Source organism: Alphaproteobacteria bacterium (assembly GCA_018667735.1).
Lineage (GTDB): Bacteria > Pseudomonadota > Alphaproteobacteria > Rickettsiales > JABIRX01 > JABIRX01.
Window position 1 is genome coordinate 1 of sequence record JABIRX010000015.1, and the last position, 57,671, is coordinate 57,671.

At 29.9% G+C, this 57,671-nt stretch carries 58 protein-coding genes, 1 tRNA gene and 1 other RNA gene (1 of these 60 running past the window's edge); 29 read left to right on the forward strand and 31 right to left on the reverse strand.

Annotated features, from left to right (window positions below):
* Window positions 1–196 (forward strand): histidinol-phosphate transaminase (locus HOH73_01290; protein ID MBT5827499.1); only part of this gene is annotated, 196 nt, incomplete at its 5' end.
* The gene (alaS, locus tag HOH73_01295) at window positions 189–2,786 is read left to right on the forward strand and encodes an alanine--tRNA ligase (GenBank protein ID MBT5827500.1); all 2,598 of its coding nucleotides are present in this window, start codon (window positions 189–191) and stop codon (window positions 2,784–2,786) included. The genes HOH73_01290 and alaS, both read left to right, overlap by 8 nt.
* Window positions 2,787–2,982: 196 nt before the next feature.
* Here the strand turns inward: alaS and HOH73_01300 are convergent, their stop codons facing one another.
* Complete coding sequence (locus HOH73_01300) at window positions 2,983–3,801, reverse strand: M23 family metallopeptidase (protein ID MBT5827501.1); 819 nt, start codon at window positions 3,799–3,801, stop codon at window positions 2,983–2,985.
* On the opposite strand from HOH73_01300, the gene HOH73_01305 reads away from it, so the two are divergent.
* Window positions 3,782–4,123, forward strand: coding sequence for a hypothetical protein (locus HOH73_01305; protein MBT5827502.1), 342 nt, complete (start codon window positions 3,782–3,784; stop codon window positions 4,121–4,123). The two genes, HOH73_01300 and HOH73_01305, sit on opposite strands and share 20 nt — an antisense overlap.
* A 27-nt stretch (window positions 4,124–4,150) precedes the next feature.
* Here HOH73_01305 and HOH73_01310 read toward each other — a convergent pair whose 3' ends face one another.
* Both HOH73_01310 and HOH73_01315 read right to left on the reverse strand, forming a co-directional pair.
* Window positions 4,151–4,663, reverse strand: a complete 513-nt coding sequence (locus tag HOH73_01310) for an alkyl hydroperoxide reductase (GenBank protein MBT5827503.1) — start codon at window positions 4,661–4,663, stop codon at window positions 4,151–4,153.
* 62 nt (window positions 4,664–4,725) lie between these two features.
* Window positions 4,726–5,265 (reverse strand): peroxiredoxin, encoded by a 540-nt coding sequence (locus HOH73_01315; protein ID MBT5827504.1) that lies wholly within the window; start codon window positions 5,263–5,265, stop codon window positions 4,726–4,728.
* Window positions 5,266–5,358: 93 nt separating this feature from the next.
* On the opposite strand from HOH73_01315, the gene HOH73_01320 reads away from it, so the two are divergent.
* Window positions 5,359–6,234 carry a LysR family transcriptional regulator gene (locus tag HOH73_01320; GenBank protein ID MBT5827505.1) on the forward strand — a complete coding sequence of 292 codons (876 nt, stop codon included), beginning with the start codon at window positions 5,359–5,361 and terminating at the stop codon, window positions 6,232–6,234.
* Between the two features lie 132 nt (window positions 6,235–6,366).
* On the opposite strand, the gene HOH73_01325 is transcribed toward HOH73_01320, so the two are convergent.
* The 8 genes from HOH73_01325 to HOH73_01360 form a co-directional block, all read right to left on the reverse strand.
* Entirely contained in the window at window positions 6,367–7,458 is a 1,092-nt protein-coding gene (locus HOH73_01325; protein ID MBT5827506.1) for a hypothetical protein, read from the reverse strand.
* Window positions 7,459–8,071: 613 nt separating this feature from the next.
* Window positions 8,072–9,202 (reverse strand): hypothetical protein, encoded by a 1,131-nt coding sequence (locus tag HOH73_01330; protein MBT5827507.1) that lies wholly within the window; start codon window positions 9,200–9,202, stop codon window positions 8,072–8,074.
* Between the two features lie 71 nt (window positions 9,203–9,273).
* On the reverse strand, window positions 9,274–10,050 hold the full coding sequence (gene pgeF, locus HOH73_01335) for a peptidoglycan editing factor PgeF (GenBank protein MBT5827508.1): 777 nt from the start codon (window positions 10,048–10,050) through the stop codon (window positions 9,274–9,276).
* A gap of 14 nt (window positions 10,051–10,064) precedes the next feature.
* Window positions 10,065–10,396: RNase P RNA component class A (gene rnpB, locus HOH73_01340), an RNA gene on the reverse strand.
* Between the two features lie 41 nt (window positions 10,397–10,437).
* The gene (locus tag HOH73_01345; protein MBT5827509.1) at window positions 10,438–11,304 is read right to left on the reverse strand and encodes a protoheme IX farnesyltransferase; all 867 of its coding nucleotides are present in this window, start codon (window positions 11,302–11,304) and stop codon (window positions 10,438–10,440) included.
* Window positions 11,305–11,307: 3 nt separating this feature from the next.
* Complete coding sequence (gene ctaD / locus HOH73_01350) at window positions 11,308–12,873, reverse strand: cytochrome c oxidase subunit I (protein ID MBT5827510.1); 1,566 nt, start codon at window positions 12,871–12,873, stop codon at window positions 11,308–11,310.
* Window positions 12,874–12,893: 20 nt separating this feature from the next.
* Window positions 12,894–13,709, reverse strand: a complete 816-nt coding sequence (gene coxB / locus HOH73_01355) for a cytochrome c oxidase subunit II (GenBank protein MBT5827511.1) — start codon at window positions 13,707–13,709, stop codon at window positions 12,894–12,896.
* Between the two features lie 62 nt (window positions 13,710–13,771).
* The gene (locus tag HOH73_01360) at window positions 13,772–14,947 is read right to left on the reverse strand and encodes a hypothetical protein (protein ID MBT5827512.1); all 1,176 of its coding nucleotides are present in this window, start codon (window positions 14,945–14,947) and stop codon (window positions 13,772–13,774) included.
* 239 nt (window positions 14,948–15,186) lie between these two features.
* On the opposite strand from HOH73_01360, the gene HOH73_01365 reads away from it, so the two are divergent.
* Together HOH73_01365 and amrB are read left to right on the forward strand one after the other, a co-directional pair.
* Window positions 15,187–15,864: an SURF1 family protein gene (locus tag HOH73_01365; GenBank protein MBT5827513.1), complete on the forward strand. Its 678-nt coding sequence runs from the start codon at window positions 15,187–15,189 to the stop codon at window positions 15,862–15,864.
* Window positions 15,842–16,630, forward strand: coding sequence for an AmmeMemoRadiSam system protein B (amrB, locus tag HOH73_01370; GenBank protein ID MBT5827514.1), 789 nt, complete (start codon window positions 15,842–15,844; stop codon window positions 16,628–16,630). The genes HOH73_01365 and amrB overlap by 23 nt, the downstream gene beginning before the upstream one ends.
* Here amrB and HOH73_01375 read toward each other — a convergent pair.
* Window positions 16,627–18,285 (reverse strand): peptidase U32, encoded by a 1,659-nt coding sequence (locus tag HOH73_01375; GenBank protein ID MBT5827515.1) that lies wholly within the window; start codon window positions 18,283–18,285, stop codon window positions 16,627–16,629. The genes amrB and HOH73_01375 overlap by 4 nt on opposite strands.
* 130 nt (window positions 18,286–18,415) lie before the next feature.
* Between HOH73_01375 and HOH73_01380 the strand changes: the two genes are divergently transcribed.
* Window positions 18,416–18,709 carry a YggT family protein gene (locus HOH73_01380; protein MBT5827516.1) on the forward strand — a complete coding sequence of 98 codons (294 nt, stop codon included), beginning with the start codon at window positions 18,416–18,418 and terminating at the stop codon, window positions 18,707–18,709.
* Here the strand turns inward: HOH73_01380 and HOH73_01385 are convergent.
* Window positions 18,706–20,178: a carboxypeptidase M32 gene (locus HOH73_01385; GenBank protein ID MBT5827517.1), complete on the reverse strand. Its 1,473-nt coding sequence runs from the start codon at window positions 20,176–20,178 to the stop codon at window positions 18,706–18,708. The genes HOH73_01380 and HOH73_01385 overlap by 4 nt on opposite strands.
* On the opposite strand from HOH73_01385, the gene amrA reads away from it, so the two are divergent.
* Window positions 20,179–20,751: an AmmeMemoRadiSam system protein A gene (gene amrA / locus HOH73_01390; GenBank protein MBT5827518.1), complete on the forward strand. Its 573-nt coding sequence runs from the start codon at window positions 20,179–20,181 to the stop codon at window positions 20,749–20,751.
* Between the two features lies 1 nt (window position 20,752).
* Here the strand turns inward: amrA and HOH73_01395 are convergent, their stop codons facing one another.
* Window positions 20,753–21,802: a quinone-dependent dihydroorotate dehydrogenase gene (locus tag HOH73_01395; protein MBT5827519.1), complete on the reverse strand. Its 1,050-nt coding sequence runs from the start codon at window positions 21,800–21,802 to the stop codon at window positions 20,753–20,755.
* A gap of 54 nt (window positions 21,803–21,856) precedes the next feature.
* Between HOH73_01395 and HOH73_01400 the strand changes: the two genes are divergently transcribed.
* Genes HOH73_01400 through HOH73_01410 form a run of 3 tightly spaced genes read left to right on the forward strand, consistent with a single transcriptional unit; the run spans window position 21,857 to window position 24,744 of the window.
* The gene (locus HOH73_01400; protein ID MBT5827520.1) at window positions 21,857–22,774 is read left to right on the forward strand and encodes a hypothetical protein; all 918 of its coding nucleotides are present in this window, start codon (window positions 21,857–21,859) and stop codon (window positions 22,772–22,774) included.
* A 13-nt stretch (window positions 22,775–22,787) separates the two neighbouring features.
* A complete protein-coding gene (locus HOH73_01405; protein MBT5827521.1) occupies window positions 22,788–23,831 on the forward strand; it encodes a type IV pilus twitching motility protein PilT in 1,044 nt (347 codons plus the stop codon).
* Between the two features lies 1 nt (window position 23,832).
* Complete coding sequence (locus tag HOH73_01410; GenBank protein MBT5827522.1) at window positions 23,833–24,744, forward strand: aspartate carbamoyltransferase catalytic subunit; 912 nt, start codon at window positions 23,833–23,835, stop codon at window positions 24,742–24,744.
* Here HOH73_01410 and HOH73_01415 read toward each other — a convergent pair.
* From HOH73_01415 to HOH73_01425, 3 genes are read right to left on the reverse strand one after another with little or no spacing between them, the layout of a single operon-like run.
* Complete coding sequence (locus tag HOH73_01415; GenBank protein MBT5827523.1) at window positions 24,736–24,912, reverse strand: zinc-finger domain-containing protein; 177 nt, start codon at window positions 24,910–24,912, stop codon at window positions 24,736–24,738. The genes HOH73_01410 and HOH73_01415 overlap by 9 nt on opposite strands.
* Window positions 24,913–24,923: 11 nt before the next feature.
* Window positions 24,924–26,363: an amidophosphoribosyltransferase gene (locus tag HOH73_01420; GenBank protein MBT5827524.1), complete on the reverse strand. Its 1,440-nt coding sequence runs from the start codon at window positions 26,361–26,363 to the stop codon at window positions 24,924–24,926.
* A 56-nt stretch (window positions 26,364–26,419) separates the two neighbouring features.
* Window positions 26,420–27,157 carry a CvpA family protein gene (locus HOH73_01425; GenBank protein ID MBT5827525.1) on the reverse strand — a complete coding sequence of 246 codons (738 nt, stop codon included), beginning with the start codon at window positions 27,155–27,157 and terminating at the stop codon, window positions 26,420–26,422.
* A 121-nt stretch (window positions 27,158–27,278) separates the two neighbouring features.
* Here HOH73_01425 and HOH73_01430 point away from each other — a divergent pair, with 121 nt between their 5' ends.
* The 3 genes from HOH73_01430 to HOH73_01440 are packed head-to-tail and all read left to right on the forward strand — an operon-like array spanning window position 27,279 to window position 31,352.
* On the forward strand, window positions 27,279–28,151 hold the full coding sequence (locus HOH73_01430) for a 4-hydroxy-tetrahydrodipicolinate synthase (protein MBT5827526.1): 873 nt from the start codon (window positions 27,279–27,281) through the stop codon (window positions 28,149–28,151).
* Between the two features lies 1 nt (window position 28,152).
* Window positions 28,153–28,617: an SsrA-binding protein SmpB gene (smpB, locus tag HOH73_01435; GenBank protein MBT5827527.1), complete on the forward strand. Its 465-nt coding sequence runs from the start codon at window positions 28,153–28,155 to the stop codon at window positions 28,615–28,617.
* Window positions 28,617–31,352: a hypothetical protein gene (locus HOH73_01440; GenBank protein MBT5827528.1), complete on the forward strand. Its 2,736-nt coding sequence runs from the start codon at window positions 28,617–28,619 to the stop codon at window positions 31,350–31,352. Before smpB ends, HOH73_01440 begins: the two co-directional genes overlap by 1 nt.
* A gap of 4 nt (window positions 31,353–31,356) precedes the next feature.
* On the opposite strand, the gene rsmD is transcribed toward HOH73_01440, so the two are convergent.
* The 3 genes from rsmD to leuD are packed head-to-tail and all read right to left on the reverse strand — an operon-like array spanning window position 31,357 to window position 33,541.
* A complete protein-coding gene (rsmD, locus tag HOH73_01445; GenBank protein ID MBT5827529.1) occupies window positions 31,357–31,914 on the reverse strand; it encodes a 16S rRNA (guanine(966)-N(2))-methyltransferase RsmD in 558 nt (185 codons plus the stop codon).
* Entirely contained in the window at window positions 31,911–32,927 is a 1,017-nt protein-coding gene (holA, locus tag HOH73_01450; protein MBT5827530.1) for a DNA polymerase III subunit delta, read from the reverse strand. The genes rsmD and holA overlap by 4 nt, the downstream gene beginning before the upstream one ends.
* A 5-nt stretch (window positions 32,928–32,932) precedes the next feature.
* Window positions 32,933–33,541 (reverse strand): 3-isopropylmalate dehydratase small subunit, encoded by a 609-nt coding sequence (gene leuD, locus HOH73_01455; protein MBT5827531.1) that lies wholly within the window; start codon window positions 33,539–33,541, stop codon window positions 32,933–32,935.
* Between the two features lie 66 nt (window positions 33,542–33,607).
* Between leuD and HOH73_01460 the strand changes: the two genes are divergently transcribed.
* Entirely contained in the window at window positions 33,608–34,006 is a 399-nt protein-coding gene (locus tag HOH73_01460) for a hypothetical protein (GenBank protein ID MBT5827532.1), read from the forward strand.
* 161 nt (window positions 34,007–34,167) lie between these two features.
* Window positions 34,168–34,545, forward strand: coding sequence for a hypothetical protein (locus HOH73_01465; protein MBT5827533.1), 378 nt, complete (start codon window positions 34,168–34,170; stop codon window positions 34,543–34,545).
* 51 nt (window positions 34,546–34,596) lie between these two features.
* Here HOH73_01465 and HOH73_01470 read toward each other — a convergent pair whose 3' ends face one another.
* Together HOH73_01470 and dnaE are read right to left on the reverse strand one after the other, a co-directional pair.
* Window positions 34,597–34,869: an HU family DNA-binding protein gene (locus HOH73_01470; GenBank protein MBT5827534.1), complete on the reverse strand. Its 273-nt coding sequence runs from the start codon at window positions 34,867–34,869 to the stop codon at window positions 34,597–34,599.
* Window positions 34,870–34,971: 102 nt separating this feature from the next.
* On the reverse strand, window positions 34,972–38,361 hold the full coding sequence (dnaE, locus tag HOH73_01475; protein MBT5827535.1) for a DNA polymerase III subunit alpha: 3,390 nt from the start codon (window positions 38,359–38,361) through the stop codon (window positions 34,972–34,974).
* Window positions 38,362–38,437: 76 nt separating this feature from the next.
* On the opposite strand from dnaE, the gene HOH73_01480 reads away from it, so the two are divergent.
* From HOH73_01480 to HOH73_01495, 4 genes are all read left to right on the forward strand, one after another.
* A complete protein-coding gene (locus tag HOH73_01480) occupies window positions 38,438–39,658 on the forward strand; it encodes an FAD-dependent oxidoreductase (protein ID MBT5827536.1) in 1,221 nt (406 codons plus the stop codon).
* Window position 39,659: 1 nt separating this feature from the next.
* On the forward strand, window positions 39,660–40,007 hold the full coding sequence (locus tag HOH73_01485; GenBank protein ID MBT5827537.1) for a DUF2610 domain-containing protein: 348 nt from the start codon (window positions 39,660–39,662) through the stop codon (window positions 40,005–40,007).
* 144 nt (window positions 40,008–40,151) lie between these two features.
* Window positions 40,152–41,195 carry a rod shape-determining protein gene (locus tag HOH73_01490; GenBank protein ID MBT5827538.1) on the forward strand — a complete coding sequence of 348 codons (1,044 nt, stop codon included), beginning with the start codon at window positions 40,152–40,154 and terminating at the stop codon, window positions 41,193–41,195.
* 29 nt (window positions 41,196–41,224) lie between these two features.
* On the forward strand, window positions 41,225–42,058 hold the full coding sequence (locus tag HOH73_01495) for a rod shape-determining protein MreC (GenBank protein MBT5827539.1): 834 nt from the start codon (window positions 41,225–41,227) through the stop codon (window positions 42,056–42,058).
* Window positions 42,059–42,192: 134 nt separating this feature from the next.
* On the opposite strand, the gene HOH73_01500 is transcribed toward HOH73_01495, so the two are convergent.
* The 6 genes from HOH73_01500 to rpmH all read right to left on the reverse strand — a co-directional run bounded on the left by HOH73_01500 (window position 42,193) and on the right by rpmH (window position 46,741).
* Window positions 42,193–42,936, reverse strand: coding sequence for a hypothetical protein (locus tag HOH73_01500; GenBank protein MBT5827540.1), 744 nt, complete (start codon window positions 42,934–42,936; stop codon window positions 42,193–42,195).
* A gap of 70 nt (window positions 42,937–43,006) precedes the next feature.
* Window positions 43,007–43,912: an acetylglutamate kinase gene (argB, locus tag HOH73_01505; GenBank protein MBT5827541.1), complete on the reverse strand. Its 906-nt coding sequence runs from the start codon at window positions 43,910–43,912 to the stop codon at window positions 43,007–43,009.
* Between the two features lie 38 nt (window positions 43,913–43,950).
* Window positions 43,951–44,553, reverse strand: coding sequence for a YihA family ribosome biogenesis GTP-binding protein (locus HOH73_01510; protein MBT5827542.1), 603 nt, complete (start codon window positions 44,551–44,553; stop codon window positions 43,951–43,953).
* 5 nt (window positions 44,554–44,558) lie between these two features.
* Window positions 44,559–46,235, reverse strand: a complete 1,677-nt coding sequence (gene yidC / locus HOH73_01515) for a membrane protein insertase YidC (GenBank protein ID MBT5827543.1) — start codon at window positions 46,233–46,235, stop codon at window positions 44,559–44,561.
* A 9-nt stretch (window positions 46,236–46,244) separates the two neighbouring features.
* Window positions 46,245–46,607 (reverse strand): ribonuclease P protein component, encoded by a 363-nt coding sequence (gene rnpA, locus HOH73_01520; protein MBT5827544.1) that lies wholly within the window; start codon window positions 46,605–46,607, stop codon window positions 46,245–46,247.
* Window positions 46,607–46,741, reverse strand: coding sequence for a 50S ribosomal protein L34 (gene rpmH / locus HOH73_01525; protein ID MBT5827545.1), 135 nt, complete (start codon window positions 46,739–46,741; stop codon window positions 46,607–46,609). The genes rnpA and rpmH overlap by 1 nt, the downstream gene beginning before the upstream one ends.
* Before the next feature lie 60 nt (window positions 46,742–46,801).
* Between rpmH and lpxK the strand changes: the two genes are divergently transcribed.
* The 3 genes from lpxK to HOH73_01540 are packed head-to-tail and all read left to right on the forward strand — an operon-like array spanning window position 46,802 to window position 49,767.
* On the forward strand, window positions 46,802–47,785 hold the full coding sequence (gene lpxK, locus HOH73_01530) for a tetraacyldisaccharide 4'-kinase (GenBank protein MBT5827546.1): 984 nt from the start codon (window positions 46,802–46,804) through the stop codon (window positions 47,783–47,785).
* Window positions 47,757–48,632, forward strand: coding sequence for a lysophospholipid acyltransferase family protein (locus HOH73_01535; protein MBT5827547.1), 876 nt, complete (start codon window positions 47,757–47,759; stop codon window positions 48,630–48,632). The genes lpxK and HOH73_01535 overlap by 29 nt, the downstream gene beginning before the upstream one ends.
* 10 nt (window positions 48,633–48,642) lie before the next feature.
* Complete coding sequence (locus HOH73_01540; GenBank protein ID MBT5827548.1) at window positions 48,643–49,767, forward strand: DNA recombination protein RmuC; 1,125 nt, start codon at window positions 48,643–48,645, stop codon at window positions 49,765–49,767.
* 49 nt (window positions 49,768–49,816) lie between these two features.
* Here HOH73_01540 and HOH73_01545 read toward each other — a convergent pair.
* Window positions 49,817–49,892 (reverse strand) — tRNA-Lys (locus HOH73_01545).
* Window positions 49,893–49,974: 82 nt separating this feature from the next.
* On the opposite strand from HOH73_01545, the gene HOH73_01550 reads away from it, so the two are divergent.
* Window positions 49,975–50,910 carry a hypothetical protein gene (locus HOH73_01550; GenBank protein MBT5827549.1) on the forward strand — a complete coding sequence of 312 codons (936 nt, stop codon included), beginning with the start codon at window positions 49,975–49,977 and terminating at the stop codon, window positions 50,908–50,910.
* Entirely contained in the window at window positions 50,897–51,694 is a 798-nt protein-coding gene (gene rsmA / locus HOH73_01555) for a ribosomal RNA small subunit methyltransferase A (protein MBT5827550.1), read from the forward strand. Before HOH73_01550 ends, rsmA begins: the two co-directional genes overlap by 14 nt.
* On the opposite strand, the gene HOH73_01560 is transcribed toward rsmA, so the two are convergent.
* Both HOH73_01560 and rmuC read right to left on the reverse strand, forming a co-directional pair.
* Complete coding sequence (locus tag HOH73_01560) at window positions 51,678–52,931, reverse strand: divalent metal cation transporter (GenBank protein ID MBT5827551.1); 1,254 nt, start codon at window positions 52,929–52,931, stop codon at window positions 51,678–51,680. The two genes, rsmA and HOH73_01560, sit on opposite strands and share 17 nt — an antisense overlap.
* Window positions 52,932–52,935: 4 nt before the next feature.
* On the reverse strand, window positions 52,936–54,660 hold the full coding sequence (gene rmuC, locus HOH73_01565; GenBank protein MBT5827552.1) for a DNA recombination protein RmuC: 1,725 nt from the start codon (window positions 54,658–54,660) through the stop codon (window positions 52,936–52,938).
* A gap of 105 nt (window positions 54,661–54,765) precedes the next feature.
* Between rmuC and glmU the strand changes: the two genes are divergently transcribed.
* The 4 genes in view from glmU to HOH73_01585 are tightly spaced (at most 17 nt apart) and all read left to right on the forward strand, a layout consistent with a single transcriptional unit that may run on beyond the window.
* Window positions 54,766–56,103, forward strand: a complete 1,338-nt coding sequence (gene glmU, locus HOH73_01570) for a bifunctional UDP-N-acetylglucosamine diphosphorylase/glucosamine-1-phosphate N-acetyltransferase GlmU (protein ID MBT5827553.1) — start codon at window positions 54,766–54,768, stop codon at window positions 56,101–56,103.
* Window positions 56,069–57,019 (forward strand): 4-hydroxy-3-methylbut-2-enyl diphosphate reductase, encoded by a 951-nt coding sequence (gene ispH, locus HOH73_01575; protein ID MBT5827554.1) that lies wholly within the window; start codon window positions 56,069–56,071, stop codon window positions 57,017–57,019. Before glmU ends, ispH begins: the two co-directional genes overlap by 35 nt.
* Entirely contained in the window at window positions 57,016–57,549 is a 534-nt protein-coding gene (locus tag HOH73_01580) for a peptidylprolyl isomerase (protein MBT5827555.1), read from the forward strand. The genes ispH and HOH73_01580 overlap by 4 nt, the downstream gene beginning before the upstream one ends.
* A gap of 17 nt (window positions 57,550–57,566) precedes the next feature.
* A protein-coding gene (locus HOH73_01585) for a mechanosensitive ion channel family protein (GenBank protein ID MBT5827556.1) crosses the window boundary here: on the forward strand, window positions 57,567–57,671 show its start. It continues 951 nt past the right edge of the window; only the first 105 of its 1,056 coding nucleotides appear in the window; its start codon is at window positions 57,567–57,569; its stop codon lies off the right edge, out of view.

Genomic DNA, 57,671 nt, shown 5'->3' on the forward strand with positions numbered 1-57,671 from the left:
TAATTTTATTTTAATTGAATTAAATAGCGAAGAAAGAGCAGATAAATTAACTACGTACCTTAAAGATTCAAATATATATATTAGACAAGTAAAAGCATATAATTTACCTACAAAAGTAAGAGTTTCAATTGGCACAAAAATAGAAAACCAATTATTTATTAATAAATTAAAGCAGTTTTTAACAGAAGATGACTAAAAAACTTTCGGAAATAAGAGGCGCATTTTTAGACTATTTCGCGCAAAATAATCATGAGATAATCAAATCAGCCCCGCTGATTCCCCATAATGACCCTAGCCTTATGTTTGTTAATGCGGGTATGGTGCCATTTAAAAATTATTTTACCGCAGTTGAAGAGCCTAAATTTAAACGGGTTGTTTCTTCGCAAAAATGTGTGCGAGCGGGTGGTAAGCATAATGATTTAGAAAATGTGGGTTACACAGCAAGACATCACACATTTTTTGAAATGCTTGGAAATTTTTCTTTTGGAGATTATTTTAAGGAAGAAGCAATTTTTTATGCATGGGAGTTTATAACTAAAATTTTAGCATTACCCAAAGATAGGCTTATTGTTACTATTTACCATGATGATGATGAAGCTTTTGCATTATGGCGTAAAATTTCAGGTTTAGCAGAACATAAAATTAAAAGAATCTCTACTAATGATAACTTTTGGTCTATGGGAGACACTGGTCCATGTGGCCCATGTTCAGAAATTTTTTATGATCATGGTGATCACTTAGCTGGTTTTCCTCCTGGTGAAGGAGATGAAGGAGATCGCTTTGTTGAAATTTGGAATCTTGTATTTATGCAATATGAAAAAAAAGCAGATGGTAGTAAAATAAAACTGCCAAAACCCTCTATAGATACAGGTATGGGTTTAGAGCGTATTACTGCAATAATGCAGGGCAAGAATAATAATTTTGAAGTGGATTTATTTCAAGACATTATAAATGAATCAATGAAAATTTCTAGGAATGATCAAGATATAGTTTCACATCGTGTGATAACAGACCATTTGCGTTCTGCGAGCTTTTTAATTGCAGATGGAGTGCTACCAGATAATGAGGGTAGGGGTTATGTTTTAAGGCGTATAATGAGGCGGGCAATGCGTCATGTACATCAATTAGGCTATCAGGGCCCTTTGTTATCTGAGTTATTTAGTAGTTTGCAAAATAGGATGGGTAATCATTTTACAGAGTTAAATGAAGCTTCAGATTTGATTTTTAACACTATAGCTAAAGAAGAAGAACAATTTGGCAAAACTTTAACTAGAGGTTTAAAAATATTGTCAGAAGAATTGAGTAGAAAATCATCCGGAAAGTTATTTTCTGGTGATATAACCTTTAAGCTATATGACACTTATGGTTTTCCATATGATTTAACAGCAGATATTTTGAGAAATAAAAACTTAACAATAGATGGAACACGCTTTGAGCAGTTAATGCTTGAGCAGAAAACTAGAGGTAAAAATAACTGGAAGGGAAGTGGTGCAAGTCAGGATAATGATTTTTGGTTTAAATTAAATAATCAAATAGGTGCTTCCGAATTTACAGGTTATCAGAATGTAAAAGATAAAGCACATATTAAGGCGATAATTATAGATGAACAAAAGCAAGATTTGTTAAAATCAGGTAAAGCTATTATCATCACAGATAAAACACCTTTTTATGCAGAATCAGGTGGACAGTTAGGAGATTTGGGAATTATTAAAACTAATAATTCTTTACTTGAAGTATATGATACACAAAAAATAGCACAAAATTTAATAGGCCATTTAGTAGAATTAAAATCAGGTGAAATTAAAGTTAATGATACATGTGAGTTAATTATAGATCAGGAAAGAAGAAATAAAATTAAGTCTAATCATTCTGCAACACATTTAATGCACAAAGCGCTACAAGAGATTTTAGGCAAACATGTAGCGCAGAAAGGCTCTTATGTTGGAGCTGATATATTAAGATTTGATTTTACGCATCATAAACAACTCACTATATCAGAGATAAGAAAAGTTGAAATAAGGGTTAATGAGATTATCAGGCAAAATAATCAAGTAAAAACAGAGCTAATGGATATTGATATGGCTAAAGAAGCTGGTGCTATGGCTTTATTTGGTGAGAAATATGCAGAAAAAGTAAGAGTTTTAACTATGGGTAAAAAAGATAATAATTTTTATTCAAAGGAATTATGTGGTGGCACACATGTTGAATATACTGGAGATATAGCAATTTTTAAAATTATTAATGAAAGTTCTATAGCATCGGGAGTTAGAAGAATAGAAGCAATTACAGGTGAAAAAATATTTGAGCATATATATAACTATGAAGATATTATAACTAATGCTGCAAATTTAGTAAAAGCGCCTAAAAATGAATTACTTAAAAATATTCAAACATTACAAACAAATAAAAAGTCTTTAGAAAAACAAATAGCTAAGTTACAGCAAGAAAAAGCAATAAAGATAGCTGATCATGAGATAATTAAGAGCAATGATAGTAAGATCCTCTTTAAAAAAATAAATGATATTGATAGTAAAAATACTAGAGAATTATTATTTAAATTTAGGGATCAAGATTTTGATTTAATTATTTTAGTTACCTCATGTAATGAAAAAGCTGGTATCATGGTTTTCTCAGGTGACATAGATAAATATAATGCTGTTTCGATAGTACAAAAAATAGTAGCAAAATTAGGAGGTAAAGGTGGCGGTGGTAAAGCAGACTTAGCGCAAGGAGGCGCGCCAGACACATCTAATATTAGTGCTTTAACATTAGATGAGATATTTTGATATTGAGCATGACTATGTTATTTTAGCTAAAACTATGAATAATATGTTCTCATAATTTAGATTTTTTATAATAAAGTTATAATATAAGGCTAATAATCTTAGTACCAGATACATTGTGCCAGACGCATTAGGTGCATTATATTAGTTAGTAAACGGATAGACAGATTAAACCTTGGATATTGTTAACTAATATTGCTTAGCAATTAGGATATTTCTTACCAGTTTCGGGAATGAATTTTTTTGCTTGGCAATTTTGGAATTCGACTAAAATAGTTTCTTCAATAATATTATTCTTAGTAATTTTTGGCTTAGAAACATGAAAATGTAAATGTGGGCCAGATGAATATCCAGTATTACCAGAATACGCAATTAGTTCACCTTGACTAACTCTTTCGTTAATTTTAACTAATGTACCATTAAATTTTATATGCGCATAAGTTGCGCTAGTGCCATCATCATGCAATATTTTTATATAGTTTGATTTTCCAAGAAATTCTTCACTATTACCTGATTCTTTATAATTATTTTCTAACTTTACTACAAAGCCACTTCTTGCTGCATGAATATTGCTGCCAATATCCATATTCCAATCTATAGCGTATTTATGCTTATCTTTATGAGTAAACTCACCATTATTACCTTGTCCAACCAGGTATGATTTATTTTGCGCATATGGTAAATGATAAATATATGTGTTAGTAGCTTCATAATTTCCAAACATCCATTTATAGGAAGCTTGCAGTTCAGTTAGTTTATTTATGTTATATAAAGATAATTTTAATTTTTTGGTTGAGCTTGCTTTGATAATTAAATTTTGTGGGCTAGTTAAGTCTACAACATCATTTGGCTCTAAATTAAGTTGCAGTGATATTTGATGGGGATAGTTATTTTGGATCACGATATTTAATGATTTATTTACTATATTAAGGTCCAAACATAATTTTTTACTACATTTACTCTTGGCAGATAAGTAATTTGGCAATATAATTAAAATTATGAGTAAAAAATTTTTCATTGTAATAAATTATTATTTAATTTTTACATTTTGTTTATTAAGTTTTAGTCTTAATAACAGCTATGCAGAGCAAATAAAAGATAAGCAAAACATGGAGATCATTATAAATCAAGAATTTTGCAAAAATATTGGTGCCAGTTGGCAAAGATTTAATAATGGCTGCGCAGATTTCTGCAGTAGTTATAACCGAGAGCTAAGAATTTGCACTATGGCCTTAAAATGGTCATGTGATTGCGGCGAAGGACTTTGCTTTGATCAAAAAAACTCTGCTTGCAGAGAGATATTTAGAGAAAATATTATTAATATAGAAGAAGATAAATAGAGGTGAGCATTTAGTTGCTCACATATTTTAATTTATTGTAACAGCTGTTGCCGCCGCATTTATAATTGCTGCAATTCTAACAGTGTCTTGTATTGCATTCTTACTAACATTAGCTTTTTCTAATTGTGCAACATGAGCATCAATACACATACCACAACCATTTATAGCTGATACAGCTAAAGAATATAGTTCAAAATCAACCTTATCAATACCATGATTATTAATTATATTCATACGCAATTTAGCTGGCATTTGTTGATATTCTTTGTTACTTGCAAGATGTACAAAGCGATAATATATATTATTCATAGACATAACAGAAGCTGCACCTTTGGTTGCTTCAATTTCTGCGCTTGATAAAGTATTACCAACTTGCTCTTTAATAAATTCTATAACTATTTGGTTTTTAGTGCTATAAGCACAAGCAAGTGCGATAGCTAAAGTTTGTTTTCTTGTCAGTGGGTTATTACTATCTTCCCTTAAAATGGAGCTAAGATTTAGCTTGATATCATTTGCATAATTTTTTAATTCTATAGTCATGAACACCTCATATTTATGTTTGTGTGAGTAGCAATAAAATTGCTACTCTGTAATTTAATAGTTTAACCTACTTTTAATACTTCTTCACCTTTGTTCCAGTTACATGGACATAATTCATCAGTTTGAAGTGCATCTAAAACTCTAAGAACTTCATTTACATTTCTACCAACACTTAAATCTGTAACCATTACAAAACGGATAATTCCATCTGGATCAATAATATATGTTGCTCTTTGTGCGACACCTGCCTCTTGATCTAAGATACCTAGATTTGCACATAATTCTCTTTTTATGTCAGATACCATAGGAAATGGTAAATCTTTTAATTCAGCTTTATCATTTTTCCATGCTAAATGAACAAACTCAGAATCGGTACTAACACCTAAAACTTGTGCATCTCTTGCTTTAAATTCAGAATCTAAATTACCAAATTCTGCAATTTCTGTTGGACATACAAAAGTAAAATCTTTTGGCCAGAAAAACACAACTTGCCATTTACCCTTGTAGGATTCATTAGACACATCTGTAAAAGCATTACTGATTTCATTACCAGTTACTGCGGTTAAATTAAATTCAGGAAATTGATCTCCTACTGCTAACATGATTACCTCATAAATTAATTATTATTTTACTTATAGGCTAAAGAAAGTTATAATCAAAATATATTGTTCTTATTATCTTAATAAGCATTACTTATGAACATACGAGATTTACATTATATAATTTTAATAGATAAATATAAGCATTTTGCAAAAGCTGCAGAAGTAGCTAATGTTTCTCAGCCTGCATTAAGTATGCAAGTAAATAAGCTTGAGGCTGAATTGAATATTAAGATTTTTGAGCGCAATAATAAAAAAGTTATTACAACAGATATTGGTTACAAGATTATTGAGCAGGCGAAATCTATTTTACATAAAGTAGATAATATTAAGGAAATAGCTAAATATTCGGCTAATCATTTGTCAGGTGAAATAAAATTAGGTGCCTTTCCAACTCTAGCACCATATTTATTTCCTATTATTTTACCTGAGTTAGCCTTACAATTTCCCAAATTACAATTTTTTTTAAAAGAAGAAAAAACAGAAAATCTAATTAATCATTTAGTAGAAGGAAAGCTAGATATTGCTTTTTTAGCTCTACCAGTAATAGCGGATATTTTTTTTACTGAAAAATTATTTCGCGACAGATTTTATTTAGCCGTTGCAAAAACTAATAAACTTGCAATGAGAAAAACAGTGCAAAAAACAGATTTAGATTTGACTAAGATTTTATTATTAGAGGAGGGTCATTGTTTAAGAGATCAGGCGTTAGAGTTTTGCCCTTTCGTAAATAATACAAAGCATGATTTTAGTGGATCTAGCTTAGAGACTTTAAGGCAGATGGTTGCAGTCGATGCTGGCGTTACTTTTATTCCAGAGATAGCCTTAGATAAAAATGCCAAACTTAAATATTTAAGCTTTACAGATATTAACCCTTATAGAGATATTGCAATTTGCTACAGAAAAGGCTCTGCTAAATTAGCTTTATTAGAAGAAATTAACAAAATAATAAAAGAGCTAACAAAATTCTAGAAATATTATTTGTAAATAGTGCTTGTGGTATTTTGCTAGTTAAGCAAAATAACTTATGTTACCTAATCAAATAAACTCAAATAATTAACTATTTGAGTTTATTATATTTGTAAAATTATGATAAATTTATATTTATTTACCCATGTTAAAAGAATTTGAAGTTGAGCTTCCCCTCATACACTGAGCCACATGACTAATAGGCAGGGCTGTTGCTGATCTAGCTGCTGAATCAGCCAATAAATCTATAAAATGACCTGATCGTACGGTTGAAGGACCTCTTTCTTCAGCACCTCCTGCTTGACTACTGCTAGATTCAGGTCTAGCTGGTGAATAAGCAGCTAAATCTGTAAAACTAACTGATCGTACGATTGAAGGACCTCCTGCTGAACTACTGCTAGATGATGCAGCTAAAGCTTGTCTTTTGCCCTTTGCCATGGCAAGCAGAGGAGCTCGCTTTCCAGAGCCAGTAGCTTCCTCAAGCTGCATGCCAGCTTTGGGGATTTTTTCTGCTTGTAGTAATACATCCTGTGTGGGTTGTATAGCTAAATTTAGTTCCTTAAATATAGGATTAGAATATTCATCTAGACTAGCAATACATTTATAATCTACACCATCAAATCCTTGGCTTGATAAAAAATGTGCAAAATTCAATAAATTTTGTTCTTCTGGTCTATAATGCCCACTAGAATTATCAACATATGTTAGAGCTCCAGATTTAATTCTTAATTCACCTGCACATAGAACTCTCATGCCATAGCCAAGTGATGTATGTCTCTGAATTTCTTGTTGCAAGCTTTTTTTCATTGCTGGTACTAGATGAACTCCATTTTCAAGCCAAATGTAAATATATGTATTATCATTTAATTTTTTTCCATCAGAATATGTTAGCGTACCATTTTCCATAGTATGTAGTTTACATTTAGGTAAATCATATTTGAGTAATTTGGGAGGATATGATAAATTATACTCCATCTTTATACATTCTATCAATAATGCTAATTTATCATCTTCATTTTCAGATATAAATAAACCAGCATGATAATGATTAGCTGGTCCTGACCATCTAGAGAATATTCTTTCTAGAGTATATTGACTTGGAAATTCTTTGTTTTTTTGTGGTGAGCCACCAGGAACTGGGAAGCTTTTTTCTGCATATGCATCTTTTAATTCAGTGTCAGCAACTAATCTTGCATAAATCTTATCATCAATTATATTGTGTCTCATACATCTCTCTTAAAATAGTTATGCTATATAATAGCATGATTTCTATGTGGGTGCAAGGAAAAAAGATGTAAAACATAATTATTTTGCATATAAAAGTGGATTTTTGACCAATTGCATTGCTTCGTTTTATTTGAGAGAAGTGTCTTAAATATAAGGTTTAGGAATTATATTTTAATATTTTTCTAAGGTTACTATTTCTATCTGTTCTGACATAATTAAAAAATAATTATTCTAAAAAAATATCATACTAAAATATCTTTTAGAAAAAGATATTTTTAGATTAAAGACATACCCATAACTTAACCATATAGTAAAGTTACCAGTTATTGATTGTTTTAATTACAAAAATCTAAGGCAGCTAAAAATATTTATAGAGGATAATTAGCTTTGCAATTTTACTTCATAATTTTTCTTCTTAAAATCAGCTATATAGTTAATGTTAGATATCAAGCTGAAATTTACTAATATATAAAATGTTTTTAGCTAGTTATCTCATTTGATGATAAATTAAGAGTTTAAATTTCTTGGTTTAACAGAATTTGATTTTAGTTATTTTAATAAATTACACTATTTTGTTTTTTTATATCCTCTAATTGGCACAAGAAATTAATAATTAAGAGCGTTGTAAGGATTTTGGATCTTGCTCTATTCTTTGCTTTTTCCTTAAAAATGAACCAGTGAATTGTCCTAAATCTTCTTGAGGTTGACCAGAATCTTTAAATGTAAGAAAAGCAGTGCTGTGCGAAGTCTCTGGTTGAGTTGTATGTTGACAAACAGGAATATCTTTTAAATCCTCAATAACTTCTGCCGTTATAGTTCTATCAAGTATTGTTTTACCATCACCCCTTTGATAACTTTCAGCATATGTGAATGTAATATTTTCAAATTTTTCTAAATAATTACTAAAATTTGCTAAATGTTGTACAGATGGCCTATAGTGACCACTGCAATTATTTACTTCTGTTATAACACCATCATAAAAAGTGATCTCACCTGCGCATAAAACTGGTTGACCAAATGCCAGAGATGTATGTCGTATCATTTGCATATTAACACTTGACCCGAGAGAAGATGGGGCTACAGATATGCCATCTTTAGTCCAAACATATATATAAGTAGAATTTCTTAAAGGCGTACCATTAACAACAAAGTTATTATCGCTAGTTATGTATAGCCTAGATTCGTCAGTGCCAATAATTTTCAACTTACTAGGGTGTGAAATGCGAAGTTGCGCTCTAGAACATTCAAGGATCATTTGTAGCCTACTTTCTGGTTCATCACTCAAATACAAACCACACTCAGTTTGGTTTTTAGCTACCCAACCTTGAAACAATTCTTCCAATTCACCTCTAATATTAGTAGTACTAGAACTTGATCTAGATGGTGAAGAATATCTTTGTTCAGCTGCAGCACTTCTTTGCCTATGTGGTGAAGAATATGTTTGTTCAGCTGCAGTACTTCTTTGCCTATGTGGTGAAGAATATGTTTGTTCAGCTGCAGTACTTCTTTGCCTATGTGGTGAAGAATATGTTTGTTCAGCTGCAGCACTTCTTTGCCTATGTGGTGAAGAATGTCTTTGTTCAGCTTGACCTAAAGTTCTGCTTTGCTTCGGAGATTCGTAAGCTGCTTCACTAGTAGCTGAGAAATGTTTTGCTGGCTTGTCTAATATAGATTTTAAATATGTATCAGCACGTAACCTTTTATATATTTCATCTGTGATAATAGTTGCTTTTTCTTCTCTCATAATACTCTCTTTTTTATGTTAGTCATGCATTATAGCATAAAAAAAGACTCTTATCAATGTAATAACTGCTTTTAATTTGTTTTTATAATAAAGCTAAGGTTTCTACCAGTAGATAGCTGATTACCATGTGTAAATTTTCTATGTGAAAAACACTTATTATTGTTACTATAAGTATCTAGATTAATATCATCTATATTAGTGATTTTATATGATTGTAATATGTTTTTAGCATATAATCTTAAGTTGAATAAAAATTTATGGTTAGTAGTTTTTTTAAAACAATCTATATTTTCTGGATTTTGCCACATGAAATTATTATAAAAATTAATATCTACTTCATATGAAGCTTGGCAAATTGAGGGCATTAACGCTATATATATGTTTTTAGCTTTTGCCCCTTGTTGTAAAATTTGCTCTATAAATTTATTAATAATACCTGAAAATGCACCTCGCCAGCCTGCATGTATTGCAGAAATCACATCTAAATCACTAGCATAAATCAAAATAGGTAAACAATCTGCTGTGAGTACCGACATAGCTATATTTTTCTCCAAGGTGAAAACTGCATCTCCTGCTACAGCATTAGCTTTTATTATGTTATTTTGCTTATATTCATGGATAATATCAGAATGAGTTTGGATTAAAGTAATTATGTTAGCTACAGGAATATTTAAGTATTTTGCGGCGATTTGATAGTTTTTTTCAATGTTTTCCTTTAAATCACCACTATTATAGCCAAAATTTAAAGATGTATAATCTCCATCACTCACACCACCCTTGCGCGTGAAGTAACCATGCTTTATATGAGGGAATTTAGCAAATATTTTGCTTGTAACAATTTGGACCATAATTCAAAAAAGCTTAAAAAAGGCAATATATAAGCCGGATTCTGTGTAAAACAGCTATTCATCTTGATTAACTATCACTAGTTAATTCATGCAACCTACCCAAATAACAGGTCAGAGAACCTATAGTTATTTCTATTTGGTCTTGCTCCTGGTGGGGTTTACCATGCGTTTTTTGTTACCAAAAAACCGGTGAGCTCTTACCTCACCATTTCAACCTTACCTATAAATAGGCGGTGTATTTTCTGTGGCACTTTCCCTTGATTACTCAGCTTGGCGTTACCAAGCACCATTCTCTGTGGAGTCCGGACTTTCCTCTAGAAAATCTAGCAGCTGTAATATTGCCTAAAATTAAACTAAGCTCTTTAGTAATTTAGTCAAGCAAACTACTTACATAAAAGCATCTATTATTATGGCACCAAAAATAATAAATAAATAAAATATAGAATAGATAAAAGTTTTAATGCTAGTTTTTTTATTAGGCTTTTTAACTAACTTAACTAAGTAATAAATAAAAATAACATTAGCTAAGGACGTTGCAGATAAATAAATAATTTCTAACTTGGCACTATAAAAATACAGAACATAAGTGCTTGAGATCATTAGAATACTATATAGCACAATTTGATTCAAAGTTTTTGCAACTCCTTTTACTACAGGCAACATTGGTATATTTGCTTTTTTGTAATCTTCATTTCGATATAGAGCTAAAGCCCAGAAATGAGGCGGAGTCCATAAGAAAATAATCGAAAACATTAAAATAGCTTCCAAAGAAATTACGTTAGTGACCGAAACATAGCTAATTAATGGAGGGAAGGCACCTGCAGCTCCACCAATAACAATATTTTGCGAGGTTCTTCTTTTTAGCCAAATAGTATAAATAAAAACGTAAAATGAAATGGCTATTAGTAAGATTGCAGCACTAAGCAAATTACTTGATAAAAAAATTAAAATTAGAGCAATTATACATAAAATTATACCATATGCTAAAGCATCATCTGGCAAGATTTTTCCTAAAGGCAAAGGACGGTTTTTAGTACGGGTCATGATTTTGTCAATATCATTATCATACCACATGTTTAATGCAGCCGCACCACCACTAGCTAAAGATATAGCAAGTAAAGTTATACTCATTAAGTAGATGTTTTTATCACCCTCGGCCACAATAAAACCGGCAATACCAGTAAAGACAATTAAACTCATTACACCTGGTTTTAAGAGGCTGTAATAATCTTTGATGGTTGCAAACTTATGCATAAATTACTTTATAACCGGTTGATTCTCAAAACTATGAAATGGAGGAGGGGATGATAAAGTCCACTCTAAGGTATTAGCATGTTTACCCCATGGGTTATCACCAGCTGGCTTTCCTTTTTTTAAGGTGTGATATATCACATAGATAAAAAATAAAGCCCCGGCAAATGAGATATAAGAACCTACAGAAGAGACATAATTCCAACCAGCATAAGCATCTGGGTAATCAGCATATCTTCTTGGCATACCAGATAACCCTAAAAAATGCTGTGGAAAGAAAGTTAGATTAACTCCAACAAACATTAACCAAAACTGGATTTGACCATAAGTTTCATTATATAAGCGACCGCAAATTTTTGGAATCCAATAATAAAAACCAGCAAATGCTATAAATAAGGCCCCAAGAGACATAGTATAATGAAAATGAGCTACCACATAATAAGTATCATGCATTAAAATATCTACACCAGCACTGGATAATACAACGCCAGTTATACCTCCCACTGTAAATAGAAATAAAAAGCCAATTGAATATAACATAGGTGTAGTGAATATTATTGAACCACCCCACATAGTTGCGATCCAACTAAAGATTTTTATACCAGTAGGCAGTGCAATAATCATTGTAGCGGCAGTAAAATATGCTCTAGTATTCATACTTAAACCAACTGAGAACATATGGTGAGCCCAGACCACAAAGCCAACAATTCCTATAGCAGCCATCGCAACTACCATTCCCGTGTAACCAAAAATAGGTTTGCGTGAAAAGGTGGAAATAATATGACTTACAATACCAAAGCCAGGAAGTATTACAATATATACTTCAGGGTGACCAAAAAACCAAAATAAGTGCTGGTATAATACAGGGTCTCCTCCACCTGCTGGATTAAAAAATTGTGTACCAAAATTTCTGTCAGTCAATAACATCGTGATAGCACCACCTAAAACAGGTAAAGCTAATATTAGTAAGAATGCAGTAATTAATATAGACCAGACAAATAAAGGCATTTTAAATAAAGTCATACCTGGTGCTCTCATATTAAAAATAGTTGCAATAAAATTAACTGCGCCCAAAATTGATGATGCACCGGCTAAATGTAATGAAAAAATAGCCATATCAACTGCCATGCCCGGGTGTCCTAAACTAGAGCTTAATGGTGGATAAACCGTCCAGCCCGTTCCAGCTCCACCATCTACAAAAGCAGAAGCCATTAACATTATAAAAGAGAAAAATAATAACCAAAAACTAATATTATTTAGTCTTGGGAAAGCCATGTCAGGGGCACCAATCATTAAAGGCACGAAATAATTACCAAAACCACCTGTTAAAGCCGGCATAATCATGAAAAATACCATTATAAATGCGTGAGCTGTGATAAAGACATTGTATAATTGGTAATTACCATTGAAAATTTGGTCGCCAGGATACATAAGCTCTGCTCTCATTCCTACGGAGAATAATGCGCCAACTAAACCTGCAAAGATTGCAAATATTAGGTACATTACCCCAATGTCTTTGTTACTTGTTGAAAAAATCCATCTTTTAATTCCGGTTGGAGTGTGATCTGACATATAATACCTTTAGTAATTATTTATTTTGTTGCTAATTTTAATGTGTTTAAATCTAATTTGTAAGAAAACTCTTCTTTTGCTTTCTCTGTCCATAATTTAAACTCATCTTTTGGTACTGCAATTATTTGAATAGGCATAAAAGCGTGTAATATACCACATAATTCAGAACATTGACCATAATAAGTTCCTGCTTCCTCTATATATACCCAGGTTTCATTAAGACGTCCTGGTACAGCATCCATTTTAACGCCTAATGCAGGCACTGCGAAAGAATGAATTACATCTGATGCTGTAATTTGTATTCTTATGTTAGTTTCTATTGGTAAATATACTTTGTTGTCAGTGGTTAATAGTCTTGGCTCACCTGCTAAAAGATCTTCTTCTTTTTTCATGTAGCTATCAAAAGATATGTCGTTATTATCTGGATATTCGTAACTCCAATACCACTGTCTACCCACAACTTTAAGTGTCATTTCAGATTCTGGAATTGTTTCCTGATAATAAATTAATTTTAAGGATGGAATAGCAATAGCAATAAGAATTAAGGCCGGAACTAAAATCCAAATTATCTCAATAATCGTGTTATGTGAGGTGGTAGATGGGGTAGGATTGTTTTTTGCTCTAAATTTAATACATGTAACAACCAAAAGTAATAAAACAAAAATAACCACAATCCACAATAATAACATAATGTAATCATGAGTTTCATGCGCAGCCCTAGCTGTTGGAGATATAGCTCTTTGAAAACCTAACTGCCAATTTTCTGCTATCCCAGTTGCGCTAGCTGGATTTAAGATTAAAAGCAAGTTAGCAAAAATAAGTGTAAGTAATTTCATACAATCATTATAAAAGTTACAATATTTTTAGTATTAAATAGCTTAATATTCAAGAGCTAAATTTACAATCCTGCTGCTTTTCTAAGCATCATAAATTTAAGCGCTGGGATTCTGTCCGCTAATTTTAAACCAATTTTTCTAGTTTTCTTTAGGATAATATTATTATTGGAAAAGATAAAATTTATACCATGCGTTGAGCTTACTAAAGAAAGAATATCAAATTTCCTTTCTTGGTAGAATTTTTTGATTAATTCAGCTCTTCCAAAATCTTGATTTAGATTAATTTTATCGCTTAATAATATTTCATCAATTACTTTTATGTCTCTTAAAGCGACATTAAAGCCCTGTCCTGCAAGTGGGTGCATACCATGCGCAGCATCACCAATTAAAATAGTGCGATGGAAATTATTTTGGGGTGCATAGACTAAATTTAAGGGAAAAGATTGTAATTTATGTTCTAATTTTGGTGCGCTAAGGTAATTTTCTGTTTTTTCCGCTAAAATATTTTCTATTTCACTATGTGGCAAAGCTAAAATTTTTGCTGCTTCATTTTTGGTTTCAGTCCAAACTATAGATGTTTTATAGCCATTTTGTAACGGTAACATAGCAAATGGACCATTTGCAAGAAAACGCTCAACTGCTATGTTTTTATGGTGATTTTGATGACTTATTGTAGCGGCTAAAGCTGTTTGTTGGTAATCGTGAAAATGGGTTTTTAAAGCTAGGTCGTTTCTAATCTTCGAATTTCTACCGTCAGCTGCAATTAGCAATTTTGCAGATAATTTTAGTTCCTTGGTTGTTAAATCTACTGAGTTTTGTTTATATTTTATGTCACTGCAAGTGAAATCATGGTAAAAATCAATATTATCACCATGCTCATTTAAGTGCTGATAAAGTTTTTGTCTAATTAAACTAGCGCTTAACATTAAGCCTAAGGGGGAGCCAATATCTTTTTGATTAAATTCTAAATAATCTGTGTCATAACCGTCCATCACATGAATTTCTTTGATAGGACAGGTATTATGATCGTAAACTTGCCATAATTTCTTTTTGTTTAAATAAATTTTTGAGCCATGTGCAAGAGCAAAAGCTCTTTGGTCATTTTGATCTCTAATATTTGCTTTGCTCTCCTTATCCACTAGAGCAATTTTTAATTTGTGCGACATAAGTGAGGCCGCTGCAGTTAATCCAACTACACCACTACCAAAAATAATAATATCATATTTGTTATGTTGCATATATTAATTATTTAACTTGTTTGTCTTTAAATGTTAACTATTTTTTTGTTTTTCTTAAAGCTAAATTTAAGCATTAGCTCTAAAATATTGAAATTATGCTTTGTGCGAAGCTGATATGTATTTAAATTGCTTAGATAAGTAATTTTATTCTTTAATTACTGTACTATATTTAATAATAATTGTTATATAAGTAACTGTTAATAACTTAATCATTATTAAATAAGACTAAAATTTAAATTATGAATAAAAAACAAATTTTCTCTATTTTTATTGTTTTGGCTATAATCACCACTTTATTACTTGGTTTTTGGCAAATAAAGCGTTCTGAGCAAAAAAACACACTTAACCATGCAATTAAATATACATTTGAGCACCCTTTAGCTTATAATGAAGAAAAGTCGCAACCATATCAAACTTACATTATTTCTGGGTTCTATGATTTTCAAAAACAAATCTTACTTGGACCAAGAACATTTAACAACCAAATAGGTATGTATGTTTATACAATATTTGTTACAGATAATAACGAGCATTTACTAGTTAACAGAGGTTTTGTTAGTAAAAATAATAGCATGAATATTAAGTTAGCAGGCAAAAGTGATGACTTAACAATAAAAATATTTTCACTAGGTAAGCCCAAACAAAGTTGGTATAGCGCTAAAAATTCTCCTCATAAAAACCAATGGGTAAGCTTAAATTTTGCTGAAATAGAAAGTTTTTTTAAGTTAGATTTAGGTCAGCATTATTTTAAAGAAATTGTAAATCCTGAGCAGAAAATAGATAGTAAAATTATCGCGTCATTTACAGAAAGTTACCAAATAGATAATATTCACACTAAATATATTTATTTTTGGTTTTTATTTTCATTAACTTTCTTAATTATGTTAGTGATTTATGTTAAAAGTAAAAAAACCTGAATTTTCAGGTCTATTTTATAACCAAAATAAATATTTATTAAATTACAAGTTACAGAAATATTTACAAGTTTCTGCTAAATTTAATCAACAAATTAGAGCGTTAATAGTACCACATGCTGGCTATATTTATTCTGGCCAATGTGCAGCTCATGCCTATGCTTTGGTTAAAAAACAACAAACACTTTATAAAAATATTTATATATTAGCTCCAAGTCATAATTATGATTTCAATATGCCTAGATCATGTGATTATAATTTTTTTACCACCCCAATTGGTGCATTAAAAGTTAATAATCTGGAAATAGAAAGGCTAAAAGCAGAAAATCATTTGCATATAGATAACCAAGTTTTTGTGAAAGAGCACAGTATAGAAGTACAATTGCCATTTATAGTTAAAAGTTTTGGCTTAAAAGTTAATATAATACCTTGTTTACTTAGTAGGACTAAAGTAACATATATCACCAATATTCTAGACCAAATTTTTCAAAATAAAGATAATTTTCTAGTCATTAGCGCGGATTTAAGTCATTTCTTAAATATTCAGATGCAACAAGCTAGGGATTTAAACACTATAGCTAAAATTGAGAATTTAGGCCCAAATTTTATTACTTATGAAGAATCATGTAATGCTATGGCAATTAATGGCCTAATGAATTTTTGTAGTAATAATAACTACAATATAAAAAATGTTTATTTTGCTAATTCAGCTGAAAAAACAAAAGATTATAATAAAGTGGTAGGTTATGGCTCATTTGTAATTTATTAGCTGGCAATATTTGCTTCTGCTGTTGTTAGCATTTGACCCATTTTTTTTTGTTTAAGTAAAGCTCTAGCTTTGCTATATTTTTCATCATGCCAAAACATTAAACAGCCATTGCAGCCTTTACCACAACAACCTTCCGTACCTACTCTTGGAGTTTTTAACACAATATTTTCTAGATTTTCTGTTTTAGTGTGGATTAATTGCTCTTGTAATTTTTTGAATTTTTGTTCTGAGCCTTTATTATCCTCTAATTTTCTTGCTTCTAAATCTAATTTTAAACGCTCAAATTCTTCTTGTGTAAGCGGCTTTTCTTTTCTTACAACTGTATTTTCTTGTAAAATCATTTTTATTTTAGCTTGATCTTCTTGTTCAAATATTTTGTAGAAAATCTTTATTTTTGGTTTGAAACCAGGATTTACTACTTCAACCAGCTTATCTTCACCATTTTCATCCCTTGCAACTAAATTAAAATTATATAAACGAAGTAATATAGGGTCATATTGTGCTGGTGGAACAAATTCTAAAACATCACCTGCAACTAAACGATTTTTCACTTCTAAGATAAAGTGATCATCGGCTATTTCATTAATGATACCTGCAAATTCCCATTTAGTTGCAGATTTTGCAGATTCATAATTATGTCCATAATTTGTTAATCTACCCTCATGAAAAGCCAAGCTGTAACCACGGTTTGATAGAGTATCTAACTCTGCTAAATATTTATCTGCTTGCCAATTTTCTGGGTCCAGCGCCCAATCATCCATGGCTTTACGATATGCTCTGGTTGTGATTGCTAAATAATATTCAGATTTATTCCTGCCTTCAATTTTAAGTGAATCAATACCACTTTCTAGATATTCATTTAACTTAGGCATTAAACATAAATCTTTTGCGTTAAGTATGTATGAGCCTCTTAGATCCTCTTCAAGTGGCATAAATTCACCAGGGCGATACTCTTCTTCTAAAAGAAATTCAAATAAATTTTGATTTTCCTCATTAATTTCTAGTTCTTTTATTGAGCCGTCGCGCAATTTTAAATGTAATTTATAGTGCCATCTGCAACTATGTGCGCAGTTTCCTTGATTGGCACCTCTCTCCGACATAAAGTTTGATAATAAACAACGACCTGAATAAGTCATACACATTGCTCCATGTATAAATGTTTCAATTTTAATATTGGGGCATTTTTCTTTTACTTCTTTTATTTCCTCAAAAGATGTTTCTCTTGCCATAACGCATAAATCAGCTCCTTGATCTTGCCAATATTTTACTGATAACCATGAGCAAATATTTGCTTGTGTAGAAATATGCAATTCTATGTCGCTAGTTCTTTCTTTTAAATATTGGAATATGCCAGGATCTGCAACTATTATACCATCTGGCTTAACTTCATTAATTGTTTCAAGAAATTTAGGGAGTTTTTCAATATCTCTATTATGTGAAAATAAATTAAGAGTTAAATATACTTTTTTACCATATTTATGTGCATATTTTATACCTTCAGTTAAATCTTCTAAGGTGATTTGAGATTTTGTTCTAAGAGACAAATCTGGAGTACCTATATATACCGCATCTGCGCCATATGATATTGCTGTTTTTAATTTATTTAATGATCCAGCAGGTGCTAGAAGCTCAGATCTGAGTCGTTTTTGGTTCATGGTTATGATAACAATATTTTGATGTATTATTTAGCAGAACTGGTAAATTACAATTTTTTTATTAACTAGCTATTGCTTGTAAAATTTTATTTTCTAAACTCGAGAAAATATTAAATAAAAAAGATAAAATATGATAAACTTAAATCCCTTTGTTAATTTACTAGGTTCTCTATTATCTTTTTATTCTCTGTTAGTCTTTATTTACATAATTATGTATTATTTACTGCTGTTCAAAGTAATAAATAATTATAATCAATTTGTAATCAGGGTGAATAGATTTCTGGTGCAAATAATAGAACCAGTTCTAGAAAAAATTCGAAAATTTATACCAAATGTAGCTGGTATTGATATATCACTTATCATATTATTTATTTTGATCCGGTTTTCAAAGGATGTCTTATATACTTATCTTTACGTATATTAAGGTAAAAACTTTTTTTCTAAATAGCGCAAATAACAATCAGCGTCCAGTTTGCTTCCACAAAATTCTGTAATTATTTCTTCAGCATTTTGACTATGGGCTTTTTTATGAATATTTTCTTTTAAAACCTCATTGATTTTAGCAAAATTTCCAGCCTCTATTAGATTGTCAAAATCTGAGAGAATATTGCGAAATTTATTAGCTATCTGGCTGGCATATATAGCTCCTAAACTATATGTAGGGAAATAACCAAGGCTGCCATCGCTCCAATGTATGTCTTGTAAGCAACCATTTTGGTTTTTTGGTGCTTTAAGCTGAAATAATTTCTCAGTTTGTATAGCCCATATTTCAGGGATATCCTTGGTTTCTATTTTTTTGTTAATAAGGTCTTTCTCTATGTTGTATCTAAGTATAATATGTAAAGGGTAGGTAACTTCGTCACTATCAATTCTGATATAGTCTTTTTTAACATAATTTAAATTATTATATAAATCTGCCGCACTGATAGACAGGTTTAAATATTTGTTTATATGGGGTAGGGCGAATTTACAAAACTCCATGCTTCGTGCTATTTGCATTTCATAAAAAAGAGATTGGCTTTCATGGAGGGCCATACCAGCATCCTGACCTATAGCTTTTGTACATTGGTTTTGCGGCAAGTTACTATCATAAATAGCATGGCCTGACTCGTGAATAATACCCATAAAAGCTGAGGTAAAATCACATTCATTATATTTTGTAGTAATTCTTACATCGCCATTATAGCCAGTGCAAAAAGGATGTTCGCTTTCGTCAATTAAACACCATTTATTTGTTATGCCAAATTTTTCGGTAATTGCTAAAAACAATTTCTTTTGCAACTCTTTTGGGATGTTTTGTTCATGCAGTAACTTTGGTTTTGTTTGATTTGCAATAATTTTGTTAATTAGATTTGGTAATTTATTCTCTAATTTGGTGAAGACTTTATCTAACTCTTCCTCTTTAACGCTAGGGCAGTATAAATCCAGTAAAGTTTCATATTTAGACAGATTGAGCTTTTCACTTTTTATTTGGCTTATTTCCCTTAATAATTTAATTAGCTTACTAAAATATTGGTCAAATAATTTGTAATCATTGTTTTTTCTAGCTTCTGGCCAAATAAATTCTGTTTTAAGGGCTATCTTGCTGAAATCTTCTCTCAACTTTTGTGGTAAAGAGTTTTTGTGCAGAAAATCCCTCTTCATTAGGAAAAAATTTCTTTGTTCTCTTTTAGATAAATTGCTAGGATCTAAATTATTAATTAATTTTGAAATCTCTTTGTTGCATATAGAATTATCTATTTCTTGATTAATTAAATTAAGTTGTTTTTCTCTAATGTAAAAACCATCTTTTGGCATTTTTACTTGAGTATCCCAACTTAAAGTGGAATTAATTTTTTTTAATATATAATATCTATCAAAGGCCTTAGTTAATTTTAAATAATCGTTATTCATATGGAAATACCTGCTAAACAAAAAAATATCTTATTAAAATTAGCTGCAAATACAATAGAAGAATATATCACTAAGCAAGAAATAATAAAAAAGCCTGCCTATCTTAACTGTAAGAATTTGTTTTTTGCTAAAGTAATGCCGCAAATTTTTAAAGAAAAATTAAATTGTTTTGTAACTATTTACAAAGATTCAGTATTAAGAGGTTGTATTGGTAGCTTGAGAACAGATGAAAGCTTATATCATAACATAATTAAATATAGTATTTTAGCAGCAACGCAAGATGGTAGATTCTCACCCATAAATGTAGATGAACTGGCTTCACTAAAATATGAAATTTCAATTTTAGCTAAATTTGTGGAAATTTCTGATAGTGAAGATTTTTTACTAGGTGAGGAGGGTTTATTGTTAAATGCAAATTTAACTTCTGCTATATTATTGCCACAGGTTGCAACAGAATGTTCGCTTAACAAATTAGAATTTATAGAAACATTAAAAGAGAAAGCCAGATTAACTGAATTTAAACATAAAGTTAATTACAAGCTTTATAAATTTAAAACCACAATAATCAAATAACCTAATTATTGGCTGAACCAACAGCCTCTGCTATATTACTAAAACCATCTTTTTGTAATAATAGCACTAAATCTTTATTGATTTCTGTAGCTAAATTAAGCCCCTCATAAATTAGTGCGCTATAAATTTGTACTAAATTAGCACCTAATTTTATTTTGTGATATGCATCCGTGGCATTAGATATACCACCAACACCAATAATTGGTATTTTACCTTGTAATATTTGGTATGCTTTGGCTAAAATTTGGTTAGATTTAACAAAAACAGGCTTGCCACTTAAACCGCCCATCTCTGATTTGAGTTTTTGGTTCTTAAGGCCATCTCTTGAAATGGTTGTGTTAGAGATTATTAAAGCGTTAATTCGGTATTTTAACGCAATTTTACATATGTTATTAAGCTCAATATCACTTAAATCTGGTGCTATTTTAAGAAATAGGTTCTTATGGCCAAGCAAGTCTCTTTGCTTGGTTAGTGTTGCAATAAATTTATCTAACTTATCTGCGGTTTGAATCGTTCTAAGACCTGGTGTATTTGGCGAAGAGATATTAATCGTTATGTAATCTGCTAGATCATAGAAATATTCAACTAAATAACTATAATCAGTGATTTCTGATTCAGTTAGCTTGTTTTTACCTATATTTATACCAATGGGTATTTGACCAAGGTAATTGTTACAGAAATTATCTCTAAATTTTTTGGCCCCAACATTGTTAAAGCCCATACGATTTATTATAGCTTTATCAGATTTTAATCTAAATAAACGAGGCTTATTATTACCCAGTTGGGATTTTGGTGTTACTGTTCCCACTTCTAAAAAACCAAAATTAAAATTAGTTAAGGTTCTGATCATTTCAGCATTTTTATCAAATCCTGCGGCTAAACCAATTGGATTAAGAAACTCTATACCAGCAATATTTTGCTTTAATGAGCTGTGTTCAAATTTTCTTGGTGGAAGTATCATACTGTTTTTTAAGCAGAATACGGCTATATTATGGGATAATTCTGCTGGTAGTAAATATAATAAATGTTTGTAAAAGTTAAAAAGTTTCATTTTAATTGCTATATATTATCAATAATGTTAAAAAATAATTACAGGTTAATACTTATGAATAGATTTTTCGCACACATTATATTTTGCTTACCAATAATTTGTTACATCAATGTAGCAAAAGCAAAATATGAGTCACTAAAATTATCAAGTTTAACTCAAAAATCAGCTCAAAATATTATAAAATATCAAAATAATGATTTTGAACAAGCAAACTCTCTGTCATTAAGTACTAAAAAGATTCTAAATAATATCTATTTAAGAAGTAACTCAAATAACAAAGAATCACGTAATAAGAATATATTTATTGAAAAAATGCATAATGATAGTGATGTAAATTACTATGATACAATTAAGGGTAACCCCTCTATAGATATAGAAATTAAGAAGCCAAATGAAATTTTACTACAAAAGCGTAAAGCATATGAGAAAGCATTTGCAGCAATAGAATCTGGTTCATTTGAGACGGCCATTATTCTTTTTGAAAAATTACTACAAAATTATCCTAAAGATAAATTTATCATAACTGCTTTAGCTTCTTCCTACCAGCAATTGGGGGAGGATAAATTAGCTTATAAATATTACGCAAGAGCTTTAGCTTTATTCCCAAATGATAAATTGCTCTTTAATAATTTTCTTTTGTTGGTGGCAAAAGAATCGCCTGAAGAGGCGTTGGCAGAGTTTCTTAAGTTAGATAATATTTACCCGAAGAGTGATTTTTTAAAAGCTCAAATTGCTTACTTATTGACAAAATCAGATAATTTTGAGCAAGCTTTGAATTATATTCAATCAGCTATTTTACTAAATAAACAAAATTCAACTTATTATTTTTACAAAGCGGTTATATTAGATAAGATGAATCTCAAACATAAAGCTCTTCCTATTTATGCTGCTATTTTAAATTCTGGTAGCTATAAGAATATAGGAGTTAACAAATCGGTAATAAAACAAAGAATTAATGAATTAAGCAGTTAAGATGAGTCATGCAATTTTATTAGATAAAATCCTATCCGCTACAAAAAAAGACGGAGTCTCAGACTTACTTCTTTCATCAGATTTACCCCCTGCGGTAAGAATTTTTGGAGACTTAAAATATATTACTGATCAAAAAATTTCCTCGGATGATATTAGGACAATTTTACATTTGACGATGAATGAGTATCAAAAATCTCATTATGAATCAAACTTAGAGATTGATTATGCCTATGATCACAGCAATGGAAATAGATATAGGGTTAATGCTTTTAACACCGTAAAAGGTTCCGCAGCTGTGTTTAGAAAAATCAGTTCAGATATACCAACTATCGACAAAGTTGCTGTGCCAGATATTATCTTAGATTTAGTAAATAAGGATCATGGTTTATTACTAGTTACTGGTCCTACTGGCTCAGGAAAGTCGACCACTTTAGCGGCCATTATAGAATATCTAAATGTTAATAAATCTAAGCATATTATTACTATAGAAGACCCAGTCGAATATATGTTTGAGTCTAAAAAATCTATTATTAATCAAAGGCAATTAGAGTCATCAACTCTGTCTTTTCCTGCGGCATTAAGAAGCGCTTTAAGAGAAGATCCAGATGTGATAATGGTGGGTGAAATGAGAGATCCAGAAACTATAAGGTTGGCCTTAACTGCAGCTGAGACTGGTCATTTAGTTTTGTCAACATTACATACAAATACTGCTTATGAATCAATCAACAGAATTATAGATGTATTCCCAAGTGACAGTAGAAAGTTAGCTGTATCATTATTGGCTTCATCATTATTAGGCGTTGTTTCTCAGCGTTTAGTTCAAACCAAAGATGGTAACTCTAGAGTGCCAGCACATGAAGTATTGGTTGCAACTAATGCAGTTAAAAACCTTATTAGGGAAGAGCATGTAACGCAAATTAACTCTATGATGCAGGTGGGCTCTAAATATGGTATGATTACTCTAGAAGATAGTTTGAACTCATTAGTAAATAGAGGTTTAGTTAAAGCTGATACTCTCACCAAATATCTTAAGAAAAGCGAAGAGGTAAATAAATAGCATGGCAATTAAGCATTTTATCGATGTAGATCAACTAAGTTTAAAAGAGTTGAAAGAGATTTTTATCAGAGCTAAATATTTTTGTACTAAACCACAAAATGAACTGCTTAAAGGTAAAAAACTAATAAATTTGTTTTTTGAAAATTCGACTAGAACTAGATCAGCTTTTGAAATATCTGCAAAAAATATGGGCGCAGAAGTGATAAATATTGATATTTCAACTTCAGCATTAAAAAAGGGGGAATCTGAAAAAGATACTATTTACACCTTAAATGCTATGAGTCCTGACTTTTTAACCATAAGACATGTGGAGTCTGGTATTGTAGAGAAGTTAGCACGCTATAGTGAATCTGCTACAGTTATTAATTCTGGGGATGGTGCTCACGCTCATCCAACTCAAGCTTTATTGGATTGTTACACTATTTTTGAGAAGTTAAAATTTAATAGCTTAGAAGAGTTTAAAAAGCTAAAAATTGTAATTTGTGGTGATATAATAAATAGTAGGGTAGCAAGATCAAATATTAAGCTATTAAATATGCTAGGTGCTAAAATTAATTTAGTAGGTCCTGCACCACTAGTGCCACATAGTTTTGCAGATGAAAATATTAAAATTTTTTATGATATTGAAGCAGCTGTTAAAGATGCCGATGTTATAATGACGCTTAGAATTCAGCAAGAAAGAATGAAAAGCTGCTTAATTTCGTCATTAAGAGATTATTATAGAAATTATGGTATAAAAAGAGAGTTGCTTAAAAATGCTAAAAAATCTTGTTTTATATTACACCCAGGCCCAATAAATCGTAATGTAGAGCTAGAAAGTGAGCTTGCAGATGATAAGGATGTTTGCCTAGTGCTAAATCAGGTGCAAAATGGTATAGCCGTGAGGCAAGCTTTATTAGAGTTTCTAATTTAATTTATTTTTGTTTTTTAGAATAAACTTTAGATTGCAATATGGACAAGTAGCGGTGTTGTTTGGCAGTAAATTTAAATATATTTTAGGGTGGGGAGAATTTTGTTCTTTTCCATCACAAGATATAGTAGTTTTATCTGTGTAAGTTTCTTTGTTTTCTTTATTGCTCATGACACAAAATATTAAATATTATCTAATAAAGGTAGTTTGTTGTTTTGTTTATCCTCTAAATTTATGGGATATTCCCCAGAGAAACAAGCATCACAATATTGCGGTTGTTTACTATTCCTTTCTTTATTACCAGTAGCTTTATAAAGTCCATCAAGAGAAATGTAAGCAAGAGAGTCTACCCCTATGATTTTAGCTATTTCATCTATGTTGTGGTTGGCCGCGATTAGTTTTTTTCGATCAGGCGTATCAACTCCATAGAAACAAGAATGTGTGGTTGGGGGGCTTGAAATTCTCATGTGAACTTCTTTTGCACCACAGCTTCTTATCATATCTACGATTTTTTTAGAAGTTGTTCCCCTAACTATAGAATCATCAACTAAAATTATTCTTTTGTTTTTTAGAACTGCACGATTGGCATTATGTTTTAATTTAACTCCAAAATTCCTTACATTATCAGTGGGCTCAATAAAAGTCCTGCCAACATAATGATTTCTAATAATACCAAATTCAAAGGGTAATTTTGCTTCTAATGCATAGCCCAAAGCTGACGGTACACCAGAATCTGGAACAGGCACTACCACATCAGCATCTACACTACTCTCATTAGCTAAAATTCTACCTATGTTTTTTCTAACTTCATAAACATGCTTTTTGTTAATAACACTGTCTGGTCTTGCAAAATAAATATATTCAAAAATACAAAACTTATTTGGCTTTTCTTCAAATGGTCGATAAGAATTTACACCTTCATTATTGATAACAAGCATCTCACCAGCTTCTATATCTCTAATGAACTCAGCGCCAATTATATCAAAAGCACAACTCTCAGAAGCAACTATATAAGCATCATTGATTTTTCCTAGGGCAAGGGGTCTAATACCATGTGGATCTCTAATTGCAAAAAGTGCATTATCTGCAATTGCCACGATAGAATAGGCTCCCTCCACTTTTTTTAATGCATCTATAATTTTATCTGCAACTTTATTCAAATTACTTTTAGCAATTAAATGTAAAATTACTTCAGTATCCATGGTAGAGTTAAAAATTGACCCTGTTTTAACTAATTCATTTTTTAAGGTTAAAGCATTAGTTAAGTTACCATTATGAGCAAGAGCAATACCCCCAGTATCTAATTCAGCAAAAATAGGTTGGCAAGCAAAGCTGTTTTTACTTCCAGCTGTGGAATAGCGTACATGACCTATGGATATGTTTCCAGGTAAATCATCTATAATTTTACTGTCATTAAAAATATCACCTACATGACCTGTGTCATGATGCTTGTGAAATGTATCTTGGTCATAAGTGATGATGCCAGCTGCTTCTTGTCCGCGATGCTGTAAAGCATGTAAGCCTAGGGCTGTTAGTGAAGCTGCATCATCTCCGCCATAAATTCCACATACACCGCATTCTTCATGTAAAGTGTCTAAGTTAAGCTCGTCTGTATTATACATAATTTATAAAATTTGCGTTATTATAGATTTTCTCTGCTAATTAGCAAGAATTGACTTTAATTTAAACCCTCTATTAAAGATTCTAGTTTTTCTAGATCATCAGAATCTATTTCTTCTGTTGCAGCTGGGCTAGTTTTGGTTTTATCCTCTGTGCTATCTTTTTTATCATTTTCCATTATTTTGTAATATTTTAGCAAATCTTTTGCCCCCTCTAACTTTTTTAATAGATTGTTAGGTTCAGTAGTTTCTTGATCAGCTTTTGGTGTTTTTGTTTTCTGTTCCAAGTTTTCTTCTTCACTTTCTCTAAATTTATCAAATATGTCTTGGTAATCTTCTAGATTGCTTTTTAAAAGCTTCTGGTTTTTTTCATATATAATTTCTGTATAGCTTCCACTCAGCCAATTGGGATTGTTTTTTGGTGAAAACTTAGCAACAAAAACTAACAATGAAATAAAAATTAGGGCACATTTAACTGTAGCAAGAATAAAACCAAGTAATTTATCGATAATGTTAGGAAGAAATGCTTTCAGTAATATTATTACAGGGTAGAAAATGATTTTAATAAAAAATCCTATAAATATATATGAAGAAAAATATATGGATATTGGATAATATGGCTTTTCTATTATAGAAATTTCTATAGTTTCTTTAAGAAAATAAGCTGCAAAAAATGTTGTTATTATCGCCGTTATAACTCTAATAATATCACATACTTCTACGCTAAAACCTCTGTTTGCAGCTAGTACTAGAGTAATTATTAGATATGCTGCTAAAGTTAAATCAAGATTAGACAATTAAAATAGATTTTAGTTAATATAATTTTATAATATTTTGTTTAAAAAAACTAGTGAATTATTTATTGCTATTGCATATTATGTAAATAATATAAAAACATAATAGCCAAAATAAAATAAAATGTTCAAAGGTACATATACAGCACTTATAACACCATTTAGTAATGGAAAGCTAGATCTTAATGCATATGAAAAAATTATTAATAGGCAAATAGAAGCGGGTATAAGTGGTTTAGTTCCATCTGGTACTACGGGCGAAAGCCCTACCTTGTCACATGATGAGCATAATGATGTAATCAGAACTTGTGTAGAATTATCTAAAGGTAAAGTGAAAATTATAGCTGGCACTGGCTCAAATTCTACAACAGAAGCGATCTACATGACTAAACATGCAGAAAAAGTAGGAGCAGATGCTGCTTTAATAGTAGCGCCATATTATAACAAGCCATCACAAAGAGGGCTTTATGAACATTTTAAAAGTATTCATGATAATACCAATATTCCTATTATCTTATATAATATACCAGGTAGATCTGTAGTTAATATTGACCTGGAACTGATGGCAAATCTTGCCAAATTACCCAGAATTATAGGAGTTAAAGATGCAACTGCAGATTTAACTTTACCACAAAAAATCAAAAATCTTATTGGTAATGATTTTATACAGCTTTCAGGCGAAGATGGCTCTGTTATTGAGTATAATAAGCAGGGTGGAGTAGGTGTAATATCTGTGACAGCTAACATCGCACCTGAGCTTTGCGTTGCTCAGCAAAATGCTTTCTTTGCTAATGATTTAACCAAGGCTGATAATATTACCAAAAAATTAGCAGAGATTAATGAGGTGTTGTTTTGCGAAACAAACCCAATGCCAGTGAAATTTGCAGCTGAGTTATTAGGTTTATGTACAGGTGAATTAAGATTACCTTTAATTGAAGTTGAAAAAAGATCTCAAGAAAAAATTAAAAGAGCTTTAAAGAATTTAGCTTTAATTTAAGATGTTGGAGCAGAAAATAATCTTACATAATAGAAGAGCTAAATTTGATTATAAGATAGAAGGAGTTATTGAGGCTGGAGTTGTTTTGTTAGGACCTGAGGTGAAATCTCTGAGAGGAGGAGCTGCTAGTTTTAATGATAGTTTCATTTATCCTAAAGGTAATGAGGTTTTTATCCATAATCTTTATATAGCTCCTTATGAACATATGAGTAGTTATAAAATAGATCCACTCAGATTAAGAAAGTTATTATTACATAAAAAGCAAGTTAGTAAATTAATGGGCTTAGCAAAAAAAAGTGGTGTTTCTATAGTTCCATTGAAAATGTATTTCAACAGTAAAAATTTTGTTAAGTTGGAAATTGCAATAGCAACAGGAAAGAAAAAACATGATAAAAGACAAGCAATAAAAGACAGAGAATGGGGGCGTAAGAAAGAATCCTTATTTAAACAGACTATAAAAGAGTAATGAAAAATATTTTAACCAAAATATTAAATATTACATTTCTATTTATATTATTCTTAGTTTTTTTTGCTATGTATTTTTACAGCTTAGTAATTATTAAGCCGCGTAATATTACTACTATAGTAAATAAAAGCTTTTCCTATTTAGATATAACAGATAATGGGCTTAGCTTTGATGCAGAAACCATTATGTTAGAGTGGAATAAACAAAGCTTTAGTTTTGATTTTAGATTATATAATACAAATATAACTATTAACAATAACACCTTAACCTTACCTTCTATTTTATTAGATATTAGCAAAAAAAACTTGCTCTTAGGTAAATTAAAATTGGATAATATTTCTATAGCGCAACTAGATTATAATTATCAAAATAATGCGATAAAACAAAGTTTAGCGTTTAAGGCAGTATATCAAGATTTACTGGCTAAGTTAAATAGCTTAACCAGCGATATTTTTAAAATAGGCTCTGTTTACATTGGCAAATTAAATATTAAGGATGTTTCTGGTAATAATTTGTTAAAAATAAGCAAGCTTTCTTATGAAACAAGCTTTGTTAAACATAAATATCACTTGTTCAGTAGCTTTAATGTTGGAGCGGATAGTAGGGTTTCGTTATTATGTATAATGGACCAAGAGCCCAATCTTGAGCATTGTGACATAAATATTTATGATTTTAGTGCAAAAAAGCTTAAAGATAAATTTAATTATTTTGCAAAATACTCAAACATATTAGATGCAAATTTAAAAATTAATAAATCAGAAAATGACAAATATAATATTAGTTTTACTACTAATATAAATCATACAACAAATGTAAATGAGCATATTTACCTCAAGCTAGAGGGGGGTCTAGCGCAAAATATAATCAATTTGACAAGCTCTAATATAACTGATTTTAATAAAAAAGTAGCTCTATCAGCTACATATGATTTAAATAAAAATTTTCTTTCATGGAGCATATTGGGCGAAAATTTACAGAAAAAAGATATATTATTTATGTGGCCCAATAATATTGCAAGACAAGCTAAAATATGGTTAGAAAAAGCGTTAATATATACTGAGCTTGAGAATTTTAATATAGCTGGTGATATTAACTTTCAGGAGAAAAAAATTCTTAAATTTTTTAAAGCAGATTTCAAAGTCAAGAATAGTAGTTTAAAAGCTACTGACAATCTTTCTCTTATTACAAATATTGATGGCACAATAAGATTATTAAATAAAAAACTAAATATAAATATTGCAAAAGCTAAATTAGAAGATGAAATTGTTAATAATATTGAAATAAAAATAGCTGAATTAAAGAAGTTAGACTCAGAGTTATTAATAAAAAGCAAATTAAATTTGAAGACGCTAAATTTAATTAATTTTTTATTGAAAGAAAAATTAACAACTAAGCAACTAAGCTTACTTAATAGCTACTTCTCCAATAGTAAAATTAAGGGTGATTTTATTTTATTATACCTAATTGGTGGAAAAAGAGGAATAAAGGATTTTCAATTAGATTTTAAAGGTAATTTAATTGGCGCAATTAAATCTTTTATCTCTGCTAATTCTAATAGTGATATTATTTTAACTAAGAAACTAAATAGTAATTCTTTTAAACTTGCAGCAGATCTTAAAAATGCAAAGTTTTTTATAGAAAATTTAGCAGGAGCAAAAGAAATAGGGGATAAACTAAAATTAGATACAATAATCTATAAAGATTCTAATAATTTAAACTTTAATCATATTTCTATGCTTGGGTCAAATGTAGATATTAAAGGTGAAATTGCGCTAAAAAAAGGAGAGTTGGAACGTATTTATTTTGATAAAGTTAACTTTGCAGATAATATATTCTCAATTAACTTACTTAATAATGGTACTAATTTAAAAGGTAAAGTAGCTGCGCAGAATTTGTTGTTGTCAGATAATATTTTTGTCAAAAAGAATCAGTCTACTTCATTTAAAAATCTTAAATTTGATTATGAGTTAGATAAAGTAGGATTAATTAACAAAAACAGCTATTTTAGCTTAAAGGGAGTAATTAATTGCGTGGAGTTGTGTGATTTCATTTATGGTGAGGGTTCTTATAATGAGGAAAATAATTTTATTTTCAAATCTGATTTTAAAGATGGTTTTAGGCAAATTTATTTAGAATCAAGCAATTTAGGTGGTATTTTGTCAGTTAATAAAATATCTGATAAAATAGTAGGTGGAAGCTTGCGCTTAAATGGATATTTTGATAAAAAAAATAGTTTGAATGTTAAGGTAAAAATACATGATTTTTATGTTAAGCATAAAAATTACTTCAAAAAAATGGTGGAATTAGGTTTGTTAAAAAAAGAAAATATAGACCAAATCTCATTTGAGCAAGGGGAGATTAATTTAGTAATTAAAGATAATAAAGATATTAGTTTAGATGAAAGTAAATTTTATGGTGATTTAATAGGGGTTACTGCGGAAGGAACAATTGATCTGAAAAATGATTATTTGAAGATTAAAGGACATGTGATACCTGCATATAAATTAAATAATTTATTTGCGGTGAAGGATATCCCAATAATAGGTAAGGTTCTAACTGGCAGGGAGCAAACTGGTATAATATCAGCAAAATATGATTTGACAGGATCAGTAACAAAGCCTGAATTTAAATTATATCCATTAAGTGCTTTATTACCTAATATTACCAGAAGATTAAAAGATATTTTTACTAAAGATTTCTGGCTTTCGGATAAAAATAAAAAAGAGATAAAGTAGTCTTTTAGCCTAAATATCTCAAAAATATAAGTCTTGTTCTACCGTAGATTTTATTTAATAAAACTTCATATTTTTGATTTAGATCAAAGTTATTTCTTTTATCCGTCTCTAAGATAATAATAGCATTGTCATCAAGCCAGTTCTCATTAGCTAACTTGTTTAAAGTAGCTGCTTCAAGTTTAAGTGAATATGGCGGATCTATAAAGCAAAAATTATATTTTCTAGGGTTATTATATAATTTATTGATGTCAGAAGCAATGAAATTTACCTCTTCTTTCTGTAGTATTACAGCGTTACTTTGAAAAGTTTTTTTAAGTTTTGGGTTTTGATCAATTAATGTTGCTACTTTTACACCTCTTGACAGAAACTCAAACGCCATTATAGCAGAACCAGCATAAATTTCTAAATAATTTATCTTACTATATTCTCCAGATGGAATTAAGTTATTATGCTCTATTATGTTAAATATAGCTTCCCTTGTTTTGTTGGTGGTAGGGCGTACAGATTTGTCCTTGATAGTTTTGATTACTCTGCCCTTATATTGACCATTAATTATTCTCATTTATTTCTGTTGCTCAAAATTAAAACAAAATATTTAAGTAAGTTATTTGCTTTAAGGCTATTATTAAATTTTATTGTTTTTTCTAAATTTTCTAATTTTAGTAATATTTGTGTTAAAGAATTACTTGTCCATTTTCTTGTATGTCCCTCCAAAATATTTTTTTGCTTAAAAAAAACAGGAGGTCTCAAATTTTTAATTGCTTCATTAAAGCTGTTACCATCTTCAATATTGCTTCTAACTACTTTAATGCGCTGGAAATAATTAACCATAACTCTAATAATGGTTATAGGCATTACAGAAGAATTTAACAGCTCTTCTAGCAAATTAGTAGCTAATTTAGGGTTATGATCTGCTATTGCATTTGCAAGGGTTTGAAAGTCTTGACTGCTACCAGTTGTGATTAATGTTTCTACAGCTTCAAAATCTAGAGAAGATTTATCTAAGAAATAGATTTTTAGCTTCTTTAATTCTTGTTGAAGCAGCAATCTATCACCTGTTAAATTATGGGCTATATATGATAATATTTCATGTGAAGGATTAAGGCTTTTTAGTTCTAATTTGGCTATATTATAGACTATATTATGGTCATCTTTATAACATGGTAAGGCAGCAAAATTATCATGCTTAGTTTCAAAAAACTTACGCAAGCTAGAGGATGGTATTAGCTCACTTGCTAGTAACAAAATAAAACAATCAGATTTTTTGTTTTTTATAGTATTTTCTATAATTTTTGTAAAACTTGCTTGGCAGTTATATATAACTATAAATTTTCTACCACCCAAAAGAGAAATGGAATTGACCTCATCTAATAATCTTGTTGGCTCTTTTATTAGATCTTCTGCACTAAATTTGTTAAACAACATATCATCAAAATTATCACCCATGATATTTTTAATGATGTTGTTTTTTCTTATAATCGCAAGACCAGAGTCTGGACCATATAATAAGGCAGAATCTAAATTAGAAATTTGGCTATTTATAAAATTATCTATTGCCGCTGCTGCAAGTTTCATAAATTTTAATTATGTAGCCAAGGTTGTTTTGCTTTTTGTGCTATTTCAAATTTTTCTATTTTATCTTTTGCTAACATAGTTAAGGAAATGTCGTCAAGACCCTCTAATAAGCATTTCTTGCGGAATGCGTCAATCTTAAAATTAATTATAGTTTGGTCAGATAAAATGATTTGCTGATCGTCTAAATTAACCGTAGCAGAAATGTTCGAGGTGGAGATAATATCCCAAATTAATGAAATTTGCTCTTTCTCTAATTTTATGGGCAAAATACTATTTTTAAAGCAATTATTATAGAAGATATCAGCATAAGAAGTTGCAATAATTACTTTAATGCCAAAATCAGCAATTGCCCAAGGTGCGTGCTCCCTACTAGAGCCACAACCAAAATTGTCACCACTTATTAATATTTCAGTTTTCTGGTATCTTTCTTGATTCAAAATAAAATCTGGAATAATATTTCCGTTTAAATCAAAGCGCATTTCGTGAAATAAATTCACACCCAGACCTGTTCTTTTGATTGTTTTTAGAAACTGCTTGGGAATTATCATATCTGTGTCTACATTATCCAATTGCAAAGGTGCTATTATGGATTTTACTGTATTAAATTTTTTCATTTTAATGTTTTTTATTTTTAAGATGTTACAATAAACAATAAGCTTTTTAATTTGAAGTTTTATTTTATGAAGATTGCTATTAGTTCATATTTCTTATTATTTCTGCTTCTAAATAACTGTAGCAGCAATTATGTTACATTTAATTTTCATAAAGTTACAGCAGAGATAAATAATAGTAAAATAGGTATGCTAAAACTGTCGGATGCTAGAGCTAAGTTGAAATGTAACTATTTATTAGATTTTAATAGCAGCGGGGAAGTTGTATTAATTATTAAAACAGACAAAGGTGACTTAAAATTACTTTTTAACCACAAAAATGTTCTCAGCTTTATTAAATACCCAGAAAATGGTGCAATTAATGAATATATAGAATATCAAGACAGTATTTATCATATACCTAATACATATAAACCACATAATAATATAAATATCTTCATAGAAGACAAAGATAGGCTTAAAAATTAATCAACAAATTAGTAAAAAGCAATTGACAAAATGTAATGTAATATTATATTTTTTTCAACTTTTTAATATTAATTATGATTATACAAAAAAAATGTAAAAAAATTATACTAAGCGCAATAATGTGCTATAGTGTTAATACATATGCTGCGAATGAAAACTGTATGCAGAGCTTAGATGATTTTAAATGTCTTGAATTTATCAAGAATTATGATGGTGATACAGCTACATTCAATGTGCCAAACATACATCCACTATTTGGGCAGAAGTTAAATATATCATTAGCTAAGGTGAAGTCTCCAAGCATATATTCCAGAAATAAATGTGAAAAGAAGTTAGCTAAAGAAATTAAGATAAAAGTAAGAAAAATCTTAAAAGATGCTAAGTCTATAGAAGTTAAGAACATTGCAAGAGATAAGAAGTTTGCAATAAAAGGAGAGCTGTTTATTGATGGTAAAAGCTTATCTAAGAGGCTTTTAAAAGAACAGATGGCGGTTCCAATCAAGGATTATAAAAACACCGATTGGTGCAAGATGGGATAAAAAAAAAGACCATGGTTTTCCATGGTCTTTTTAAGTAAGAAAAAGTTAAAATTAATTAACTGCTTCTTTGAATTTCTTACCAGATCTAAACTTAGGTTGATTAGCTGCTTTTATGCTTATCGGCTCGCCTGTTCTAGGATTTCTTCCAGTTGTTGCTTTTCTATGTGTTTTGTAGAAAGTACCAAAACCTACTATTGTCACTTGCTCGTCCGCTGATACATTTTCTTGCACAGCTTCACAAAAAGCGTTAATAAAGTCATTTACTTGTTGTTGGCTGCATCCAGTTTTAGCTGCGATGTCTTTAGTTAGTTTAGCTTTGCTCATGATAAAAACCTGCAAATAGAATTAATATGTAATAATATTACTACTGGGATAAACGTATAAATCAAGCATATAGTTGCTTTTTTTTTAAATTAAATTTTAAATTTAATTTAAATTAGTTTTTTCCAGCTTTTCACTAAGTTTATCTATTATGGCATGATTTAGCATAAGTGTCTGATTAGTGTCAATAATGAAGTTCTTTTGTTGCCAGTTAAATTCTAATAGAAATTTAATTGGGTAATCTCCTTTATTTAATGAAATTTGATGATTTAATTGTTCAATTTCTGCAAGGTTATAAAGTTTTATTTTAAGAGTTTGATGTTTGTCTTTCAAAAAAACATCAATGGTAACCATTTTGTTGGCGATAACTCTAGTGCCATTATCGTCATTTTTTAAGCTTGCTGAAATTACTATGGTATTTCCATTAAAAATTATATCACGATATTTAGAAATTAACTCTTCATCAAATATAGAAATATCTATAACGCCATATTGATCAGATAAATTAAGTGTTAGGAACCTACCTTTTTTACCTGATCTTTGTTTGTAGCTAATAATTACGCCAGAAATAATGATTTCTTTGGTTTTTTCCGTTGATTTTGCTATTTCTGCAGAGGTTGTAATATTTTGATTCTTTAAGATAGGTAGAAACCTCTCTAATGGATGCTCTGTTAAGTAGAATCCAAAAGCGTCAAATTCATTTTGTAGTTTTTCTTTAGCGTTGAAAAATTCGCAATTTTCTATAGAAAAGCTAATATTCGTATCTATATCGTCACTAAATAAAGCTTGTTGGTTTGAATTTTTTTCTATTTCGTAATTTTGTGTCAGCTTTATAATATACTCCAGAGAATTAATTAGCTTAGCCCGATTAATTTCCAAATTATCCAGACTACCAGATTTTATAAGGCTTTCTAATTGCCTTTTTTGTATTATTTTGCTGCCACATCTTTTGATCAGATCCAAGATATTGGTGAAATTTTTATTACCTCTTTTTATGACTAATTCATCAATAATAGCTTTTCCTACTGATTTTAGGGCAGCTAAGCCATATCTTATTGATTTAATGCCATTCTTTAGTTCAACAGAAAATAATGCGGATGATAAATTAATATCAGGAGGTAAAATTTCTATGTTAAGATTTTTTGCTTCCTGAATAAAAAGGTTTAATTTATCAGTGTCGTTATATTCCAAATTTAAAGTAGCAGTTATAAATTCTACTGCAAAATTTGCTTTTAAATATGCAGTTTGATAACCAATTAAAGCATATGCTGCAGCATGAGATTTGTTAAAGCCATAGCCAGCAAATTTAGCAACCAAATCAAATATTTCAGATGCTTTATGTTTGGTAATATTATTTGCTATTGCCCCTTTAACAAATATTTGTCTTTGCGCATCCATCTCTGCTTTGATTTTTTTCCCCATGGCGCGCCTCAGAAGATCTGCTTCTCCTAAGCTATACCCTGCAAGAATTTGTGCTATTTGCATAACTTGTTCTTGATAAATAATTACCCCAAAGGTCTCTTTTAAACAATCTTCTAAAAGTGGGTGCGGATATTCTGCTTCTGCTTTACCATGCTTTGTTGCAATGTATTTAGGAATATTATCCATTGGACCTGGACGGTATAAAGAAATTAAAGCGATTAATTCTTCAATTCTATCAGGAACCATTTTTTTTAGGCAGTCTCTCATACCTGCACTTTCTAGTTGAAATACACCAATAGTATGACCCAAACTTAGCATTTTAAAAGTCTTGGGATCATTTAAAGGTATATTATCGATATTAAGCTTTAAATTTTGATTTTCAATTAACTCTATGCATTTTGCGATGACAGTTAAGGTTTTTAGACCTAAAAAATCAAATTTTACCAAACCTGACAATTCAGTATATTTCATTGAATATTGTACAACAGGCATATCAGACTTAGAGTCTTTATATAAGGGGATAAGGTCTAGTAGATTTTGGTTTGCTATGACAACTCCAGCTGCATGGGTAGAAGCATGTCTATGCAAACCTTCTAACTTAAGCCCCAAATCTAGCAATTTGGCAATTTGAGCGTCATTTTTTCTCTCTTGCTCGAGCAAGGGATCCATTTCAATAGCTTTTTTAAGTGTAACAGGATTTACAGGGTTAAAAGGTATCATTTTAGAAATTCTGTCAACCTGATGATAAGGCATTTGTAGAACTCTTCCTACATCTTTTAATACAGCTTTTGCCTGTAATTTTCCGAAAGTAATAATCTGTGCAACACGATCTTTACCATATTTTTCTCTGACGTAATTAATTACTTCCTCCCTTCTTTCTTGACAAAAATCAATATCAAAATCAGGCATCGAGACTCTCTCAGGGTTTAAGAATCTTTCAAAAAGCAGACCAAATTCTAAAGGGTCTAAATCAGTTATCTTCATAACAAAAGCAACCATTGAACCAGCTCCACTTCCTCTACCTGGCCCAACTGGTATGTTATTGCTTTTGCTCCATTTTATAAAGTCAGATACAATTAAAAAATATCCAGGGAAACCCATTTTGATAATTATATCTAACTCATAAGTAAGCCTTTGCTGATATTTGGGATGTTTTTTAGCTGGAATATTATGACTTAAAAGCCTCTCAGCTAAGCCATTTTGCGCTTGTAATTTTAGTTCTTCTATTTCACTACTTTCTTTTACACTAAAATGTGGCAGGGAAGGTTCTGATGTGGTAGCAAAAAAAGAACATTTCTTTGCAATTAAAATAGTATTGTTAATGGCCTCAGGTAAATCTTTGAAAAGCTCTTGCATTGCTTCTTGAGATTTAAAATAATGCTCTTTAGTTTTAGCTTCTCTATTAGGGTCATCAATATATTGATTAGTAGCAATACAAGATAAAACATCTTGAGCATTATGCAGCTCTAAATCTGAATATTTAACATCATTAGTTGCAACGATTGGTATATTTAATGTTTGTGCAAAAGAAAGTAATCCTGCTTCAGCGATATTTTCATTTTTGTAACCTAATCTTGATAACTCTATATATAGCTCACTATCTAGCTTATTATAAAATTTTATAATTTTTTCTGCTTCTTTAGTTTGTTTGTTTTTGGCCGCTTGATATAAAAGGCCTTCACGATAACCAGCTAGAATAATTAAATCTTTAGCTAATTTCTCCAATAACACTATATCTATTGAGTTTAAATGCTGATCAGCACTTTCTAAATATGATAAGCTCACTAATTTAAGTAAATTTTTGTAACCAGTTTCATTTTTTGCAATTAATAAAATTTGATCAAATTTATCTGCTGCAAATTTTACTTTTAGCGAAACCGATGGAATAGGCTGAATACCTTCTTTTATAGCAGCTAAAGAAAATTCTAAAAGGCCAAATAAATTTCCACGGTCGCTGATAGTAGCTGCAGGAATTTTAAATTTCTTACAAAGATTTATAATTTGTGTAATAGGCATGGCTCCGTAACATAGGGAATAACTACTAATAGCTCTTAAATGAATGAATTTGGCCATGCTAATTGTGTAAATTCTTGAATTATCTGAAATTTATACTATAAAAAGAAAAATAAAATAAAAATAAACTTATCTTTTGCATATCTTAATTATTGGCTCTGGTATTGTGGGGCTTACATCAGCTTATCAGCTTTTAGAAAAGGGTTTTTCAGTAACTTTAATAGATAAAGAGAAAGAGCCTTGCTTGGGTGCTTCATTTCAAAATGGAGGGCAATTAAGCTATTCTCACAGTTTTGCAATTAACCATATTGTAAGTATTCCAATTTTATGCAAAATGATTTTTAAGCCAAATTATCAAATGAACTTAAGAATCTCTATGTTTCTTAAATATTTCAATTGGTTTAGAACTTTAGAGAAAAATTATAAGGCTAAATATAATAGTGACTTATATGACTTTGCTAACAAAAGTAAAAAAGAGCTAAATCGTCTAGCTAACAAAATAGGTTACACAAAGCTACAGAATTCATCTACAGTCCAAATTTACCGTAATAAGGTGCATTATAAAAAAGTTGAGAGCTTTGTAAAAAATCAGAATCTTCAAGAATGTCACATTTTAAGTAAGCGTGAGCTAAGTAAGATTTATCCAGATATAAATTTAGATAATATTGTGGGAGCAATCTTGTTTAAGGGTGATCAATCAGGTGACGCAAGAGATTTCGCTAGTAAGTTATTTAATAAGTGTAAAGAATATGATGGTTTTAAATATTTAGCGACAGAGAAGCCAACAGCCTTTATTAAAGAGCGTAATAAAATTATAGCTGTAACATTAAAAGAAAGTAAGAAAATCTTCTTTGATAAAGTTATATTCGCAACAGGTGCAAGTCATGAAGATTTATTTAGCTTATGTTCTTTAAAATCTCCATTGATAGAAGCGAGAGGTTATAGTATTAATATAAATAATCAAAAATTGAAATATCCAGTAATTGATTGTGATCGCAAACTAGTATTTACGAACTTAAATAATCAAATGAGAGTTGCAGGACTCTATGATTTTTTAGGTTATTCGAGATATAGGTTAGCAAAAAGAAAGAAAGTTTTTATAAAGACAATTATTGGCACAAAATTATTAAAACCTTTTCCAGATCCAGAAATATGGCATGGCTTTAGACCAGTCAGTAGAGATGGCTATCCTATTATTGGGCAATCCAATATATATCATAATTTATATTATAATTTAGCTCATGCAAATTTAGGCTGGACTCTTGCAGCTGGGAGTGGAAAAATTTTACTTGAAGAAATTTTAGAAAAAGACGATAATAAAAATCACTTTCTTAAAGCGAACAGATTTAACATATAACATGAAAAAACTTAATTTACCATGTCAGTTTAACGGCCAAACACAAGATGTTGGTTTTTATGTTGGTAATCCAAAAGCAGATAATCATCCGATTCAGAATCAATCACATTGGTTATCAAGTGAAAGAGGAGGAAGTGTATCCCCAAATGTAATGGATAGTTTCTCTCGTATTCATGAATTATCGTTACAAAACAAAGTTCCTTTTGAAGATTTATGTGAATTTGCTATTAACTCTGCAAATACTGAAGAAGAAGAAACGGATTTGACAGATGAATTGCTAGAAAACAAAGATAAAATAATAGATGAGCAATTAAGTAAGGAAAAGGCAATTCTTGAGAACAATGAATAATTAGCAGCTTCTTAGACTAGTAAATTATAGCAAAATTTGTCGATATGAATTAATTAGTTGAATAATCATTATTTTAACTAGACTTTAATTTATAAATTCATTAATTATTTACATTAATATTCTTGAAATTTCAGTAAATATATTATGTTAAAAAAGCTATTAAATCCTTTCAATTTATTCACAGCAGATGATATAGCCATTGATTTGGGTACTGCTAACACACTTGTTTATGTAAAAGGTAAAGGCATTGTTTTAAATGAGCCTTCAGTAGTTGCTAAAATTCAAGATAGTGGACAAATGGTTTTCGGGCATGAAGCAAAGCTTATGCTTGGTAAAACTCCTGCAAAAATTGATGCAAGAAGACCATTAAAAGATGGCGTAATAGCAGATTTTAAATTTACAGAAGAAATGATCAAGCATTTTATTAATACTGTAAATAATCACAGAACTTTAAGAAGCCCCATGGTTATAGTATGCGTTCCATCTGGCTCTACTCCAGTGGATAGAAGAGCTATTCAAGAAGCAGCGGAAAACGCAGGAGGTAATCCTGTTTATTTAATAGAAGAACCTATGGCTGCTGCAATCGGTGCGGACTTACCTGTAACCGAACCCACTGGTTCAATGGTAATAGATATAGGTGGTGGTACTACAGAAATAGCAGTGGTTTCTCTTGGTGGTATAGTTTACTCCAGATCAATTAGGGTAGGAGGAGATAAAATGGACCAGGCAATTATTTCGTATGTAAGAAGAAATCATAATTTACTAATAGGTGAAACTACGGCAGAGCGAATTAAAAAAACAGTAGGAGTTGCTTATGCACCAGAGGATGGTAAGGGCAAAGTTATGGAAATAAAAGGAAGAGATCTAGTAAATGGAGTTCCTAAAGAAATGAGTCTTAATGAATTTCACATAGCAGAAGCATTGGTAGAGCCTATCTCACAAATTGTAGATGCGGCAAAAGCAGCTTTAGAGTCTACACCACCAGAATTGTCATCGGATATAGTTGATCAAGGTATTGTCTTAACTGGAGGAGGCGGATTACTCAAAAATCTAGATTTTGTTCTAAGAAAGGCAACAAACTTACCAGTTTTTGTCGCAGAGAACTCTTTATTATGTGTAGTAGCGGGAACTGGAAAAGCCTTAGAAAATCATGACAAATATAAACATGTGTTATTTAGGCAGGAATAATATTTTTATTACCTTGGTTAGCAATATAAATGTCTAGTCAAATTCGCATTAGTAATGTTAGTACATTAGGGCAAATAATACATTTTGTAAGAGATAATAGCTTGCAAATATTTTTGTCATTTTCCATTTTGTTAGTAATTGCGACAAAATCTAATAATAAACTTAACGACACCTTAAAGAATTTCTTTCTTAAAAATACGGCACCTATTTTTATGCTTATTTCTACACCTGCAGATTTTGTGCTTGGGTTAAAGCAAACATATGTTGAGTTAGCAAATTTAAGGTCAGAAAATAAATTGCTGAAAATTAACAATAAAGTGCTAAAAACAAAAATATTTTCAATGCTGTATTTAGAAGAGGAAAATTTACATTTAAAAGAGCTGCTAAATTTTCGTGACTCAAGCTACATAGACTATCAAATAGCAAAGTTATATCTAAATATTGATAAATCGATGGAAAGAGTTTCAATAATTAATAAAGGTAAAAATAGTGGTGTGCTTAAAGGACAAGCAATAGTAACTGGTAATGGTTTAGTGGGTAGGGTATTAAATAGTTTTGAAAGTTATGCTCATGTTATTTTACTCAGTGATTACCAATCCAAAATTCCTATTTATACAGCAAATAGTGGTGAGAAGGCTATATTAATAGGGGGTGGTAATAAATCGCTTGGCTTAAAATATTTAAGAAAAAACCATCAGCTTAAAAATAATGAAGTAATATTTACTTCGGGAGATGGAAAAATATACCCAGCTAATATACCAATTGGTACAATCATATTAAATGGTAATAATGAAATTACGATTAAGCCTTTTGTTGATTTCTATAAATTAGATTTTGTAAAGATATTAAGTGTTAAAAATTAACTTTTAAATAATGAAATTTTAGTAAAAAAATTTTTCACATTATTATTAATTTATTTTTAATATATTCTTATTTTGCGCTAATTGCATAAAAGTTAACATAAAGATTAGAATTAAAAAAAGAAACAAAATCAATATTAAAAGCTTAGTGAATTTAGCTCTCTATTATCTTCATCTTTAGATACTAAAGTAACCCATGATTGCCCCTCTCTAATTTGCAATTTTTCTCTTAAGAGGTGATTTTCTTGCTCTAAAAAACTAATTTGCGCTATTTCATCTGCATCTCTATCAAGTTTATATATATCACTATACCATTTTATGTTATCTTGTAGCTCTTTAATTTTAGTTGTAAAATTATCCATTTTTAGTTTTTCACTTAAAATTTGGTTTCTGCTAAGCTGTAAGATTGATACAGAGTTGCTTAATAAGTCTATTAATTGCTGTTCGTTGTATAATCCTAGATCATCAATTATTGAAGCTAAACTGGTCTCTTCTGCTAATTGGCTTAAGTAATCATAATCTTCTACAGTATGATATTTTGTTGCTAATCTATCTCTCTTATTTTTATGTTCTATCTCTAGCGCTGTGTGATAATTGTCTTTATCTATGAGGAACAAAAATTGCAGATCCTGCTCTAATATTTGAGCACTAAAAGCCAACTTATTTATATGCTGCCTGCTATACTCTAAATATTCATCCAGTTCATTGATCAAAGCATTATTTTTTTTGATTATACTTAAAAGGTTTGTTTTCCTATACTCTTTTTTAGGATATAAGTATGTTTTCTTAGGTAAATGTTCTATTTCTTTGCTTTTATCAAGAAAATCAAAAATCTCAAAAGAATCTAGCTCCTCAATATGTAATTTTCTTTTTTGCTTCATTTTTATTGCTAAAATTTTATAAATATTAGCATATTTATGTAATCAATGCAAATGCTAGATTACTTAAGCTCTATTCCGCTTGAATCATGGTACCTGCACCAGTTTCTGTGAAAACTTCAACAAGTAATATATGTGGCACTGTGCCATTTAAAATATGGGCAGATTCCACTCCATTTTCAACTGCATTTACACAAGTGATAGTCTTAGGTATCATCCCCCCACTAATAACTTTCTTTTTAGTTAAAGAAGATATCTCTTGATCTGTAACTTTAGATACCAAATGACCTTCTTTATCCAAAAGGCCATCTACATCTGTTAACATAATTAATTTACAAGCATTTACAGATTCGGCAATTTTACCTGCAACTGTATCCGCATTTATATTATATGTTTCTCCATTTTTGCCAATACCAATTGGAGCTATAACAGGTATAATGTCTGAATCATCTAATGAAATGAAAATTTCTGGATTTATTTGAGTTGGCTCCCCTACAAAACCTAAATCTAAAATTTTCTCTATATTGGAATTACTATCTTTCTTTGTGCGACGTAATTTTTTTGCCTCAATTAAATTAGCATCTTTGCCAGATAGTCCTATAGCTAAGCCACCTTGCTTATTAATAGCAGTAACAAGATCCTTGTTTATAGAACCACTTAGAACCATTTCTACAATATTAACAGTTTCATGATCAGTTACCCTTAAGCCATCTATAAATTTACTTTGAATTTTTAGTTTATTTAACATATCGCCAATTTGCGGCCCTCCGCCATGCACTACTATTGGATTGATACCGATTTTTTTTAATAAAACTATATCTTTAGCAAATTCCTCAACAATTTTTTTATTGCCCATTGCATTTCCTCCAAACTTAATCACAAAAATTTCGCCTGCAAATTTTTTGATATAAGGTAATGCTTCAGATAAAGTTACAGCTTTATTCAAAAATAAAGAATCTATTTTGCTGTTAGTTTTTATTTTATCTTCTTTTTCTTGTTTTTTTTTGCTAAAATCAATTATTTCCATAATACTTTATTTATATATTTTTTTAGTTCAGAGATTCCTGTTTTTTTTAAATTAGAGATAGTCACTATATTGGAAGTGAAATTAATAGAATTACTTAATTGTTCACCTATCATATTATAAATATTTTCTTGTTCTTTGCTAGTTAATTTATCTGACTTAGTCAAAATTAAGGCAAAATCGATATTGTAGCTTTTAAAAATTTCAATTAGCTGAAAATCTATTTCCATTAAGCCACGTCTTATATCTATAAGTATAAACGCTAATTTAAGATTCTGCGTTGTGGATAAGTAATAAGAGACTAAAGCTCCCCAGGAGCCACTTTCTCTACTATTCTTGGCAAAACCATAACCTGGCAAATCAGCAATTAAGAGGTTTTTCTTATGATTGATAAAAAAATTTATAGAAGCGGTTCTACCAGGAGTTTTTGAGGTTTTAGCTAAGTTCCTATTGTTGCATATATTATTTAATAAGCTCGATTTACCAACATTAGAACGGCCAAAGAAGGCTACTTCTCTAACATTATTGTTTTTTAACTGCTTCTTATTATGGGCGCAATATTGAAGAGAAAAATTACCTTCAAAATAATCCTGCATTTTTACTAAACCTTGTTGAGAGTTTTTTGAGTTTGTTTACTAATAATATATTGTTGAATAATAGAAAACCCATTATTAAAAGTCCAATATATAACTAGACCTGCTGGAAATGATGCAAATAAAATTAAAAATATATATGGTAAAAATTTCATCATTTTAGCCTGCATTGGGTCAGCTGGAGATGGATTTAGTTTTTGTTGTAAAATCATAGTAATGCATAACAAACAAGGCCAAATGCCAAATGGCGCGTCTATATTAAGTGGTAATAAACCAAATAAGTTGAATAAACATGTAGGATCAGGTTCAGTTAAGTCGGTAATCCAGCCAAAGAATTCGGCATGTCGCATATCTATAGTTACAAATAAAACTTTATATAATGCAAAAAAGACAAAAACTTGTACTAACACAGGTAAACAACCCATCATTGGTTTTATTTTGTGAGCTTTATATAAAGACATAACTTCTCTTTGCATTCTCATTTTATCTGCGCCATATTTTTCCCTTAATTTAAGAAGTTCAGGTTGAATATTTTTGATTTTGGAGATTTCTCTAAATGACTTACTAGCAAGTGGATACATAAGAATCCTAATAGAAATAGTAAGAGCAATGATTGCTACACCAAAATTACTAAAGATTGTATAAAATGCCTTGAGCATAAGGTAGATTGGCTTTGTTAAAAAATAGAGAATACCAAAATCTATGGCTCTATCAAATAAAATTATTTCATGTTGAGTTTCATATTTATCAATTAATGAAATCTCCTTTGCGCCGGAAAAAAGCAAACTACTGCTATTGTAGGTTTCACCGGCGGCCACAACTACGTCGTCACCTTGCATATCAACTTGGAACTTATGCGTGTTGTTTTTTAAATAAGAAGTAAAACGATAGTTAAAATTTTGCTTTTTATCTGGTATAATAGCTGTAAGCCAATATTTATCTGAAATACCAGCCCAACCTTTAGTACTAGAAAAGCTTTCTTTGCCTTTTTTTATTAATTTATTAAATTTTGTTTCATGTAAAGCGTTATTAAAAACACCAATTGGTCCTTCATGTAATATAAAAAATTGCTTTTCAACTTCAGCCATAGTTTTGTTGATTAAACCATATTGGTTAAGCTTAATGTCATAATTAGCATTATTTTTAACTGTATCATTTATTTTGAACATATAATTATTATCTACGGATAATGTCCTTACTATCTCTATTAAGTTATTATTTGATCTCCATAATAATTTTATAGGGCTGTTTGGTGTTAATTTATCACCAGAAATTAATTTCCATACTAGATCATTGCTAGCGCTTCCCATGTTAGATATTTTCCAGCTAAATTCAGTAAAATAGGTGTTTTCTGGATCTTTAGATTGTAATAAATCAACTTTTTCAACAGAGTCTTTGCTTAGATCGTATTTTTTTAAATAGAGCTCGTTAAAGCGCAAAGATTTTAAATTGATATTACCTTCTATTTTTTCGTTTTCAAAAAAGATATTTTGTGCAATAATTTTTTCTGGCTTATCTAATTTTATTGGAATGTCACTTTTTATGATTTTTTCATCTAGGTTAGACTTTATATTTTCTGTTTGGCTCCTTTCAGTGATGGCTCTTTTTGGCTTAAATGATTCCCATAATATGATTACTAATACTGATAATATTACAGCGATAATTAGATTTTTTGTTTCACTCATAATTAAATTTTAAGTTATATGTTTGTTTAGATTCTTAATGATTTTATTTACGTCTTTTTTTAGTTCGGAATAATTTGCCTGCATAATGTGATTTCTGGCATAAAAACTATATATGTAGTTAGACTCTTCTGTGCTAAAATCAAGTTCATTAAATATTGCTTTAATTCTTCTTTTTATTTTATTCCGTGAAACTGCTTTTCCTACCTTTTTAGTAATTGTAATACCAATTACTGGCGCTGTATGATCTTGCTTAAGGATTGACTTTGATGCTATTTTGAAAAAAAAAAGCTTAGTTTTATAGCTTTTGCAGTTTTTTGAGACTGTTAAGTAATCTGCTCTTTTTTTTATTGTAACAAAACTCTTACTACACACTAAGCGCAAAGTTTTTTGCGGCCTTTTGCTCTTCTATTTGCAAGAACTCTTCTTCCCCCTAGGCTCGCCATTCTTGCTCTGAAACCATGTCTTCTTTTTCTAACTAATTTACTAGGTTGATAAGTTCTTTTCATTTTAAGTCTTTTAAAAAAATTAAGTTAGCATATTATATAAGCTATTTTACTTAGTAGTCAATGAATTTAAAGCAGCCAAAATTTTGGAATAAATGCTCCAAACTAAATGTTTTTTTATGGTTAAACTTGCCATTAGCTTTTATTTACTACTTAGTTTTGCTAGTTAGAAAAGCCATTATAAAAAAAACAAAACTACCAGCATACACGATAACTATTGGTAATTTTAATGTGGGTGGAGCTGGTAAAACACCAACTGCAATAAAAATTAAACAATTGTTAGACCAAAAGGGTTTTAATTCATGTTTCCTAAGTAAGGGTTATAAAGGTTCTTTAACTGGGCCTCGTTTTATAGATCGGCATAATTTTGTACAAGAAACAGGAGATGAAGCTCTCTTGCTGCTTAAGCATGGTCAAGTATGTATTGCCAAAAATCGTAAGGATGCAGTAAGTTTAATTGCAAAAAAAAAGTTAGATTTAATTATTTTGGATGATGGTTTTCAAAATTTAACTATAAGGCATGATCTAAAAATTTTAGTTATTGATGCTAAAATTAATAATGGTAATGGCTTCTTAATGCCAGCTGGCCCATTAAGGCAAACCGTTAACTCTGCTTTAAGGGAAGCTAAAATAATAATATATATAGGCAAAGAATCCCCACCTAGGTTTCTGGATAATTATAGAAATATTGTTATTAATGCTATTTATGAAGCTAAAACTACATTAGCAAAAAATCACAATTATTTAGCTTTTTCTGCCCTGGCAAATAATCAAAAATTTTTTAATTTGTTGAAAGATAAGGGTTATAATGTGCCTTTGACCCAAGAATTTTCTGATCATTATTTTTATACAGAGCAAGACTTGGTTAATTTAAGAGCAATAGCTAAAAGAAACAAATTAAATCTTGTGACAACTAGTAAAGATTATGTTAAAATACCAGCTAAATTTAGAGATTCAGTTTTGGAATTCGAAATTGAGCTAAAAGTAGAAAACGAAAATAAATTTTACAGGTTATTTGATGCAGCAATTAAAAAAGATACAGCATAAATGTGAGTATTTTTTATTTAAATATTTTTTATTCATTTTTGCTCTCTTGCCTTACCGTTTATCAGGAAATTTAGCTTCTTTTTTGCTTGCTTCATTATCTCATTTATTTGGTGCTAACAAAATAGCTAAAAAAAATCTGGAAATGGTATTTCCCAATCATAGTAAAGTGCAAATTAATAAAATCAGACAAGAATCTTGGGAGAATTTAGGTAGGAATTTCTCAGAATATGCGCATTTTGCTAAAATGAAACCTAATGAGATAAGAAAAAAAGTAAACATAAAGGGTAAGGTATATTTAGAGGAGCTGTTGAGACAAAATAAAAATGTAATCTTTTTTACAGCTCATTATAGTAATTGGGAGTTATCTAGCTTAATTTTGGCTATAGAAGGTTTTAAAATGAATGGTATTTACAGACCCGCTAATAATTCTTATATCGATAAAAAAGTTAATCTTGCTAGAAAAACAAACTTAAATGTATCATTGCACCCAAAGAGTAGGGTAGGCTCCATATCTTTTGTAAAAGCTATTAAAGCTGGAGAATCTGGAGGTATTTTGATAGATCAAAAATATCGTAAGGGAGTAAAGGTTAGTTTTTTTGGCAAAAAAGCCTTTTCTTCGACTTTTATTGTAAATATAGCTAAAAAATATAAAGTCTCACTTGTGCCTGCTCATGTTGAAAGGTTAAAAAATGGAGATTTTGAGTTTATTGTTGAAAAGCCAATAACAGCTGAATCTATAGAGCATAAAACAGATAAGCAAATATTACAAAAGTTAAATAAAATTCTAGAAAAATGGATAAAGAGAAACCCTGGACAGTGGTTTTGGGTTCATAACAGATGGGGTTAATATTTAGTATATGGAAGAGGTAACATTATTATTTATAGGTGCTGCTTTAGGTGGCCTTGTTGTATATTTGATTTTAAGTAAAAAATTAGCTATTTATAAATATCAATATGAAACAAAATCTGAAATAAAAGAGCAGTTACTTAAAGAGTTCAAGCTAATTTCAAATGAAGTATTAGATGGGGGTAATAAAAATCTATTATACAAAAATAATTTAGAAATGGAAAAAGTAATTACTCCTTTCCGGGATAAAATAAATGCATTAGAGAAGAAAATCTCAGAATGCTATGATAAAGAGTTAAGGGATAAAATATCTTTAAGAGAAGAGCTTAAAAGCTTGGGGGAGCTTAATGTAAAATTAAGCCAGGAGGCTTTGAATTTAACTACGGCATTAAAAGGTAATAATAAAATTCAGGGTAATTGGGGCGAGATGATCCTTGAATCTATACTGGAAAAATCAGGTCTAAAAAAAGGAGCGGAATACGAGGTTCAAGAAACCACAAATAATGTTAATGGTGATAGAATTCAGCCAGATGTGATTATTTATTTGCCAGAGCAGAAACATGTCATAATAGATGCAAAACTATCGCTAAAGTCATATGAACTTCATGTTAATGAGGAGGATGTCATAAAAAAAGAATTATTTCTAAAAGAGCATATAAAATCTATCAGAAGACATATTAACCAATTGTCAGAAAAAAGTTATCAAACCTCAGTAAAGCATAATACATTAGACTTTATTCTGATGTTTATACCTATAGAATCATCTTATTTGTTAGCTATTCAAGAAGATGAAGAGTTGTTTTGGTATGCTTGGGAAAGGAAGATATTAATAGTAAGTCCATCAACTCTACATTCTACTCTAAAAATTATTGTAGCATTGTGGCGTCAAGAGAAGCAAAATAAGAATGCAAAAAATATAGGGCAGCTAAGTGGAGCATTATATGATAAATTTATAAGTTTTTTAGAAGATATGGAGAAAGTAGGTAGATCTCTTAGAATTGCAGATAAATCTTATAATGATGCTATGCAGAAAATATCTACAGGGCGTGGAAATGTAATAAGTAAATTGGAGAAAATAAAAGCTCTTGGTGCAAAAACCTCAAAAAAAATACCAGAAAATCTTATAGATGAATAGAAAAACTGTAAGATAGTTTGACTTAGTATTATCAAGTGAAGGAAAGTTATGGTGGGCGCTCAGGGATTCGAACCCTGGACCTGCTGATTAAAAGTCAGTTGCTCTACCAACTGAGCTAAGCGCCCATGGCCTTATTTTTTAACTTTATCTAATTAAAAGTCAATAGAAAGGTTTGTTTTTATATAAAATATGATTAGTATATTTAGCATGTTTATAAGAATATTTTTATTAATCTTTTTTTTATCTCACAATTTACAAGCTAAAGAATATAAAATTCTGGCAATCATTGGTGATGAGATAATAACAAATTATGATTTAGAACAGAGAATCAAGGTTATTTCGTTAACCTCTGGCAGATCTTTTTCCGGACAAAATCTCTTCGCCCTCAAAAACCAGTTGCTAGATGTTTTGGTTACAGAAAAAATTTATTTAACCGAAGCAAGAAAAAGCAATCTATTACCCGCAGCCACTCAGATTAAAAATTCTTACACTAAAATGATCGAACAAAGTAATTTCAATGTGACATCATTTGAAAATAATCTAGCAGCTTTAGACATAGACACAGATTCTATCAAAGACCAAATAAAAGCGGAGCTTGCCTGGCAAAATATCATTATTGGAAAAATTAAAGCAAAAGTAAAAATAAATGACTTCGAAATAGAAGATTATCTAAGTGAAGAAAATAATTTGGGTGAGAATGAATATTTATTAAAAATATTAGAGTTTCCAATAAAAGAAAATGTAAGCATTTATGAATTAGAACAAATAATGAATAAAATTTATCAAGATGTTGCAAATAATACAAATAACTTTGATGAAGTGATAAAAGATTTTTCATCCTCTGATGTTAATCTTAAGCAGCCTATATGGAAAAAGTTAAATGAATTAGATGAAGAAATAAGGCAATATATTCCACTGCTTAAAAAAGGAGAATTATCAAAGCCTGTAAAGGCAGAAGATAAATATTATTTAGTACTATTAGAAGATGTTAGGAAAAATTTAGTGAAGCCAGATAATACTAAAGCTAGGGATGAAATTTATCGAAAACTCTTTTTAAAAAAGTTAGAAGCTGCAGCAGAGTCTTATATAGATAACGCCAAAAGATCTACATTTACCGAATATAAAATAAATGGCTCTATTTGATTCCACTACTAATGAGATTATAAAAAGCTATAATCTTAGGCCAGAAAAAAAATTTGGGCAAAATTTTATCATAAACCAAAGTTTAACTTTCAAAATAATATCTTTTTTTGAGGATATTAAAGAATATGAGATTATTGAAATAGGTCCTGGGCCATTAGCTTTAACTAGAGCTATATTATCTCTAAATCCCAAAAAACTTAACTTAGTGGAATTAGATCGCAAATTTGAAAAATTATTTGTTGATTTACAAGATGAGTATCAAAAACAAATAGAAATATTCTTTTTAGATGCTTTAAAAATAGATTTCACAAAATTTAGCAACAATCTAGCTATCATTTCAAATTTACCTTATAATATTAGTACGCCATTTTTAGTTAAAACATGTATGAGTGATAATATTAAGCAAATGCTCCTTATGTTCCAAAAAGAAGTAGCCGAACGAATTATTGCCAAGCCAAACAGTAAAAATTATGGTCGTTTATCAATATTAGCACAGAGCTATTATGATATAAAAAAAGTGCTGAATGTAAGCCCTAATGCTTTCTCACCCGCACCTAAGGTAAACTCAGCAATTTTACATTTTAAATATCACAATAAAATAGAAAATGGCATTAGTGCAAAGCAATTAGAAAAATTAACAGGAATATTATTTTCAAAGCGTAGAAAAAAAGTTAGTACTATATTAAAGGGTTATAATTTAAAAAATTTAGATGTAGATCTAAACTTAAGACCGGAGCAATTAACTTTAAAAGAGTTCCATTATCTAGCTAATTTAATTGAGTAAAGATAAACCAAATTGTTAAGGTCAATAAAATAGCTAAGCATAAGTAACTAAAATAAAAAAAAGCTTTTCTTGGCCTATATTTAGCAGGGTAACTTTTATCTGAAATTAAGCGTAAATTTAATATTGCTATAATAGGAGTTGTTAAAAAAGAAATTACAGTCGCTACCATAATTAATTTCATCATATTGCTAACAAAAAACAATATTGTTAATCCAGTAAATAGCACAGAAATTGTTAGTATATATACATATAGTTTTTCTTCATTGCATATTTTGTTTTTATTTTCAAAAAACAATAGTTTTAAAGATTTTGTAATAGTTCTGGGGTAACCATCTACACATGTAATCACGGTTGAGAACATTGTAATAAAAGCGGTAAGACCAATTAAGTAATAGGACCAGGATCCCAAGCTTTTTGTATATAACTCTAATAAAGTGGAAACAAAATCGATGCTTTTATTTGGTAAGATGTTATCTGTTCCATAAAACATAATATAACCTAATAACAAAAATATCACTCCTAAAAATGCAGTAGTAAAAAATCCTGTTCTAAAATCAATTAAAGATTTTTTATAGGAAGTTTCGCCATTCTGGTTTTTGTTTTTTTCAGTAATCCATATAGAGTTCCATATAGCACAATCTAAGGGAGCCGGCATCCAGCCTAGAAATCCTATTAAAAAGATGATATCAAGCTTGTTGCTAAAGCTGAAACTTGGCACTGTTTTTTTTAAAGCAATTTCAGAGCTAGTAAAGGCTAATATCAAAGCTATTATGGAGCTTAAAGTTAATAATAAAATAATATATTTAATTCCTTTATCTAACAGCTTATATTTGCCAAGTACTAAGATAATATAACAAAATAACAACACTATAATTGAGCTAGATTTTATATCTAAACCAATTTTAAAAACATTGGCAAAGATACCGGCTGCAACTACAGTAACAGCAGATAAAAAAGTGAATATTGAAATTAGAGTTATAAGCAAATATATAATCAGATAGTTTTTGTTTAATTTATTATATCCATGTAATAAACTTCTTTTGGTAACAGAGCTATATCTTGGAGCAATTTCGAAGAATGGATATTTTGTTACATGGGCAATAATTATAAATAGAATAAATAATAAACCATATTTAGCTCCAGCTTGAACGGATTGTACAAGATGAGAAACTCCTATAGCGGTTGCAGCTAATAAAATTCCAGGGCCTAGGGAATTAAAAAAATTACTAATGCGCATCAATTTATGAATTTAGAAATGACTCTATATCAAAGTCATCTGGATTTGCGTTGGTTGATTTGGCTTTTTCCTTAGTTTGTTGATCATCTGATTCTTCATCATTATTATCACTGTCGTCAGCTTTATGAACAGCTTCCGCATTAGTATTGTATATCTCTTCAACCTGTTCGCTATCATCAATTTCTTTAATGACGCTTTCGGTATTGTCACTTTCAGTTGTAATCTGTTGATTTACCGAGTCTAGCTGTTCTTTTTTTAATACTCCACCCTCTAAAAAACTACCAATATTTAATTTATCAATACTGGACTCTTTATCTGAACTTACTGCAAGATGGTTATTATCTTCATTTCCTAAATTTTGATCGAGGAGCTTATCTGAGAAATCATCAGCAGGGTTATCTAGGTCAACTTCATTTTTAAAAGAGTCCGATTCCTCTAAGAGACTAGCGTCTTTATTAGATTGTAGGCCTTCATTCTCTGCAATATTATGGGAAAGTTCATTTTGTTTTGTCACGGCATCATTAGTTGTTGAAATTTCTGGATCAGCTTCTAGATTAATTTCAGAGCTATCTTTAACTGAAGTTGTTAGGTTGTTACTATCTATAATATCATTCAAAATATCATCAGTTTGTTCTACTATATTATTTAATGTTTTAATATCATCATTATTATCAATTTTATCATTGGTAAAATTGTATAATTCTTGTAAATCTGAAAGAGAATTCTCACTAAGGCTTAAAAATCTTGCTTCATTAATTAAGTTGATTAAACCAGTAGGGCTAAAGATAGTTATATCTTTTTCCGCAGCATATTTAAAAAGATTAGCATCAAGCGCAATTAGGTTGCGCAGAATTCCTTCTGAAGGTATGTATAGACAAGATAATATTTTGCTAAAATTATTGGGTCTTTCAAGAGTATTTAAAGCATCTATAATATTATCTTTTAAATTCTGATTGGCTAAATAATCAATTCTAGCTCTTAATACTGTATTGATTTCATTTTTGCTTTTATCGTTAATATTTGCAAATATGGTTTGGTTTTTTATTAAGAATTCTGTGAATATACCATCTATCATAAAAGCAATGTTGTTTGCAGAAAATACAATGGAGTAATCAATTTTATTTTTATCATCAGGATTATACTGAGTGATTAAGTCAGTTTCTTCTTCTAAATTTATTGAACTTAAAATTTTTCCTAATGGTACTATAGTAAGGGGGGTGTTATTATTACTCAATTGTAGCTTTTCTAAATTGAGTTTATTATTTAAAATGGTTAAATGTTTTTCTTGTATAGCAAAAATTAGGTTGATTAATTCCTGCTTATAAATTTGAAGTTTTTCTTTATTATCAAGTTGATGATTTTCTGATAATTCTTGGTTTTGAAATTCTAATCTTTCAATTTCATCTTTATATATACTGATCTCATTTTCTAAGTTTGTAATTTGCTCAGGGCTTGCAGCTGAACTTTGACCATCTACTAAAGCCTTTTGATATATTTCTTGCTTTTCATTATCAAAATTAAGTACTTTTTTCTCCAATTCACTATTATGATTCTGTTGAGCTTTTATAGTATTGTCTTTTTCTTCAGCAATATGTTTTGCTTCATCTGCTTGTTTTTTATTAGTAACTTGAACTTCATAATAAAGCTTTTGATATTTTTTTAGTGCAAAACCAAATAAAACAGTTCCGGCAAATCCTGCGATAGTCAAAATAGAGAGAAGTATAACCATAATTAATAACCAAAATTATTGTAGTAATATTATCTTAATCTTATATGATTTAAGTTATATTTTTCAAGTATGTTTTATAAATTTAAATATTAATTTCACATAAATATGACAAATCCAAGTAATATTTCCTTTCTTATTTTGGCAGCAGGTAAGGGTTCGCGCATGAATTCAGAGAAGCCAAAGGTCTTACATAAAGTTTTTAACACCACCATATTAAACCTTTTAATTGAGAATGCTACTGAACAAAATAACGATAAAATAAGTATTGTGATTTCAGAAGAGGGCAGGTTTATTGAGAAAACTATAGAAAGTAACAAAAAATTTGACTATATAATACAAAAAGAAAGATTAGGTACAGCCCATGCAGTAAAAACTGCGCTAACAGAAGGTAACATAGCTGATGATGGAACCTTAATAATACTTTATGGCGATAGCCCATTTATTTCAAGTAAGACAGTTTCAAAATTAACTAAAAAAATAGAAATGGGTAATTTAGCTACTGTTGCAGCTTTTAATTGCGAAGTTGAAAATCAATATGGCAGATTATGTGTTAATGGTGATGAGTTAGAGAGAATAGTTGAGTATAAAGATGCAAATAAAGAGGAAAAAAAGATAAAATTATGCAATTCTGGTATAATGGCTTTAAATTTAAAGCATGCAAGGCGTTTAATTAGCAAAATAAATAACAATAATAATAATAAAGAGTATTATTTAACAGATATTATCGAGGAAGTTAATAAAATAAACGAAAAAGCAAGTTTTGTGGAAGTTGAGTATGATGAGGTTCAAGGTATAAATAATAAAATCGAATTAGCGAATGCTAGTAAGCATTATTTTGCAGTAAATCGTAAAAAAGCTCTAGATAATGGAGTTACGCTGATAGATCCAGATACAAGCTTTTTAGGTCATGCGATAGAATTTGGTAAGGATGTAGTGATAGAGCCTAATGTAACTATTTTTGCACATAGTAAAGTTGGTGACAGGGTAACTATTAAGTCACATTCATACATAGAAGAAGCAATTATAAAAAATGACATTACTATAGGACCTTTTGCCAGAATAAGACCTAATACGGAAATTAAAAATAAAGTTAAAATTGGTAACTTTGTAGAAATTAAAAATTCTGTAATAAATACATCAAGTAAAATAAATCATTTTAGTTATATCGGAGATAGTGAAATAGGAGAGTCTGTAAATATAGGTGCTGGAACTATAACTTGTAATTATGATGGTTTTAAAAAACATAAAACTATAATTAAGGATAAAGTATTTATAGGTTCAAATTCTTCCCTAGTTGCTCCTCTAACCATAGGTGAAGGATCTATCATAGGCGCTGGTAGTACAATAACTAGTGACATTACTAGCAATTCTGTTACAATTTCGCGCTGTGAACAGAAAAATATTGCTGATGCAAGAGAATTTAGAAAGAAAAAAAACACTTAATATTTTTCTAGCTAACCCAAGAGGTTTTTGCGCTGGGGTGGAAAGAGCTATTTCAATAGTTGAAAAAGCTTTAGAGAAATATGGAGCTCCTATTTATATAAAACATGAAATAGTACATAATAAATATGTGGTCGATACTCTTAAAGAGAAGGGGGCTATTTTTGTTGAAGATGTTGCTGAAATTCCACAAAATGCAATAACTATTTATAGTGCGCATGGGGTTTCAAAAAAAGTTGAGCTTGATTCTGAGGCTAAAGCGAGCAAAATTTTTGATGCAACATGTCCATTAGTCAAGAAAGTGCATAATAGAGTTGTTAATCTTGCTAAAGATAATAAAAAAATTATTTTAATAGGTCATAATAACCACCCAGAAGTTGAAGGTACTAGTGGCAGAGTTGCAGAAGAGGTTATTTTAATAGAAAATAAAGATGATGCTTTAAGATTGGAGTTAGATGATTGTAATAATCTTGCTTATACTACACAGACAACTTTAAGTATAGATGATACCAGAGAAATAATAGCAATTTTAAAGAAAAAATTTCCAAATATAATAGAGCCTAAAAGTGACGATATATGTTACGCAACACAAAATCGACAAAATGCAGTTAAAGCAATAGTAAAAGATATAGATTTGTTATTAGTTATTGGCGCAAAAAATAGTTCTAATTCTAATAGATTAAGAGATATTGGTACAGAAAATAATAAAAAAAGCTTTTTAATTGCAGATGCAGCTGAAATAAATGATAAATGGCTAGAAAATATTAGTAACATTGCTATAACTGCAGGTGCTTCAGCTCCAGAAATTTTAGTGGAAGAGGTAATAAATTACCTAAAAGAAAATTTTTTAGTGAACATAAAGCATATTGATGGTAAAAAAGAAAATATAGTATTTAATTTACCCAAGGAGCTTCAATGACAAAAACTTTACTGACTTTAACTTTTTATATAACTTTTATTTTTAACATCATGGCAGAAAACAATAAGACTAACGAAAACACATTACTTTTAGAATTAAAATACGGCATAGTAGAAATAGAGCTATTACCTGAAGTTGCTCCAAATCATGTAGCTAGAATCAAGGAATTAGTAAAAGATAACTTCTATGATAATATAGTTTTTCATCGAGTTATAGATGGCTTTATGGCACAAACTGGAGATCCTACTGGAACAGGAACAGGAGGTAGTGGGCAGAATATAGCAGCTGAATTTTCTGGGGTACCCCATAAAAGAGGTATGTTATCTATGGCTAGAGCATCAGACCCAGATTCAGCAGATAGTCAGTTTTTTATTGTTCTAGAAGATTCTTCTCATTTGGATAACCAATATACTATATGGGGACAAGTTACAAAAGGTATGGAGTTTGTTGACCAAATTAAGAAAGGTAATTCCTATGCTAATGGCATGGTAAATGATCCTGATAAAATAATATCATTAAAAATTAAGTAATTTGCTAATAGGATAAAATGCAATCTTTAAATAATATTTTAGCCAAATACTCATTTGAATTAGAGCTATCATTAATAGTAGCTCTGTTTTTTTTAGCTAAAATCATTTTAGCTAAATTTTTC

What these genes read in the sequence shown, in the direction of transcription:
- alaS (MBT5827500.1), top strand. Translation starts at nt 189, where the DNA reads ATGACTAAAAAACTTTCGGAAATAAGAGGCGCATTTTTAGACTATTTC.
- HOH73_01305 (MBT5827502.1), top strand. Translation starts at nt 3,782, where the DNA reads ATGAGTAAAAAATTTTTCATTGTAATAAATTATTATTTAATTTTTACA.
- HOH73_01300 (MBT5827501.1), bottom strand. Translation starts at nt 3,801, where the DNA reads ATGAAAAATTTTTTACTCATAATTTTAATTATATTGCCAAATTACTTA.
- HOH73_01310 (MBT5827503.1), bottom strand. Translation starts at nt 4,663, where the DNA reads ATGACTATAGAATTAAAAAATTATGCAAATGATATCAAGCTAAATCTT.
- HOH73_01315 (MBT5827504.1), bottom strand. Translation starts at nt 5,265, where the DNA reads ATGTTAGCAGTAGGAGATCAATTTCCTGAATTTAATTTAACCGCAGTA.
- HOH73_01320 (MBT5827505.1), top strand. Translation starts at nt 5,359, where the DNA reads ATGAACATACGAGATTTACATTATATAATTTTAATAGATAAATATAAG.
- HOH73_01325 (MBT5827506.1), bottom strand. Translation starts at nt 7,458, where the DNA reads ATGAGACACAATATAATTGATGATAAGATTTATGCAAGATTAGTTGCT.
- HOH73_01330 (MBT5827507.1), bottom strand. Translation starts at nt 9,202, where the DNA reads ATGAGAGAAGAAAAAGCAACTATTATCACAGATGAAATATATAAAAGG.
- pgeF (MBT5827508.1), bottom strand. Translation starts at nt 10,050, where the DNA reads ATGGTCCAAATTGTTACAAGCAAAATATTTGCTAAATTCCCTCATATA.
- HOH73_01345 (MBT5827509.1), bottom strand. Translation starts at nt 11,304, where the DNA reads ATGCATAAGTTTGCAACCATCAAAGATTATTACAGCCTCTTAAAACCA.
- ctaD (MBT5827510.1), bottom strand. Translation starts at nt 12,873, where the DNA reads ATGTCAGATCACACTCCAACCGGAATTAAAAGATGGATTTTTTCAACA.
- coxB (MBT5827511.1), bottom strand. Translation starts at nt 13,709, where the DNA reads ATGAAATTACTTACACTTATTTTTGCTAACTTGCTTTTAATCTTAAAT.
- HOH73_01360 (MBT5827512.1), bottom strand. Translation starts at nt 14,947, where the DNA reads ATGCAACATAACAAATATGATATTATTATTTTTGGTAGTGGTGTAGTT.
- HOH73_01365 (MBT5827513.1), top strand. Translation starts at nt 15,187, where the DNA reads ATGAATAAAAAACAAATTTTCTCTATTTTTATTGTTTTGGCTATAATC.
- amrB (MBT5827514.1), top strand. Translation starts at nt 15,842, where the DNA reads ATGTTAAAAGTAAAAAAACCTGAATTTTCAGGTCTATTTTATAACCAA.
- HOH73_01375 (MBT5827515.1), bottom strand. Translation starts at nt 18,285, where the DNA reads ATGAACCAAAAACGACTCAGATCTGAGCTTCTAGCACCTGCTGGATCA.
- HOH73_01380 (MBT5827516.1), top strand. Translation starts at nt 18,416, where the DNA reads ATGATAAACTTAAATCCCTTTGTTAATTTACTAGGTTCTCTATTATCT.
- HOH73_01385 (MBT5827517.1), bottom strand. Translation starts at nt 20,178, where the DNA reads ATGAATAACGATTATTTAAAATTAACTAAGGCCTTTGATAGATATTAT.
- amrA (MBT5827518.1), top strand. Translation starts at nt 20,179, where the DNA reads ATGGAAATACCTGCTAAACAAAAAAATATCTTATTAAAATTAGCTGCA.
- HOH73_01395 (MBT5827519.1), bottom strand. Translation starts at nt 21,802, where the DNA reads ATGAAACTTTTTAACTTTTACAAACATTTATTATATTTACTACCAGCA.
- HOH73_01400 (MBT5827520.1), top strand. Translation starts at nt 21,857, where the DNA reads ATGAATAGATTTTTCGCACACATTATATTTTGCTTACCAATAATTTGT.
- HOH73_01410 (MBT5827522.1), top strand. Translation starts at nt 23,833, where the DNA reads ATGGCAATTAAGCATTTTATCGATGTAGATCAACTAAGTTTAAAAGAG.
- HOH73_01415 (MBT5827523.1), bottom strand. Translation starts at nt 24,912, where the DNA reads ATGAGCAATAAAGAAAACAAAGAAACTTACACAGATAAAACTACTATA.
- HOH73_01420 (MBT5827524.1), bottom strand. Translation starts at nt 26,363, where the DNA reads ATGTATAATACAGACGAGCTTAACTTAGACACTTTACATGAAGAATGC.
- HOH73_01430 (MBT5827526.1), top strand. Translation starts at nt 27,279, where the DNA reads ATGTTCAAAGGTACATATACAGCACTTATAACACCATTTAGTAATGGA.
- smpB (MBT5827527.1), top strand. Translation starts at nt 28,153, where the DNA reads ATGTTGGAGCAGAAAATAATCTTACATAATAGAAGAGCTAAATTTGAT.
- HOH73_01440 (MBT5827528.1), top strand. Translation starts at nt 28,617, where the DNA reads ATGAAAAATATTTTAACCAAAATATTAAATATTACATTTCTATTTATA.
- rsmD (MBT5827529.1), bottom strand. Translation starts at nt 31,914, where the DNA reads ATGAGAATAATTAATGGTCAATATAAGGGCAGAGTAATCAAAACTATC.
- holA (MBT5827530.1), bottom strand. Translation starts at nt 32,927, where the DNA reads ATGAAACTTGCAGCAGCGGCAATAGATAATTTTATAAATAGCCAAATT.
- leuD (MBT5827531.1), bottom strand. Translation starts at nt 33,541, where the DNA reads ATGAAAAAATTTAATACAGTAAAATCCATAATAGCACCTTTGCAATTG.
- HOH73_01460 (MBT5827532.1), top strand. Translation starts at nt 33,608, where the DNA reads ATGAAGATTGCTATTAGTTCATATTTCTTATTATTTCTGCTTCTAAAT.
- HOH73_01465 (MBT5827533.1), top strand. Translation starts at nt 34,168, where the DNA reads ATGCAGAGCTTAGATGATTTTAAATGTCTTGAATTTATCAAGAATTAT.
- HOH73_01470 (MBT5827534.1), bottom strand. Translation starts at nt 34,869, where the DNA reads ATGAGCAAAGCTAAACTAACTAAAGACATCGCAGCTAAAACTGGATGC.
- dnaE (MBT5827535.1), bottom strand. Translation starts at nt 38,361, where the DNA reads ATGGCCAAATTCATTCATTTAAGAGCTATTAGTAGTTATTCCCTATGT.
- HOH73_01485 (MBT5827537.1), top strand. Translation starts at nt 39,660, where the DNA reads ATGAAAAAACTTAATTTACCATGTCAGTTTAACGGCCAAACACAAGAT.
- HOH73_01490 (MBT5827538.1), top strand. Translation starts at nt 40,152, where the DNA reads ATGTTAAAAAAGCTATTAAATCCTTTCAATTTATTCACAGCAGATGAT.
- HOH73_01495 (MBT5827539.1), top strand. Translation starts at nt 41,225, where the DNA reads ATGTCTAGTCAAATTCGCATTAGTAATGTTAGTACATTAGGGCAAATA.
- HOH73_01500 (MBT5827540.1), bottom strand. Translation starts at nt 42,936, where the DNA reads ATGAAGCAAAAAAGAAAATTACATATTGAGGAGCTAGATTCTTTTGAG.
- HOH73_01510 (MBT5827542.1), bottom strand. Translation starts at nt 44,553, where the DNA reads ATGCAGGATTATTTTGAAGGTAATTTTTCTCTTCAATATTGCGCCCAT.
- yidC (MBT5827543.1), bottom strand. Translation starts at nt 46,235, where the DNA reads ATGAGTGAAACAAAAAATCTAATTATCGCTGTAATATTATCAGTATTA.
- rpmH (MBT5827545.1), bottom strand. Translation starts at nt 46,741, where the DNA reads ATGAAAAGAACTTATCAACCTAGTAAATTAGTTAGAAAAAGAAGACAT.
- lpxK (MBT5827546.1), top strand. Translation starts at nt 46,802, where the DNA reads ATGAATTTAAAGCAGCCAAAATTTTGGAATAAATGCTCCAAACTAAAT.
- HOH73_01535 (MBT5827547.1), top strand. Translation starts at nt 47,757, where the DNA reads ATGCAGCAATTAAAAAAGATACAGCATAAATGTGAGTATTTTTTATTT.
- HOH73_01540 (MBT5827548.1), top strand. Translation starts at nt 48,643, where the DNA reads ATGGAAGAGGTAACATTATTATTTATAGGTGCTGCTTTAGGTGGCCTT.
- HOH73_01550 (MBT5827549.1), top strand. Translation starts at nt 49,975, where the DNA reads ATGTTTATAAGAATATTTTTATTAATCTTTTTTTTATCTCACAATTTA.
- rsmA (MBT5827550.1), top strand. Translation starts at nt 50,897, where the DNA reads ATGGCTCTATTTGATTCCACTACTAATGAGATTATAAAAAGCTATAAT.
- HOH73_01560 (MBT5827551.1), bottom strand. Translation starts at nt 52,931, where the DNA reads ATGCGCATTAGTAATTTTTTTAATTCCCTAGGCCCTGGAATTTTATTA.
- rmuC (MBT5827552.1), bottom strand. Translation starts at nt 54,660, where the DNA reads ATGGTTATACTTCTCTCTATTTTGACTATCGCAGGATTTGCCGGAACT.
- glmU (MBT5827553.1), top strand. Translation starts at nt 54,766, where the DNA reads ATGACAAATCCAAGTAATATTTCCTTTCTTATTTTGGCAGCAGGTAAG.
- ispH (MBT5827554.1), top strand. Translation starts at nt 56,069, where the DNA reads ATGCAAGAGAATTTAGAAAGAAAAAAAACACTTAATATTTTTCTAGCT.
- HOH73_01580 (MBT5827555.1), top strand. Translation starts at nt 57,016, where the DNA reads ATGACAAAAACTTTACTGACTTTAACTTTTTATATAACTTTTATTTTT.